Origin of the sequence: Paenibacillus violae (genome assembly GCF_032461945.1) — a bacterium.
In the GTDB taxonomy this organism is placed as follows: Bacteria; Bacillota; Bacilli; order Paenibacillales; family NBRC-103111; genus Paenibacillus_E; species Paenibacillus_E violae.
In genome coordinates, this window is record NZ_JAWCUD010000014.1 from 173,015 (window position 1) to 230,685 (window position 57,671).

The following is a 57,671-nucleotide window of genomic DNA, read 5'->3' on the forward strand; positions in this document are numbered from 1 at the left end:
AATCTGACGAACTTCTTGGTGAGTTAGTCTGAATCGTCTTGCTAAGCCCGATGCTCTCATTACCTGCAGCGTCTACCGCTGTAACACTAAATGTATAGGTCGTACCCGCTGTTAGCGTACTGAGGTTAAAGGAATAATAGACACTTCCTGTAACTGAGGAATAAACAGAGTTAGTAACCGAAGCATACACGCCATTAGTCACTGAAGCGTAGACGTTTCCGACCACGGTGCCGCTTCCCGTCTCATAGATTCGGTATTGCTTCACGCCAATATCATCCGACGCTTCCGGCCAAGTTAGAGTCAAGCTATTCTGTCCGATATTCGTAACCTGAAGGGCGCTGCCCTGCGGCCACACCGGAGCCTCAATATCAGGTGCTTGTGTCTTGAGTTGAATGGCTTGCGTCCCGACAGTTCCAAACCAGTTCTTGATCGTATTAAAATCATTGGAAAAAGCCATGGACAACAGAAGCATGATTCTGGCATGCTGCGGATTCAAGCTGTCTCCAGCGATAATACCATTACCGCCGCTTGGGTACATCGTGCCCGAGCCTGTTCTTGTTGTCGTGACGAAAATAACACCTTGTTTAATGGCATTACTGCGTGCCGTGCTCATCTTCGACGAAATACCGCCCGCGCCTGTGCCAGCGGTCACGATCCCCTTCGCCCCCTCCGCGACAAATCCCTTAATCGCACCGGCTGAACTGTCTTGGTAGCCATAAACGATCTCGACTGCCGGAAGTTTATCCTTCGTAATTTTCTTCAGATCGAAAGGGGTTGCCCAATCCGCCCGACCTGCTTTGAACCGTTTCGCAGTGGTGCGATAAATACGAATGTTGGTCTCATCAATATACCCAAGTGCGCCTAGAATTGGCGTTTCAAACGTATCCATGCGCTGCGCGTTCGTCTTGGTTACATCCCTTGCCGCTTGAATAATGTCATTCAGCATGACCACGGTGCCGAACGATTTCGTTTTACCGCTGCCTGCAAGTTTAATTGCATTGTACAAATTCGCCGGACCATCTGTACCGATGACGTCCCAAGGTCTCATGGCGCCAGTGACAACGACAGGCTTTTCGCTTCTTACCGTGAGGTCAAGAAAATAAGCGATTTCCTCCATAGTATCCGTGCCAGTAGTAACGACCACTCCATCATAAACTTCTAACGCTTGGTCTACCACAAGGGATAGGTCGTACAAATCCCCCATCGAATAACTGCCTGAACCTTTATTGCCGAATTGATACGTGTTCACATTGGCAATTTTGTTTTTGTTCGGCAATTGGTTTACAAGATCGGACATCAGGTACGTTCCTGCTTGATAAGTTTGAAAACTCGTTGCATCTCTTGCTTTACCCGCCAACGTACCACCGGTCGCGATCACAACAACGTTAGGCAGTTGAGGGTCTCTGTTGTCGGATAGCGGAGGAATCGGAAAGGCTGTTCCCGAAGGTTCCGCCGCACCTGCATTCGACGGATGGATGAACAAAACAGCCAACAAGAGCACCAGAGACAAGAAATAGAGCGGGATGAGGCTTCTTTTGAGATTTGGATGATACATATCATTCATTAAACCTTACCTCCCGCTGAATTATGATGCCTCTTTCACATCTTGCGTACCATAAGTGCCAAACCAACCTTTAATCACGTTAAAATCGTTGGAAAAAGCCATTGAAAGTAGAAGCATAATTCGAGCATGCTGTGCGTTCAAGCTATCCCCGGCAATGATGCCGTTGCTTGAGCTAGGATACATGGTACCTGAACCTGTCCGTGTTGTGGTGACGAAAATAACACCTTGTTTGATCGCATTGCTGCGCGCTGCGCTCATCTTCGATGAAATGCCGCCCGCACCTGTTCCTGCCGTCACAATCCCTTTGACGCCATCGGCCACCAGACCGTTAATCGCGCCGCCTCCAGCATCTTGATAAGCATACGCAATCTCTACGGCAGGGAGCTTGTCCTTCGTAATCGTCTTCAAGTCAAATGGCGTCGCCCAATCCGCTTCGCCTGCTTTCAGCGCTCTAGCCGTAGCACGATAGATACTAATATTCGTCTCATCGATATAACCAAGCGCGCCGAGGATTGGCGTCTCAAAGGTATCCATACGGTGAGCGTTCGTTTTAGTCACTTCCCTCGCCGCTTGAATAGTGTCGTTCAACATAAGGACAGTACCAAACGATTTCGTTTTTCCACTGCCTGCAAGCTTAATAGCGTTGTACAAGTTCGCAGGACCGTCTGTTCCGATAACGTCCCAAGGTCTCATGGCTCCAGTGACGACAACCGGTTTTTCACTTCTAACCGTGAGGTCAAGAAAATACGCGATTTCTTCCATCGTGTCGGTCCCGGAAGTCACAACAACACCATCATAGACCTCCAAAGCTTGATCAACGGCAAGTGATAGATCGTACAAGTCGCCTATTGAATAACTACCTGACCCTTTATTTCCAAATTGATAGGTGTTCACATTCGCGATTTTATCTTTATTCGGCAATTGGCTTACCAAGTCAGACATCAGATACGTTCCTGCTTGATAAGTTTGAAAACTCGTTGCATCCGTTGCTTTTCCTGCAAGCGTCCCACCGGTTGCGATTACAATAACGTTAGGCAGTTGGGGATTTCTGCTGTCGGATAACGGAGGAATCGCCGCAGCCGCACTCGCAGAGGTCGGATTCATAAATACCAACATCATACTAAAGAGAGCCAAGACAAGGAACGGGATGAGGACCTTTTTGCTGAGTTTACTTTCATGAATAAATGTCACGTAAGAAAACCTCCATGTTAGGTATTTTTTTAATTTAAACGCTTAAACACAACCCAATCGTATTTAATGTTATATTATTTATCAAATACATAACATAGTCATAAAAACGCATACATATCATATTTACGTTATTTTACGAGATTATTTACTAGTTTATCTATGTTTTTAGCGTTACAACTCTAAAAATTTTAAAATATTTGCATGCGCTTTCTTGGAAGAATCTACCTTGTTCATTAACAAATGATGTAATAGAATGATGTCCATAAGTGAAAATACACAAAACGAGGTGATATTATCTAACATAACATTCACTTTATTACTCCTCTCAAGTTATTGGTCTCAGCTTAATTCATCATTTTCATCATTTCTATCAACCTAGCATTTTCTTAGTAATATCCACGTTAGATAAATTCGTAATTGTTATTGGAGGCGTCTTCATGAAATCCTTATTATCCAGAAGCTCTATTTCGAAGGTCCTTTCCACGGCCCTTATTGCAGCTACGTTGCCTTTAGGAGCACTGAGCGCTGCCGCAGAAACCTCTATCTCCAGCGTTGATTCACCTAACAGCTCGTCTACAGTAACAGAGACGGTATATCAAACAGCTCCCAATGTTGTCGTTTTACCACCGGGTTCAGAATCCGTCCTTCTGACAGGTCCTTCAACTACCATTAGCGGAGCGTTATTCGATGTTGATGTAGCGTTAACCGGTGTTACCGAGAAAGTGACCGCCCAGAAGTTTATCATCGAGTTTAATCCCGCCCGAGTTGACTTCATCGACGTACAAGCCGTAGACAGTTCAACCACGATCGTCGGACAGAATGCAGAGCTAGGCAAGGCAACAGTCGTCGCTGCCAGCATTAGCGAGTCAGCTGTTAATAACAAAACACTGATCCGCCTTAAATTCAAAGCAAAAGCAAATAGCGGCGTACAGGATATTAAAGTGAGCGCTGAGCTTGGCCTTGCAGATACCGGCGTAATCCAAGCAACGCGTTTTGGCAGTCTCAGCCTGCAAACGAACCAAGTTACCGGAGACTTAAACGGTAATGGCGCACTTGATATCGGCGATTTGGCTTGGCTTGCTCCTTATTACGGTATTACATCTACTCACGCTTCATGGTCCACGGTGGCTGGTGCCGATTTCAACCAAAACGGATCGATCGATCTGACCGATCTAGGCCTATTAGGCAAAAAAGTATTGTATGATACAAAGCAATTTGAACTAATGGAAGCATCGGTAATGGATATACAAAATGCGATGAATGCCGGTAAACTGACAGCCGTCCAGCTTGTCACGAAATATTTGGCGCGTATCGATACATATGATCAAAAAGGTCCTGAAATCAAGGCCATTCTTAACGTCAATCCGAAGGCACTCGAAGAAGCAGCAGCTCTAGACAAGGAGCGCAGCGAGAAAGGGCCTAGAGGACCCCTTCACGGTATTCCCGTTATTGTGAAGGACAACTTCAATACAATTGGCATGCCAACGACGGCCGGATGTATTTGTCTAAAAACAAACAACACCTCGACCGATGCGTTTATGATCAAGAAGCTGAAGAATGCGGGCGCAATTATACTCGCGAAATCTAACCTCCATGAATTCGCCTTCGGAACGACAACACTCAGTTCGCTTGGCGGACAGACCAAAAACCCTTATGATCTGACCACGAATCCTGGCGGATCAAGCGGCGGTACCGGTGCGGCACTTGCAGCAAACTTCGGCACAATCGGCCTCGGAACAGATACAGGCGGCTCCATTCGAATTCCGTCCTCACGCAACGCACTCGTAGGTATTCGTCCTACGATCGGGTTGACGAGCCGTGAAGGCATCATTCCTCTCGCCCACTCTCAGGATGTCGGCGGTCCGATGGCTCGGTCCGTTGCGGATGCTGCGATTGCGCTTGATGTTGTAAGCGGATATGACCCGAACGACCTGGTTACCGCTTTATCAACTGGTAATATCCCTAAGAGCTATACCGATTATTTGGATAAGGACGGTTTAAAGGGAGCTAGAATCGGCGTTATACGTTCACTGTCAACAGGCAACGACGCCGCTTTCAATGCGGCAGTCGACAAGATGAAACAGCTTGGCGCAACCGTTATTGATGTAACCATCCCGAACCAATCCAAAATCCTCGGCTACGCCAGCTTGAGCGGTACGGAATTTAAGTTTGATTTAAATGATTACTTGGCTACACTTGGTGCGAATGCCCCCTACAAGACACTGACGGAAATTATTGCATCCAACGATATTTTACAAAGCCAAAAAAGCTCGATGATTCAACGCGATAACGTGACGACCTTGGAAACGCTGAACTACTATAAAGATCTTTGGGAGCGTACGAAACTCACACAACAGTCGCTAACTCAAGTATTAGGCGAAAATTCGTTAGATGCCGTCTTGTATGCAACTACATCAGGGAATGCGAACCGGTTAAGCGCATACTCCGGCTTCCCAGCCATCAGCTTCCCGGCAGGCTACAACAACCAAGTTCCATTCGGAATTGAACTCCTGGGTAGAGAGTACGATGAAGGAACTTTGATTAAACTGGCGTACTCCTTCGAACAGGCGACCCACCTTCGTACGATGCCGGCGTCCACCCCCGCCCTAACAACCGAGGAGGAGTCCAAGCTCCTATTAACACCGTAAGCAATTTTCAATGAAAGGTCGGGACCTAGATATGGTACGTATGCTGCTTGGGTTATCTTTATCCTTATGTTTAGCTGTTGGACTTTGGCTTCCGCAGGTTGCGGCAGCCGTTGTCGATCCTGTGTTTTCTGTAACAACTTCAACAAATTCCTTGCTGCAAAATCAATCGTTAAAGGTAGACATCCAAGGCGATTCCTTAGATGACCTTTTCGCCTATGAGCTTAACCTGTATTATGACGAGTCCATCCTTCAGTTGGATACTTCGCAAAAATTTACCGACCTGAACGGCTTCGTACTTCCAATCAAGATTGTTCAGGACGGCGGTACACACGCACAGCTTGTCTATACGAAAACAGGGTCATTAACCGGTTTGAACGGGTCGACCAAACTCGGTACCTTAACCTTCAGGACAGTAGGTTCCGGAACTGTAGATCTAACACTGAAACAAGTTAAGATCAGCACCAGCTCCCTCAAGGAAGAGAAGCTGCTTACGCCGAATGCCAAGGCGACCGTCCTGGTAGATAGCCGAGAAAGGCCGACATTAGGAAGCTATCCGACGCCCTCAACCCCTGCAGAGTCGAATGTTGTTTCCGTGAAACCGGAGCAACTCCAGACCAGTGGAGCAGAGAAGATTGCCATCTCGCTGCCAACAAATGCTCAGCAGATTCTTTTGCCTTCTAATACCTCCGAATTGTTAAGCGATAAGAAGCTTGAGATTCAAGCGGAGAAGATTAAGCTGGAATTGCCAGCGAAAGTGTTCACCCAGCTGAACAATCTTGTTAATGAGCAGGAACGCACTGACAGTAAAATTACACTAGCCATCGAACCACTTACCGAATCGACAGTTGGCGAGGGCGTGTTGAATCAAGCTAAGAATCAACTAGGAGCGAGCGTGAAGCTAGGCAGTTTGATCTACAACATTAAGCTTTATGTAACGACCAAAGCAGGTCAAACCTTGAGCCTTACCAGTTTCGAACAACCTATTCAAATTCGATTCAATCTTGATTCAGCTGCAAATCCGAAGCTCAGCAGCGTATATTACATCTCCGATAATGGAGGGTTGGAGCGCATAGGAGGAACTTACTTAAGTGGTGAGTTAAGTTCCGACATCTCTCATTTCAGCAAATACACCGTTCTGGAAGTATCCAAATCTTTCGCAGATGTTCCTTCCTCTCACTGGGCGGCGGATGTCATTCAAGAACTAGCCTCTAAACTTGTCATTAGCGGCACAAGCGAACAAACCTTTGAACCCGAGAGTAAGGTCACACGCGCACAATTCACGGCGCTTATGGCAAGAGCACTGCAATTGAAGACAGCCAATTCATCCACTTCATTCCAGGACGTGCAACCATCCGACTGGTTCGCCCCTGAGGTTGCTTCTGCGGTGCAAGCCGGTATCGTGAATGGCAGAGAAACCGATAAGTTCGAGCCGAACTCTCTGGTCTCACGCGAAGAAATGACGGCTATACTGATGCGGTCTTACAGGCTTTTGCACGGTAAAACCGATCCGGCAGCAGCGCCTTCTTTCTCGGACGAAGCGGCCATCGGACAATGGGTCTTAGCTGATGTAAAAGCAGCCACAGCTCTAGGGTTGGTACAAGGCCGCTCCGAAGGCCAATTCGAGCCTCAAGGTTTTGCAACGCGAGCTGAAGCAGCGCAAGTGCTGTACCGTTTGTTATCCAAATAAACCAAACAAACAGGGAGGGGACGTCTAGTCCCCTCTTTCCCCTACTCTCTTTTATCCCTTTACGCAGAACTTGTTTTTCTACAGCAATAGAGGAATAATAAGAGAGTATTCAATTTTAATTAGGCGGTGTTCGAATTGGTTCAATTGGGCTCAGGCATTACAACTATTCAGCTAAGCGTAGCAAACAACAGCAACTCCTTCATCCCGACCATCCTGTGGGACGATCAAGATGTCATTCTCATTGATACCGGCATTCCCGGCCAACTGGAGCTGATTCGTGCCGCATTCGAGGAATTATCCATTCCTTTCGAGAAGTTGACCAAAATTATTATAACCCACCAAGACATGGATCATATCGGCAGCCTGCCGGCGCTGGTGGAAGCTTTCGGAGACCAGGTTCAAGTGCTGGCCCACGAAACGGCCGTGCCTTATCTGGCCGGGGAGATCCCGCTCGTTAAGAGCAAAAAGCTCGCCCCGCCCGTCAAGGTCGACGTAGCTCTTAAAGATGGCGATATTTTACCGTTTGTCGGCGGAATTCGTGTCGTCTATACGCCAGGTCACACACCAGATCATACCTCTTATTATCATATCCCGAGCAAAACCCTGATCGCAGGCGACGCTCTAACAGCGAAAGACGGTGTTCTGCAATCCTATAACCCGGCCTATACTCCGGATCAGGAAACGGCACTGGCATCCATTGCGAAGCTCCAAGAGCTGGAGCTTCACGCAATCATCGCATTCCATGGCGGTGTGTGCACTGACAATCTGCAGGAGCGTCTGCAGGATATCGTAACAGCCGGCCCCGTCGTGAACAGCTAATCATCCTCTGTCGCAAGTAAAAAAAACCTCCATTTCCACTAGTATCGTGGATGTGGAGGTTCTTTTGTCATTTTTTCAAAGCGAAATTACTTATTTCACCGCTCCCGCCGTCATGCCTTCCATAAACTGTTTGGAAGCTAAGAAGAAAATAACCATCATCGGCACAGAGGCCAGGGTTAGTCCAGCGAACAGCATACTTAAGTCTGTCGAGTACTGCCCGAACAAGGATAGCATACCAACCGGAATTGTCTTTTTCGCATCATCTTGTATGAAAATTAGCGGGAAGAAGAAATCATTCCATGCCATGATGAAATTCATAATCATGACCGTCCCGAGTGCTGGCCGAATTAAAGGAAGTAAAACATGCCACATCACACCAAAATCAGACGAACCATCAATGCGCGCTGCTTCTTCCAATTCCTTCGGCAGCGTTCTGAAGAAGCCCGTTAAGATTAGAATAGCTAGCGGCAATCCGATCGCCGTATACACGCTAACCAACGACCAAATGCTATTTAGCATCGAGAGTTTCTTCATTAGAAGAAACAAAGGTACGATCCCGAGTTTGATAGGTATCATCATGCCCAAGAGAAAGAAGAAGAACAAGGCTCCATTCCAACGGAACGGATATCTGGCAATATAGAAGGAAGCCATAACACCAAATAGCAAAATGAGAACCACAGACACAACACTCACTACAAGACTATTCCAGAAATAACTGAAAAACGGTATTTGATGCACTAATTTACTGTAGGCCGCAAACGATATGGACGTTGGCAGTGACATCGGATTTTTCAAAATTTGAATATTTGTTTTCAACGAGGAGGTCAGCATCAGAAAAATCGGATACAAACTGACCAGTGCCCCCAAATACGCCGCAGCATATTGGAGTCCCCGAACTGATTTGTTGGTTTTCATGGTCCGCCTCCTGTCTTAATGCTGAGCCGACTGGTTCCTGGTGAAGTACAGGAACAAAGCGGAAATCGTTGCAATAATGAAAAATAATACGACAGCCAATGCGGAGCCAAGACCAAGCGCAACCGAATCTCCGCCGGATGAGCCACCGAATGCAATGCGATAAAAGAATACAGCCAACGTGTCCGTCGAGTTATAAGGCTCACCTTGCGAGCCTTCCATCGCATAAATCAACTCGAAGGCTTCGAAAGCATGGATAAACGTGAAAACCGTAATAATGATTAGTGACTGACTCATCATAGGAAGGATCATCGAGCGGATTAAGCGAAAACCCTTAACGCCATCCATTCTAGCCGCTTCAATAACTTCCGTAGAGATTGCATGTAAACCGGCAAGGAAGATTAGCATCGAGAAACCGACGCCAAACCAACTATTGACGATTGTAATCGAGGTTAGCGCCGTAGCCGGATCTCCCAGCCAAGGCTTGGCCCATGAAACAAGGCCGATCTTTTTGAGCATAACATTCACGACACCATTATTCGGGTTCAACATGAGCTTCCACAAGAAACCCACCACGATGACAGACAGCAATCTCGGTAGGAAATAGGCCATTTTCAAGAAATTAGAACCTTTAACTTTACTATAAACCAGATAAGCAAGTACAAATGCAAGTACGTTTTGCACAGCCATCTCTACCGCAAAATAATAAAGATTATGACCGAAGGCGTTCCAAAACAGATGATTAAACGGTTCCTTCGTAAATAAGCTCACAAAATTGCCTACACCAACGAATTCTCCACGAACGAGGCCTTTCCAATCAAAGAAGCTGTAACCAAACGCAGATAGAATCGGGTAAATAACGAACAGTATATACACTGCAAGGGCAGGGACCGGGAACAGATGAACTGCTCCCTTTTTCCACCCGGACGTTTTGGCCAAGTTATTCATGTCCCCCACACCTTTACTTTACTTATTTCTTTGGTTTAAACCAGGAATCTGCACTCTTTTGAACTTCCTCTGTTACTTGCTCTGGTGTCAATTTGTTCAAATACATCCCTTGGATGGAGTTCTCTAATGTAGCTTTCGTCGTCGGGTTACCCGCATTAAAGTAAACGACTGCAGCATACGGCGTGGAGATCGTATCGGCATTTTTGGCAATCTTAGCTACTAATGGATCATTTGCCGCTACACCTGGAATTGTGCTTGGTTTTTGCAATTCATTCACAGCTAGCGTACCGAATTCTTTGGAAGTCAAAAACTCCATGAACTTCAGAGCTTCCTGTTTATGAGCGGATTTGGCATTGACGGAGAATGAACCGTCTACCCAAGTCGTTACCGTTTGCTTGCCATCTGACTTCACTGGCGGAACCGGGAATACATCCATTTGTAGATCAGGGTTCGTTTTCTTCATAACGGCATACTCCCAATCTCCCATAACCATCATGGCTGCTTGCTCCGTAACAAACATATTTCTCATGTCGTCCATGCCGATTCCTACATAGTTATCCGGGAAATAAGGGGTTAAATCTTTCATCATTTTGATGGAAGCTACATACTCCGGACTTTTGAAGTTCGCAGCACCGCTAAGAATTTTCTTCATGAAATCCGTTCCGTAAACAGACGGCCCAAGCGTTCCTTCTGTCAGCGAAAGAATCCAACCTTCTTTGGAACCAAACGCGAATGGCGTTACTTTATTTTTCTTCAATGTATCCGCTGTTTTTACAAGCTCATCCCATGTCTTAGGTTCTTGAAGATTGTATTTTTGAAAGATTTTCTTGTTATAGAACACTTGCGTTGAGCTAAAAACAGTTGGAACTCCGTATACTTTACCGTCAGAGCCCGTAGCTGCGAGCAAAGTGTCTTTCGAGAATACATCCATGCCTTTAACATTCGTCAAGGGCTCCAAGTAGCCCGCATCCGCCAATGCAGCGCCTGCCGCATAAGGACGAAGATGAATAATATCAGGACCGTTCCCGCTTTGTAGCGCTGTATTCAGAGCTGTGTTATATTCTGTATTCTTGGTCGGTTTAAACTCGATATCAATATTCGGGTTTTTCTTTTTGAACTCTGCAATGATTTTTGCGTAAGCTTCTGTATCTTCTGTACGCCAACTACCCATTGTCAGCTTTACTTTATCCTGTGGCGCTGCTGTTGTTGGTGCAGTACTTGCTGTACCGGAAGTTGCACTTGGCGTTGCGGTGTTACTGCTGCATGCTACAAGCATGGAGGATGCTGCGACCATCGTTAAAACTGCCCCACTGAATAAACGTTTCATAAAAAAGCCTCCCTTTAATTTTTCATATCTATGTTTAACCTCCAAAACTACAAGAGGACCAAACCGCTTCATGCAAAATAGGACGCAATAGCTTGTCCACGTTATCCAATACGTTTCCCCACACTAACTGCTTGCCGAGTCATATCCAGTGATTTCACACTTTCCTCGTAATGGCAACCAGCAATGCCTACATACAAAATATCTATAACATTCAGTTGAGCAATTCTTGATGCCATCGCTCCGCTGCGAATGCTTTTCTCCAAAGTACTAATGAACAGCTGAATATCGGCAAGCTCTGCTACCGGATTAGCTCCGAATCTCGTCAACGTAATGACGACTGCGCCGTTTTTCTTAGCTACAGCGAGCGAACGAATCATGTCTTCCGTTTGACCCGTGTAGGAAATACCAAAAACCACATCACCCGGAAGCAAGTTAGCCGCAATGGTAGCTTGCGCATCGAACCCTGTACCAATTTCGCACCAGCGGTTAATCCGGGAAAGCTTTTGCTTGAAATCCTCCGCAATGACCCCTGAGGCACCTACGCCGAACACGCCAATTTTCCTCGCAGCGCTTAGCGTTTGTATGGCTTTCTCTACACTTTCCGGTGAAAGAACGGTTAATGTATCTTGAATCGAAACAATATTATTTGTTGTGACTGATTTAATGAGTTCCCCTACTGAGCTGTTCGCATTAATTTCCTGATACGCTTCTGTCGGTAATGACGTCTGCGACAAATCCCCGGCGACTCGCATCTTAAGTTCCTGGAACCCTTTAAAATGAAGCGAACGCGAAAGCCGTATAATTGTCGCTTCACTAACACTGGCGAACTCCGCCAATTTCTGTACCGAAAGGCTAACTACCTCTTGCGGATGTTCCAAAATATACTGTGCAACTTTGCGCTCACTCGGCGTCAAGCTTGCCATAGCAGCTTCTATGCTCACTAATCCACCTTTTAACATAGGCAACATCCTCAATCGTTTTTTCGATATCTCAATTTTATGTTAATAAAGCTGACTTATATTTCTCATTATAATGAATTTTATTTCAGTTTGTAAATACTTTTATGAAATTTTATTTCTCCTATGTTATGTAAACTATCACACTTAAAATTTAAAGCGTATACATTTTTTCAACTATTTTTTCAATGCAGAAAATGTCACATCGCTCGCCACCGTTCGCATAAAAGCACGAAGTTTATAAACCTCCATATAAAAACTTTCAGGAAGGTTCTTCCTGACACTCCTGTTTAGTTTGCACGTACATCGACAGTTTTGCCCCCACCTCCACGCCCCCTTGATACTCTGGATACATGGTTTTAGCACTCTTAAGGGAACGAGAGGCCTCTATTTCGCGAAAAAAGAGCTGTATCCTCTCTGAGCGGAACTAGAGACTCTTATTTATCCGCGATAGCGCGTTACACACCTGAAATCAGCGAAATAGCGGACCGTAGTTCCTCTTCACGTGGAGAGTGTGCCTTTTCGGCAAAATAGCGGACTGTAGTTCCCGCCAAACAACAAAAGGCCGCAATAGTGCTCAGACCAGGCCGTTGATATCACCTCAGCCCATCCTTATGCCCCACCCCGTCACTCACCACCCTTCCCTTAGTGTTAACGGGAAAAAGTGCTGCTAATTTGTTCATTCCTACCCATTTTTAGTCCAATATATGGAAATTGTCTAGCTAATTGTTCATGTTTCATCAAAAATGAGGCGAATCTACTAAATTACCTGCACAATCTCCCGTTATTCCACTCAAGTCCCACTCCGCACAATTTTTAACAGTAGAATCTCCAGTTACTCCGAAAGCGAGCATTGATACGGGCATAAAGTAGGCAAAAAAGCCTGACGGATAAAATTCCGTCAAGCTTAATCAGCAAAATAGGGGAACCTAGCGTCCTGTAGCTTCTCTAATGTCCTGTCGGAGCACTTTCACTACCGCTACAGTGACATTCTCATCTATAAATCCAATATATTTATCTCTGTTTTGCCCGTGGAAATTAATCCATGAAAAACGGTATAAATCATTCGCTTCACTTTATCCTCGGTTAACGGTTCCCCGCTAACTAACAAGCGGTAAAACAAGGGACCATAGATCAGATCGATGCTGGACTCTACATCCAGCTCTTTACCTAACTCATCGCGGTCAATCCCTCTTCTCAGAATCATAGCGGACTCTGTGCGACGAGGCTTCACATAGTATTCCCGGAAAACCTGGATCAATGCAGAGTCCATCTGTCCTTGGCCGATTAATTCCGAGATCACTCTTCCTTCTTTGCTTTCCATGAACAAAGATAAATTTACGGCATGTTGCATAACGTCTTTCAGAACTGAGCCTGTATCCGGGACAGGCAGGCGGCTGGCCGCAGCTTCAAAAAAACCTTCAGCCACGACTGCGGCTTTATTGGGCCACCATTTATAGATGGTCGCTTTGCTCACGCCTGCTTTTTCAGCAATTTTATCGATGGTTACTTCTTCAAAACCACCTTCCAATAGCAGCTCATAAGCTACAGTCAATATCACATGTTGAAGCTTAACATCTCTCGGGCGACCTTTTTGAGCCATTCAACTGACCCCTTTCTATCCTTTGCCATCAGTATATATGAAAATTAGCGTATTTACAAAACGCTTCGTTCAGTATATAGTGATACCTATTAAGTAGACGAAACGTTCACTTAATGCAAATTCATTGTTGTAGAGGGGGAACATTTCCTATGAGCAAGTCCATTTCAAAACCGCAAAACGAGATCTCCACAACAATGATGGTTGTTCTGGCAGCGGCATGCGGCCTTATTGTAGCCAACCTTTATTATTCCCAAACCCTTGTGGGTCCCATCAGCACAGCTCTCGGTCTACCTTCAGGAGCAGCCGGGTTGATCGTAACTTTAACCCAAATCGGCTATGTAGCCGGCTTGCTTTTCATCGTTCCGCTGAGCGATAAAATAGAGAATCGCCGACTAATCGTGACATCTCTTGCCATCGTGGTCCTTGCCTTGATCCTGGCCGCGGTTTCCTCGAATTCCGCCTTGTTCCTGACAGCCGCCTTGCTGATCGGATCGGGTTCCGTAGTTGCGCAAATTCTCGTACCCCTAGCTGCATATTTATCTAGTGACCAGCAGCGCGGCCGAGTCGTCGGAAACGTCATGAGCGGCCTTTTACTCGGCATCATGCTCGCAAGGCCGATTTCCAGCCTGATCGCCGGCATTTGGGGGTGGCGCACCATTTTCGTGCTATCCGCCGCCGTCATGGCTCTTTTAGCTTTTTCACTAGCTAAAGTACTGCCAAAAAGGAAGCCCGAAAGCACCTTAACGTATATGCAGCTCGTGGCCTCTTTGATAGAACTGTTCAAAAAGAACCCGATCTTGAGACGACGCGCCTTTTATCAAGCCTGTCTGTTCGGATCGTTCAGCCTCTTTTGGACGACCGTACCTCTCCGATTGGCGGATGAATATGGTATGTCCCAACAAGGCATCGCTTTATTCGCCCTCGTTGGCGTGGCGGGAGCTATCGCTGCTCCTATCGCCGGTAGACTGGCGGACAAAGGTCTCACCAAGGCGATCACCATAGGCGCAATCGTAACTGCGATCTTGTCCTTTCTGCTTATTGCCTTGTTTCACAACGGTTCACTTTTTTCGCTCATCCTGCTTTTCGTCGTCGCGGTTACGCTTGATATGGCGGTTTCCGGCAATCTCGTAGCCAGCCAGAGAATTATTTTTTCGTTAGGGAATGAAGCCAGAGGAAGATTCAATGGATTATTCATGGCGATTTTCTTCATCGGCGGAGCGGTGGGCTCATTTTTAGGTGGATTAACTTACGCGCATGGCGGTTGGGTATCGAGTGCATGTATTGGGGTGGCACTGACTTTCATCGCATTCCTGTATTTCTTGACCGAACGTAAACACAAATAAGGGAACTTTCCTCCATAAAATATCCAACACAAAGGAGCTGCCATCAGGCAGCTCCTTTCTATGTAAACTTATAATCGCGACAAAAGCTGCTGAGCTACGATATAACCCGAGCCGCCATTCACCCCATGGCCAGGCCATGTCGCTGCACCAAGCATATACACATTCGGAATAACCGTCTGGTGGCTTGGCTGTCCTGGCAAAGGACGGAACAGGTAGCTTTGCGCCAGATCGTGCGCGCCACCGTATGGATCTCCCGGCCCGGCGTTCGGATTGAATCGGGCGATAACATCCGGCGTTACAACATATTTGCCAATGATCGCGCTCGGTATATTCGGAATATGTTTGCTCACAACCTGCAATACTCGTTCTGTAAAACGCTCCGTGAGATCCTGTGTCCATAGGCCATCTCCAACATCGATCAGTCCGGCGGCATCTCCCCGTGGCCGAGTTGGCACTTCAAGCACTTGAATCCGCATGATCGCTTTACCTGCAGGCGCGCGTGCAGGGTCGAGATTCGTGGAACAATCGACAGTAAAAGTTGGTTTCGCCGGAAGCAGATCAGCCATCCCCTGGGCAATCGCTAACGTAAATCCATCCAGGCCATCCGTAAGATGAGGCTGTCCTACACGATCAAAGCGGGCATCCGGCCAACGCGGAGGCTCGTTAAGGGCCAGATGAATCTGTACGCAGCCGCGGCCATACCGAAACTGCTTCGCTTGGCTGCGCAGCGCCGAAGGGCTGTCACTCTCAGCCAGCAGCGAGAGATATAATTGATCCGGCGTGGTCGATGCCACGACCGCTTGCTTCGCTATGTATGTCTTGCCTTCCGCGGTTCGCACACCCACAGCTCGGCCATTCTCCACTACGATACGCTCGGCCAGCGTGTCCGTTAGAATCTCTCCGCCTTGATCCTTGATCAGCTGTACCAACGCCTGAACTAATTGTTCGCTGCCGCCCGACGGCGTTGGCATACCGCCGCCCATCAATGCCATGGCCGTGAGCGGAACCCAAATGCCGCTTCCGACTTCATCCGGCGTGCGGCCCAGATGGGTAACCCAGGACGCCAGCATTGCGCGCATCACTGGAGATTTCAGCGAATTCACCGCCTGTCGGGCTGTCCCGAACAACTGCCCGGCAAATGCCGAATAGCCTGAGCTATTGTCATCATGGAGCAACCGTTTCAGGATAGGGGCAGCTTCCTGGCTTGAAAGATCCATGCTGAATAACCCGAACACATCGTTGACGTGGGGGTTTAACTGTTCGAAGATGCCGGCCAGAGCAGCACCGTCTCCAGGAGCCAGACGCTCCGCCTCCGCAATAAGCTCCTCGAAGGAGCGTGAGAATACTGCCGTGCGCCCATCCTCCATAGAAACCCCAGTCGGCAAGTCCGTATTCACATAACGTAAGCCGCGAGCTTCCAAATCCTCCCTCAGCTCAGCATAAGCGGGCCCTGTCGTAAAAAGAGGATGCGCCGCCGCATACACATCATGTTTGAATCCTGGCAGGGTGAGTTCCTCGGTCCGCACAAAGCCGCCCGGGCGATCGTTTTTCTCTAAAACTAGTACGCTGCGACCAGCGCGAGTTAAGTAAGCAGCCGTAATTAAAGCATTGTGCCCACTGCCGATAATAACAATGTCGAACGTTTCCATTCTATCACTCCTTTTTAAAATTGAAGCCTAGTAGAAACTTATTCGAACATTTGCTAGTTCATTACTTCACCCACAATGAAATATCCACTGGTAAAAAACGAGCGCGGCGGCTCCCATGCTGCAATTATTTTGATTATAATCACTATAAATAATTGGCGTATCGCGAGTTGGACGGATCGTTATTTCTTCAATTGCTTTAAGCATGGATTGTTTAAACCAATCCGCTGCCTTAACAAGCTCTCCACCAAGAATGATCACCGTAGGATTAAGCAAATTAAGCGTATTGCCTAGCATGAACCCGAGGTGTCGACCCACCTGCTCGAATAACATCTTCGCTCGCGGATGACCTTCTTCCAGCAGCTGCATGATTTCGGTGAAAGTTCCTATTGGCCAACCGAGCTCCTCCCTAATCCTTTGGACGGAAACATAGGCTTCCAGACATCCCCGCTGTCCGCAAAAACATAAGGGGCCGCCCCAGCCAATCTTCATATGTCCAATTTCGCCTGCATAATAACGATTACCAGTATAGATCTCGCTATTCATCACCAATGCGGAGCCGATGCCTTCATCCAAATAAATGCACAGGGCATGCCGCAGCTGCTTTTCCGTTCTCATCCATACTTCTCCCCTGGCAAAAGCGCGCACATTATTGTCAACATACACAGGAACCGCATACCGCTTCGAAAGATGCTCCTTAATCCCGAACTGAAACCAACCAAGATAAGGGGAATGAATGACCTCCCCTTTTTGCGAATCAATGATGCCCTGTATACCCACACAAATTCCCAGATTGCGAACAGAAGCCGGGACCCGCTCCAGCAGTCCGTCAATCAGCTTCTCAAGACGTTTCGTTAAGGCTTCCCCTTGGCAAGGAGTAACATCACTGGTCGATGTGCCCACGAGATATACCTTCTCTTGATAAACGATCTCCCGGTTATAGCTCATCACCAAACCAATGATATAACTCTTCGTCACCTCAATACCGACAGCATAAAGATTTTCTCGATTTAAACGAAGAAGGACGGGCTTGCGCCCGACCCCGGAAATAGCTAAAACATCTTCTTCTATGACAAGTTCCTCGGCAAGCAGTTCATTCACAATATTCGTAACGGTCATCTTCTGCAGATTAGCCCTTCGCGCAATGTCAATGCGTGAAATCAGCCTCTCCTGATGGAGGAGCTCAAGCACCTTCTTCTTATTTTGAAGTTTCATCCAACGAAAACTGTTGTAATCTTCTTTCAAGCCGATTCCTCCATGCTGCTCTAATTGTTGGGCGATGCGCTGCAGATTGCTGCTGTTAACTTGTCCGGGAAGTTGATGGTCATGCCGTCAACGCCGCATTGTAGAGCATGTTTCATCAACTCAGGGGTAAAAGCACCCCACGCTCTGACTTCAAAACCATTTGACTTCGCAAGCCGCACATCCTCTTGCTCAAGTCCATCCGCGCAAGGGCAAATTTGCACAGCGCCGATTTCTTTCAAACGTGCAATAGCCTCCTCATCAATTTTTCGGATTAAATGTCCGAGTCGGATCGATGGGTCTGCAGCTCTTGCGGCTTGCAAATTCTCATATCGAAAAGAGGTAATCGTCGATTGATGCTCTACATCATACTTTCTAATCAGCTCCAGAACTGGCAGCTCGATGTTAGGATCCTTTAATTCTAAGGCAAACAAAGCCTCTTTTCTACCAAAATAATGAAGAAATTGCTCAAAAGAGACGAGCCTCTCTCCCGCGTAAGCCGGGGAGAACCAAGAGCCGGCATCCAACTCCTGAAGCTCCTTCCACGTATAGGACGACGGAAGACCATGACCGTTCGTCGTACGGTCCAACTCATTATCGTGAAATAAAATAACGACGCCGTCTTTCGATAGCTTCAAATCGGTCTCAATCCCGTTCGCACCTTGCTCAAGCCCCTTATAGAAAGCAGCTAGTGTATTTTCAGGCGCATATTCCGAAGCACCTCGGTGGGCTAAATTCATGAACATTGTGAACACTCCTTTATTATTTATAGCTCTTCATAAAGCTGTCTACGTCGGCTTGCAGCTTGTCGAGCACTTTTTGCGGATCAGCCTTGGCATCTCCTTCAACGGTTTCAAGCGCTGTAACCAATCCCGACCAAATCAGGGAATCCGCCGGATGGATGCCTTGCCCCCGCAGGAATTGATTTTGATCCATGATGATTTTAAAGTTCGGATCTTCGCTCATTTTTTTCTTGAATGCATCTGTTTCTGTGGCCGATTTTTTAATCGGTGCATAACCCGTCGAGATGCTGGTCGCTGCCGCATTCTCCGTATTCGTCAAATAGGAAACGAACGTCCAGGACGCTTTTTCCATATCTGGATCTGACTTGAAAATCCCCAAACTGTTTCCGCCAATCGGCACGTTACGGTCTTTGATCATTGGAAGGTAAGCTACACCGATTTCAAACTTTTGACCCACTTCTTTTTGAGTACCCGCCAAGGCAGAACCGGATTTATAAATCATAGCTAATTTACCGGAACTGAAATCCTGCTCTGCCGTGTTATGCTGGTTCGGCGCCATTGCTTTTTGCACATGAACCAAGTCCTGGAACGATTTCAAGGCCTCCACCGCTTCCTTGCTGTTTACCGTAACTTTTCCTGCCTTATCCACGATACTTCCACCGCGATTCCACGTCATCGGTTGAACATACCAAGGCGAATCAGCCGCCGTATTAAAGCCCCATACATCAACTTTGCCGTCACCGTTTGTGTCTTTGGTCAGCGTTTGCGCTGCTTTTACCAGCTCATCCCATGTATTTGGCGCCTTCAGACCGGCTTGGTCGAACAGCGTTTTGTTGTAGTAGAGCATGGGTGTACTGCTGTTGTACGGGATGGTCCAAAGCTTGTCCTTATATCGGAATCGATCCCAAAAAGCGGGATATACATCCGTTTTCTCCTGCTCGCTCATGAACTGTTCAATCGGAAGCAGCTTCCCGCTGTCAGCCATTTGCGGAATACCATGCCGTTGGCCAAGCTGAACCACATTGGGCAGGGTGTTGGATACAACAGCAGCCATGACTTTTTGAGCCATTTCATCATATCCGCCCATGAATTCAGCTTTAATTTTAATCGTAGGATACTTCGCTTCAAAAGCTTTAACCTGATCGGCAAGCAAGTCTTTATTCGTTGTCCATACACTCAGTGTAACCGGTTTTTGTTCGGCTTGGGTCGTTTGACTTGGTTTATCCGCTGTTTTCCCTGCGTCAGCATTCTCAACTGGTTGGTTAGCTGCTCCACACGCCGTCAACCCCAACATAGATAACGAAAGCAAGACAATCATCGTTTTTTTCATAAAATGGTTCCTCCACCTATCTTGTTTTTTTATATAAATTTGGTTTATCGTCATCCTCTTGCAAGGCTTATTTTTATTTCACACCGGCGTTCATCACCCCCCTGACAAAATATTTTTGGCTAACCAGGAAGAATAGCAGCACTGGCAGGATGATAAATGTCGATGCCGCCATCAGACTAGGCCAATCCGTTCCCTGTTCCGCATCGATCATATAACGCAGCCCTACTTGAACGGTTCGCATATTCGCCGTATTCGTGATGAGTAAAGGCCACAGATAACTGTTCCAAGCATGCAGGAAAGCAAAGAGACTGAGTGTTGCCAGCACCGTTTTGGACATCGGAATAACGATCTGTATCAAGGTTCGAAAGTGCCCGCACCCGTCGATCCGTGAAGCATCCATCAAATCTTTGGGAATGGTCAGAAAAAACTGCCTTAGTAAAAATATCCCGAACACGCTTGCTGTGCTTGGGACGATGAGTCCGGCATAGCTATTGATCCAACCCAGTTCTTTAATGACCAAATAGGATGGAATCATCGTAGATTCGAACGGGACGATCGTTGAAGAGACAACCAGAAGAAACAACAGTTTTCTTCCGCGGATTGGAACCCAGGAGAAGACATAAGCTGCCATCGCGCTGGTCATCAGTTGACCCACTACAATGCCGGCAGACATCACCAAACTGTTCATAAAAAACCGGTCGAACGGAGCCTTTTTCCAGGCTTGCCCATAATGCTCCCAGTGCCATATCTTCGGCAAAGCGAATAAGCTCCCCGAGAAAATTTCTTCCGTTGATTTGACAGAAGATAGAAACATCCAGATGAAGGGCAGCATCATAAATAATCCACCTGCCAGCAGTACTGCATGCTTCAACCATAGGTCCATCGGCAGTTTGCTTAGCGAACGGAATCTTTCAGCGCGTTTTGCCGTCCTCATTTCCCCACCAACGGGTTTCAGTGTTGCTTTCTGTCCGACTGTAACCGGCTTGGATATACGCATCTTGCCTCATACCTTTCTAAAATGACGGATTTTATTGATAGTGTACCTTTCGGCCGACCACGATCATTTGCAGGACAACAAGCAGCAAAACAATCGCAAAAATGACCATCGAAATCGCCGAAGCGTACCCCATCTGGAACAGCTCAAAGGCATAGTGATAAAGCTGCACCACCACTAACTCCGTACTCTTGGCAGGACCGCCTTTTGTCATGACGTTGACTTGAGTAAATGTCTGGAATTGCTCGATCGTTAGCAGAATTAATAGCAAAAAGAGCGATGGAGTCAACAGTGGTATGCGGATTCTCGTAACTACTTGCCACTTATTTGTGCCATCTACTTTCGCTGCCTCCAGCACGCTGGAATCCGTGTTCTGCAAACCGGCTAACAAAATAATGACATTGTAACCCAGCGTCTTCCAAATCGACATGATCGCTAGTGACATCAGGGATGTGTTCGTATCATTGAGCCAACGGAGCGGTTTGAAACCGAAACTTTCTATTATCGCGTTCGCCAGGCCATAATCCGGATGGAAAATGAACATCCAAACGACCGAGATTGCGACGGTGGAAGTAACCATAGGAGCGAAAAACATCGATCGGTACGTGATCATCAGCTTTTTGGAACCCTGATCAAGCAGCAGCGCAAAAATCAATGCGATCAACATCGATAACGGTACCGTCATAGCTGCAAAAAGAAAGGTGATCTTCAAAGAATGATAAAACTCTTCGTTGGTAAACAACCTCTGGTAATTATCTACGCCAACAAAGGTTGGCGTCGGGCGCAGCATGTCCCATGAGTACAAACTCAAACCTGCGCTATAGAGGACAGGAATAAGGACGAAAATAGCAATAACCAGCAGGGATGGCGCCAGAAGCAAATAACCGGCAACATTGGTTTTCCATGATTTTAGTGACAATGCGGTGGTTCCTCCTCTCATTTATTAGCGAAGCTAGTAATTAGTAAAATAATTTGACTTATTTATATGGTCATCGTAACAAGACAAAATCAAGTAAGTGTTATCTCACTTTGAATAATATGTAAATATGTATAGCCTTGCGTTCCTTCCTGCTGCCTAATTCTAATGGAGTAAACAAAATTCTTTTTTAACCCAGGATCAATTGTAAATATTTTATTAAGACAGCAATTTAAGACCTATTACGTTTGTCATATACGCTTAGGTCCCGATGACCAATTAAATTTTTAAATGAATAAACTTACATGAGCGCTTCCTAATTGAGTCTAAACCTGACATCATGATAGACGAACCATATTTTATTCGACCGGCGGACAAAAAATGACCTGGATTCATTTTTTTCATGTAGGCACACAGGCCTAATTCCAAAAAATGACTAGGAATTTCCGCTTATTGTAAACAGGATTCGACAGAATATATAATCGCGTTGGAAATAAAATTTCCAAAATAATGAAGAATGTTGTTTCTTTTTGTCAGTTCACAACATTCAAGTTAGCAAGCCCTATCGGGCGAAAAAAGGAGGAATATGAAGGAATGAGTTCACCCAAGAAAAGAATACGCAAGAAATTGACCCAAACAGCATCATCAGCGCTCGCTCTTTCTGTGCTTCTTGGGTCCTGGAGCGGTATGCCTGCACCAGCATCGGCTGCGAATGCAGGCGAAACGTCCCACCTTCTGACTTATGAGGGTGCAGCCTACGCCTCGTCAACCGAAGGTGGCCTGACGCCGGACAAAGCGTTTGACGGCAATACCGACTCCCGTTGGGGAAGTGCGTTCAGCGCCGGCGAGCAGTGGATCTATGTAGACCTTGGCTCCAAAGCCAAGATCGACAAAGCCGTCCTCCGCTGGGAAAATGCCTATTCGAAGTCGTACAAGATCCAAGTATCTGACGACGAAACGAACTGGAAAGACATCTACACAGATACCAAAGGAGACGGTGGCGTTGACACCATCGCCTTATCTGGCGAAGGACGTTACGTCCGCATGCTGTCGCTTGAGCGCAGCGGAGGCTACGGCGTTTCCCTTTATGAATTTGAAGTATACGGTACAGGCGGCAGCAATCCGCTCCCTGTCGTACTTGGCGAAGATGTTGCATTGAATAAACCGGTAACGGCTTCTTCAACAGCTGCACCTGACAAAGATAAGCCTCTTTTATTGCCTGAATATGCTGTGGATGGCAATGCGACAACACGATGGTCCTCTGCGAACACGAGCGACGAGTGGATTTATGTTGATCTTGGCAGCAAACATGACATCGGCCGCATCCGCTTGAACTGGGAAAATGCCGCCGGTCGCATCTATGATATGCAAGTTTCGGACGATGCCCAGAACTGGACAACGATTTACCGTGAAATTAACGGTCAAGACGGTTGGATGGATACGCCGGTATATGCCAGTGGACGTTATGTTCGTATGAAGGGGATCTCCCGCACGACGAGCTACGGCTACTCTTTGTTCAATTTCAGCGTGTACGATTATGTGGATGGCGATCCGAAACCGGCTTATACCATTCCTTCCCTTCCTACCGCATCGACCGTTGAAGTAGGTAAAGGCAGCTATTTGAGCAGCGATATTAATATGCCGCAGCCCCGTCCTCCTGTTAATAAAACAGATGACGTGAAGGGTCCGATTCCTTCTAATGATTGGTGGCAGTCCGTTCTTATTAAAAATTTGAGTGACAGCCTTATCACGCTTCCGCTCAAATCCAAATACACGACGATGGGTCTTGGTATCCTGAACCCGGGTGCGGGTTGGGTGAATGACACAGGCAACTCGCAAGCAGCCGATGGCGCACCTGACTTCTACTTGAACGCAGGCAACATCTCGCCATCGCACATCAAGAACAAAGTAGCCGGCTATGGCGACTGGTCTGCAACTGTTCAGCTAAGCGACAACGACACGGAGAAAATGAAAACAACGTTCGTCAAAGGCTCGCCGTACCTGTATTCGGAATTCAGCGATCCAACGACACCGGAGTTGAACTTCCCGGTTTCCACAAGCTTCTATGACGACAACGGCAATCCGGTTCTCCTGGGCGAAGGCGCTACGTTGACGGCAGACCACATCGGTTTTACCGTTAACAACGTGGATGGCTCACCGCAATCCAAACCCGTGACTCGCCACTACGGCTTGTTCGCACCGCAAGGCTCCGTCTTTATGAAAGTCGGCAACAAGATCAAAGTTCGACTCGGCAGTGGACAGAACTACCTGTCTCTAGCCTCTATGCCGGCTGCCAGCGATTTGAACTATTTTTATAAACACGGCTATGCCTTCATTAAAAATACGACCGTAACTCCGGGCTTCGATGAGAACACCTCCGAAGTCACAACCCGCTTCGACGTCGAGATCGATCAGAAGCGTACGGACATGGAGCCAACGACGTTGATGGCCCTGCTCCCGCATCAATGGAAGCAAACGTCTTCTCCGCTGACTTCGCTTTCTTATGAGTCCATTCGCGGCACATTGAAGCTTCATGAGGGCAATTCGTTTACGACGGTTGACCGTTTTAACGGCATCGTGCCTCAATTTACAGAGCCGGGAGATCCTACTTACTCACGGGAAACGCTGCTTAAACAGCTAAGCTATCTGGACGAATCAACATCGAAGAACATCATGTCAGGTGATGCTTATTGGCAAGGCAAAGTGCTTCATCCGCTGGCAATGGGCGTCTTGATCGCCGATCAGATCGGAGACCAAGCGTACAAAAATGTGTTCTTGGAGCGCCTCAGAACGATCTTGACAGACTGGTACACCTACACCAATGGGGAGCCGGATTACTTCATGTACTACGACCCAACTTGGGGTACTATGTATTACAAAAACAGCGAATTCGGCGCTAATACAGGCCTTACTGACCATCATTTTACCTATGGTTATTATGTCTTCGCTTCTGCTGTACTTGCCACGTATGATCAAGACTTCAAAAACAATTACGGCGAGATGGTTGAGCACCTGATCCGTGACTACGCGAATCCGTCGAAAAGCGATCCGATGTATCCGTTCCTGCGCAACTTCGATCCGTATGAGGGCCATTCATGGGCTGGCGGTTACGGGGATAACAACAACGGGAACAATCAGGAAGCAGCGGGCGAGTCATTGTTCGGCTGGGTTGGCGAATACATGTGGAGCCTGATGTCCGGTGACAAAAAGTTCCGTGATATCTCCATCTACGGCTTCACGACAGAATTGAAAGCTGTAGAACAATATTGGTTCAACTATGACAACGACAACTGGCTGCCTGGGTTTGCGCACAAATCCGTTGGTCAAGTGTACGGCAGCGCGTACAACTTTGGTACGTTCTTCAGCGGCGACCCTGTCAACATTTACGGGATTCACTGGTTACCGACTGGCGAATACCTGACAAGCTATGGGTTCGATCCTAAGAAAGCTGCAGACCTGTATAATGGTCTTGTAAAGGATAACAAAGGACCTGAGAACGCATGGCAGCACATCGTTTGGCCTATTGAATCCTTAAGCGAGCCGCAAACGGTACTTAATAAATTTACGACCGAGAATACGCAAAAAAATGAGATTTTCAACACGTACTGGTTCGTTCACAGCATGGCAACTCTCGGAACGCGCACCAAAGACATTTGGGCAACCGGCTGGACAGGAGCTACCGTCTACAAGAAAGATTCGGTTTACTCCGCAATGATCTGGAATCCGAAGAACGAAGCGGTTACGGTGACATTCCACAATGCGGCCGGCGTGACTGGTTCCGCAAAAGTTGGACCGAAATCACTTGTGAAAGTAGATCCGATGAAAGTGACGGATTTGGATGGCAACACACCTCCGCAGCTTGCGGCAGATACTACGCAAACCACGATTGGACAACCAATCGACATTACGTTTGCCGACCATCTGAAATGGCGCGAGTCCATCAGCTCCGTTCTTGTCAATGGAGCAGCCATTGATGCCAATCAATATCGTGTGCAAGGCGGCAAAATTACCTTGAACAGCTCTGTATTCCCGGTAGAAGGCAGCTACACCATTACCGTTCAATCCGCCGGATACCCGGATACGAGCGTACAGCAGGTCATCATCACGAACTCAACGGTAAATCTAGCGCTGAACAAACCGACCTTTACATCGGATAAAGCGAAAAACCCAGGCTCCTACGCGGTCGACGGGAAACAGGATACACGTTGGGAATCCGATTTCAGCGATCCGCAGTTTATCGGCGTTAACCTGAACTCGGAGTATAAAATCAGTCATGTCCGCTTGAACTGGGAGAATGCAGCTGGTAAAAGCTATACCGTTCAAACTTCTGTAGACGGCCAAACTTGGCAAACGGTGTACACGACCACACGTGGTCATGAAGGCATCGACGACATTAAATTCCCAGCCGTGAATGCCAGATATGTCAAAGTAGAAGGCACAGAGCGGACGACAAACTACGGTTACTCCTTATGGGAGATGGAAGTGTTCGGTACGCCGGCAGGCGATCTTGACGCTCCGAAGTTGACTGCGGATACGACCATGAACCGCGCAGGTCAGCCAATTGACATCGGCTTTGATGACTTCGCAGATTGGAGAAACGCAGTCCTTGGTGTCAAAGTTAATGGCGTGGCGGCATCTGCTGCACAATACGTCGTTTCACCAGGTAAAATCACACTGAATGGCGCCTTGTTCCCTGAAGCTGGCAGCTACGACATTTCCGTCGAGGCCAAAGGCTTTGCCAATGCTGCAGTTCAGCAAACGATCGTTACGAACTCGAACGTCAACCTTGCCTTGCGCAAACCGACGTTCACCTCTGCGAATCCGAAACAAGCCGGCAAAAATGCCGTTGACGGAAACACCGCTACGAGATGGGAGTCCGATTTCAGCGATCCGCAGTACCTAACCGTCGATCTTGGTGCGGATAACACCATTTCCCGTGTGCTTCTGAACTGGGAGAATGCAGCCGGCAAGAGCTACACGGTTGAAGTCTCTTCAAACGGTAAAGACTGGAAAACGGTCTATGCGACAACAGCAGGCAAACCAGGCATCAACGATATCGGATTCTTGCCAACAGAGGCAAGATACGTGAAAGTAAACGGAACTGAGCGGACGACAGCCTACGGGTTCTCGCTTTTGGAATTTGAAGTGTACGGCAATGCTTCCAGCTTGCCGAGCGCGCCGGAACTGTCAGCTGATACAACGGACGCGAAAGTCGGTCAGCCGATCGACATCACCTTCGACGATGATGCAGCATGGAGAGGCACAATAGAATCCATCAAAGTTGACGATACGGTGGTGGGCTCCGGCCAATTCACATTGTCCGCAGGTAAAATCACTTTAGACGCTTCGCTTTTCAAAGATGCGAAAACGTACCGAATTTCGGTTCAAGCGAAAGGGTACACGGAAGCATCCGTACAGCAAACTGTCGCAGCAAAAGATATTCCAGGGAATCCGAATACAGATCCGGACCCCGATCAAGGCCATGGAACAAATCCTACAAATCCGACGAATCCGAATCCGCTAAATCTCGCTTACGATAGACCGACAGCTTCATCGCCGGACTACCACCGTTCCAGCGCGGATGCCGTCGACGGTCGATTCGATCGCCGCTGGGAGTCTGCTTTTGAAGACAACCAATGGATGAGCGTTGATCTAGGAGCTCCAAAAACGATTAATCACGTCGTTCTGACGTGGGAAAATGCCTACGGCAAAGCTTATACCATCGATGTCTCTTTGGATGGACAAACATGGACAACCGTATATGCTACGGAGAATGGCAACGGGGACGTTGACGATCTTACATTTGCTCCAGTGAGTGCAAGATATGTCAAAATGAACGGAATCAAACGTGGAACACCATACGGCTTCTCGTTATGGGAATTCGAAGTTTACGCCGGGAATCAAGCTCCGCTTGCAGGTCCTGAATTGACAGCAGATACGACCGATAACATTCTTGGTCAAACCATCGACGTCACGTTTGCGGACAATAGCGCTTGGAGAAACGCAATCAACGCAGTTGAACTGAGCGGCGTTACCCTTCGCGCTGACCAATATAAAGTATCCGCAGGCAAAATCACGTTTAACGCTGCCTTGTTCACGGAAGCTCGCCCATACGAAGTAAAGGTGCGCTCAACTGGTTATGACGACGATACCGTTGTGCAAGCCATTCTTCCTGCAGCTAATCTAGCACTTAACAAACAAGTCACCACTTCTGAAACGCCGCTTCAAAGTGCGCAGTTCGCTGTGGATGGAAACAAAAGCACACGTTGGGAATCACCATTCAGCGATTCACAATGGATCTGCGTAGATCTTGGGCAATCCTACAAGATCGGGCGTGTTCTTCTGAACTGGGAGAATGCTTCAGCGAAGGCTTACACAGTTGAGGTGTCCACGAACGGCGAGAACTGGACGACAGTTTCCTCGACAACGTACGGAGACGGCGGTAAAGACAACATCCTCTTCACCCCTGTTGACGCTCGTTACGTGAAAGCTGCCGGCACACAACGCAATACGCAATACGGCTACTCCTTATTTGAACTAGAAGTATACGAATAATAAATAAAGAGGCTGTCCCAAGTCATTTAATGACCGGGGGACAGCCTCTTCTTTGCAATTTGCAGGACTACCTCATCTTACCTTTCACTCTGATCATCGCTGCTGGTGACGATCAGGTTACGGACCGTTTCCCGCAGACTCTCGCGCATATCGTGCGGCGTCCCTTCATCGGTCACTAACGTTTGAATCCGATCAAGCTCCATCCCAAACAGAAATCCGCTGCGGTTAGCTTTGGACGAATCCGCCATGAGAATGAGGTGATTACTCTGCTCGACCATCATCTGCGCAATTTGCAGGGGCTCCCATTTGGAATAATAAATGCCTTGTGTACCAAACCCCATACAGGAAAACAACGCTTTGTCGAAGCGATATTGACGAAGCTCGCAGTGTAGCTTATAGCCGAATGTCATCCCATCCTCGCCCACCTCGCCACCGACCATGTAGACACTCAGCTTTCCTTTCTTCTGAACGAGATTCAAGGCGACCATCGCCGAGTTCGTCACGATCGTCAGGTTTTTATCGGCTGGAATCAAGCGCGATAGCACAAGCCCGGTCGTATTGCCATCTACGAAAACACTATCGCCATCCTCCAATAAGAGCACCGCCTCGCGGGCAATAGCCTCTTTACGCTCCAGATTCAGCTGCATGCGATCATAATACGGCATGTCCCACGTCGTCTGCTCTCTTTTAACCGCACCGCCGTATGTTCTGCGAACAATGCCTTTTTCGTCCAAAATACGTAAATCCCGGCGAATTGTTTCCACAGAGACACCATAGGCCAACATTAATTCATCAACAGAAACGCTGCCGGAACGCCGCACATCCATAATAATTTCATTTCTTCGACGGACTGAGTTCAAACCTATAACCTCCCCTGATGCGAGTAAAACAAGGCTTCCCCATAAGCCTAATGGCGCTTACGCAGGAAGCCTGTTACCTATTGTTTCTGAGCTTATTTAAATTCTTTGAGCGCTTTCGTGGAATCAGCCTGCGCCTTCTTCAGCGCATCGGCCGGAGATAATTTACCGGCACTCATCGCTTGCAAAGCCTCTCCAACCGCCGTATCCATCTTGTTGCGCGCAGCGCTGGATACATCGATTCGCGCATAAGGGAACACTTCATCGAAAGCCTGCTTTTTCTGCGGGTTATCCGTATAGTTTTTCTTCAATAAATCCGTATTCTGTGCGGATAACGTTGCTGGGAAATAACCTGTTTTGGCAGCATAAATCGATTGGGCCTTAGATTCAGCGAAATACTTCATAAATAACCAACCAGCGAGCTGTTTCTCTGGCGTTGTCTTGAACAGGACTTGATTGCCGCCGTATAATTCCGTCACTTTGCTTCCGCTTTTCCCCTGCGGGATTAACGTAATACCCCATTTAAACTTATCTTTCACCAAATCAAGTTTGGAGCTTGTGCGAGCCGTCGTACCGATTTCCATCGCGGCTCTGCCGTTCGTAAACTCCTGCTCCGTGTCTTGTGCGAACAGAATCGCTTTCTTATCCACCAAATTCTTGATGATTCCAGCCAATTCCAATGCCTGCGGATTATCATAGTTCACACCGCTTTGATCCAGATTAATCGGATCAATGCCGTAAGTGCGCAGCCAGGTGCGGAACGTTCCGCCATTATTGGCATTCCCCATAACCAGAGCAGGAACACCCGTCTTCTCCGTAATGTCTAGCGCCATCTTTTCAAATTCCTGCCAGGTTGCTGCCGGCTTCTCATAACCTGCTTTCTTAAGCAAATCTATGTTGTAATACACACCCATGGACGAGTTGCCGTGCGGCCAGCTCATTGTTTTCCCATTGTATTCCGGGATTCGCTGACGAGCCAATACGCCTGGCATGATGTCATCAAGCTCTGCCTTTTTCAACCCGTTAACCGGATCGTTGATGTAGTCGTCGAGCGCTACAATTTTGTCTGCTTTCATATATTCCAACGTATCGCTCTCATAGGACATAGCTACCGCTGGAAGGCCCCCGCCTTGCAGGGAAGCGCGCACTTTTTTATTCAAATCGTCATACGAACCCTGGAACACTTCTTTGACAATAATTTTACCTTCATACTCTTTATTAAAAGCTGCGACCATCTCTTTGATGGCATCACCATAGATCGTTGCTTGAATATGCCAGAAATCGATCGAAATCGGCCCGTTTTTCCCAAGCTCAATCCCTTGTGCTACTTTAGATTCCTCTTTTTTATCCGTTTGCGTGCCCGTGCTAGCGGGCGCTGCTTGCTGCGGCGTTCCACAACCGATGGTTGCGAGAAGCAAAAGGCTCGCCATTGAAGCTTTCCAAGCTGGAAATCGTTTCGTCAAATTCATGGTTATCACTCCCTCGATTTGTATGTTGCATGAAGCATCTATTTACTAACGAGTTCTGAAAGTTCAAAGCTTTCTCCAGGAGCCGGACAATACTTCCTTATGCTGCCACTGTTGAACAATGTCGGGTGTAAGCTGTGCAAAGGAACAACTAATTTCGGGGAAATCCGCATAGTTAATTCGGATATCTCCTGCGGGGAAGCATGTCCTCCAGTTGCGCAATAGCGATACTGAACACCAAATTCCGTGAGCCACTTCAGAAGCGTTTCGTCCGATGGGGTCAACGGGTTACCGTCAGCATGAACGTAAATCGATGCCGAAGCGCGTGAACCGAAGGTTTCCATTTCCGCTATAAGAGGTGTGTTCGGATACGTAAGATAAACGGCATACGACGATTTATTAGCCGTAATTTCATTTACCGTTATGGACTCGTAAGGAAGATCAACTTCCTTGGTAGGGTGCGGCCCCTTGGACCATTGCGGCGTGCTCATAAGTCGAATGACATCCCGATCGACATCAAGCGCTTGATGCCCGGCTAGCACCGTTAGTCTCGTGGAAGCCTCTTTCCACAGAACGGCTGTACTTTCGTCCATGACAAGCTGACGACCCGCTTCTTTGGTGCGGATAATTAAATCAGCGACGCGCTCCACGTTGCGAGCGAGAATGTTAACATACACCAAGCCCTCCGTGTCTTCCATCGCACGGCGGCATTCGACAGCCACCTCAACTTCAAGCCGGTCCTTCGGCTTGCGGAACAACGTGTCCGGTCGCATTCTTGTGCCTTCGGTGATGAGCAGGTCAACTTCAGCGCTTTGGCAGCGTTCAATGAAGCGATCCAAGCGGTGCGAATTCCGACCATGGCGGCGCCAATCGGCCGTGAAAGCAATCTTGTGCTGCGGTCCGTGAATAATGAAGCCCGTAACTCCAGGACTATCATGATCTACTTCGATGAACTCTATGCGGAAAGTGCCGAAGTCGACGATCTGTCCGTCCTCAATAAGACGAATATCGGCCTGCGTACCTTCATACTCGCCTGCAGCTACAACACCTTCATACACTGCATAAGCGTCACGATGCATCCAGACGGGAAGTCCTTCACGCAAGGAAGGAAGCAGTGCCATATGGTCTTGATGGATGTGGCTTACAAAACCATGCAGGTTATTTACCTGAGGAAAGTGATCTTGACCCCACACTTGCGCAAGCTCAGCTTCCCCAACATCGCCAAGGAAAGCAGGATCGTATAATCCCAACACTGGCGGCGCCATCCGTGTCAGCAGACTGCTTCGGATCCCAAAGTCTGAACGGACGCTGACTTCGCCTTTGAAAAATCCGCGTGCCATACCAAGATCAAACACGATTCCCGTATCTCCACAGCTGTATAAGATATGAACTCCGCCAATCGTGGTCAACCCACCATAAAACGTTATACGTTCCTCCAACTGATGCTGCTGATTCATACACATTACCTCCTCTAAACGTGTTTAAGTCTGCTATGTTGAATATCCGTCAAAAAGGATGCTAGTTCATCCAGCGTTGTCAGTCGTACATCCCACGGCGACAGGTCGGACGATGGGTACGCGGATATCCACGCTGTGCGTCCGCCTAGCTGACGCACCGGATACAGATCGTTCCAAGCGTGATCGCCGATCGAGAGAATTTGTTCAGGCCGCAGCCCCTCTCGTTTCATCAGCTCACTCATGAAATGTTCCAATCCAGCCGGCTTGCCCGCTCCGTACTTAATATCCGTAAACAACTCGTTGGCGCCAAGTGCAGCAATAAACTCACGCCCTGTATTCTCCGGCGAATTCGTGAGCAGCAGCTTCAAGCGGACTCCGCTCAATTGACGAATAGCCTCATATAACCCTGCATGGCGTTCGAAACTCGACGAGCCCTGAAGCATTTCCTTGCGCACCTGCTGAAAAGCCTCCTGACGCTTGGCCTCACCGATCCCGTGCTTGACGGTAAAAATGCTAACCAAGCTCCATGCATCGCCGGCATAAATAGCTCGGGGATTCCCATCTTGATGTGGTGGTTCCACTGGATTCTCTAACGTTACCCGTGACCAAGTATCCGTGCTCGGATGGTACCAGTCCCCAATGCCGCTTGTATGCTTACCTTCAAGTAAACAATCCATTTCTTCCAGAATCTCATCCAAACTTGCTGCATGATCTCCCTCTTGAAACAACAATTCCAAATACCGTTTGTAAAATGTGCCGTCCTGATAAAGCGTGCCATCTAAGTCGAATAAGACGACTTCAATCTCATGCAGCCAATCCATCTGATGTTCCTCCAGTGTCTTTCTTTGTTGTTTTTTTATAATTCTAAAGCGTCCAACTTTGGCTTATCCTTTTAGCCCAGCTGAGGTAATCCCTTGATGAAACCAATGCTGCGCGACCAAGTACAACACGACAATTGGAGCGATTGTAAAAGTAGCCGCCGCCATTAAATGGTGATAATTAGGTCCTTCTTCACTAACGAAATATAACAAACCTACTTGCAATGGCCTGAGCGATTCACTTGATGTGATCAACAATGGCCAAAGGACACCGTTCCATTTTCCGATAAAAGCAAGTAATGCTGTCGTAATTAAGGAAGGCAGTACGAGTGGCAGCAGTACGGACCACAGATATCGGGCGCTCGACATGCCATCCACTTGAGCAGCTTCCCAGTACTCTTTTTGCACAGATAGAAAAGCTTGTCTTAACAAAAATATGGTGAAAGCCTCCGCCAAAAACGGCAGCATCATGCCCATATAACTGTCATAGAAACCTTGCCCCCCGTTCCCCGCCCAATCGTTACCGCCGGCAAACGGAATATGCCGCATCGTCACGAAGTTAGGGACCAAGGTAACATCAAAGGGAATGAGCATGGTGATCACCACGAGCATAAAGATGAGATTACGACCGCGAAATGTAAAATGGGTAATGGCAAAAGCAATCGGTACACACACAAGTAATTGGAGTGCCGTGCCAACACCAGCGATAATCACCGTATTGACAAAATAGCGCTGAAAGGTGGATTCCGGTTTTAACCATGCTTCCGCGTAGTTCTTGAGGTGCCATACATCCGGCAGCCACGTTGGCGGCATGCGATTAATTTCCTCCGCACTTTTTAGCGAAGTCAGAATCATCCATACGAATGGGAACACCACACAGCAGGCTAACAACACCGTGCAAATCCACACGATTAACCATGTTATTCGGGAAGATCGGCTTGATCCTACTGAGCCAAACATTCTTCTCATCCTCCATTCTGCATTAATGCATATAGTGAACCTTTTTCTCGCCGTAACGCAGCTGCAGCCAAGTTAATCCAAGCAAAAGTACGAATAATACCATCGAAACGGCCGATGCGTAACCAACTTGACCGTACACATAGAAGCTTCTGAAAATATACAAAGGCAGTGACATCGTGGAACCTAATGGCCCACCTTCTCCACCAGAGAACACATAAAACGCATTAAACGATTCGAAAGCGCCAATCACAGAGACAATGATGAGTAAAAACCAAGTCGGCGACAGTAGTGGCAGCGTAATATGACGGATCGTATGCCACGTCCTTGCCCCATCGATTCGGGCCGACTCCGTCAAATCATGAGGAATTTGCGTCAACCCTGATAAGAACACAACAATTTGGAAGCCCAGACTCCCCCATATCGTGAACAACATGATGACACCAAGCGCCCAAGTCGGACCTGCGAATGCCGTTGGGATCGAAGATGGCCAGTGTCCGCCAAGCGATTGAATCAGCTTAATTAGAATGGGATCCGGATCCGTCAGCCATTGCTGCGGCGTTCCTCCCACCTTGTTTACAGCCCAATTCGCAAGGCCCACGCTTGGATGGAAAATCCATTTAAATACAATTGCCGCCGCAACCTGTGAAGTAATGTACGGAAGGAAGAAAAGGACGCGCAACAAGGTTCTGCCTCTCGTTATATGAAACAAGACATAGGCAACAAAAAATGAAAGCAACAATGACAAAGGAATCGTGCCTATGGCGTAAAATACGGTAACCATGAAACCTTGTCCGACAGGGCCCAGCTGTAAACCGACGGTTGGATCTTGCACAACGAGGTCTTCTGTAAAAATACGAATGTAATTATCGAATCCTACGAATCGCTCCGGCACATAACCCCACTTCCACAAACTCATCCACATGCCGAATAGAAGCGGCCAATATCGAAACAGCAATAACAGAGCCAGCGCCGGAAGGGCATAACATAATCCCGTCCACGCTTCTTTTGCTTTTCTCCGAGAACGCGACTTGACGATGATACGCTCCCGCATTTTTGGAATAGGCTTGTTGTCATAAGCAGCAGCTTCTTTCGTTATCACTTGGAATCTCCTCTCTTATCTGCCTTTTGTTCACCTTACTTTACTTATTGTAGCCAGCAATTGTTTGCTGATAATTATAGATGCTTTAAGAAATTGTTGCCGATGTTACCGATGTTTACACAATTCGTTATCCGCTGTAGTCAGAACGGTCATTTTATGGATAAGAACGGGCATATTCGGCATTGTTTTTCAAAAAAAGAAAGACTCTATTCCCTTTGTAAATTTAGGAATAGAGTCTTCGTGACGGTATGTTCACTCCACTGTTTGTATTGCTGCAATTAGACTTCTGTCTTCAAATTCCGTAGAGAGAACAATTAGAGGCATACTAAATCCAAAAGCATTGCAGGTATCCAGGAATTGGGCAAGAGATGAAGTAGATTCCGTTAAAACTTTCATCAAATAGTTATACTCACCACTGATTCTGTAAAGATCAATAATTTCCGGAGAATTTTCGCTGAATGCTAGAAAATCCTTACATCTATTGGTTCGGAATAAAACGAAAGACGTTGTAAGTTTACCGAGTTTCTGCGGAGAAAGCTCTGTGCGGTAGCCTGTTATGATCCCTTGATCCTCAAGCTTCCGGAGTCGCTCTGTGACTGCAGGTTGTGACATTGTAATCATTCGGCTTATTTCAGATATGGGGATCCTTGCGTTTTCATGCATGAATGACAAAATCTTGGAATCAATATGGTCCATGAAAAGAAACACCTCATTTTATAAAGAATGTTCAATTAATGTAATAAATATTTAAGTTATAATACTGAATACAACTTAATTATCATATGTGAATTATATATTTTCTGAAGTAAAATGTCATTAACAAACCGAGAGGAGATGAAGAAATGACAATCCATACACCCATCCAGATTGGCGGAATAAGCTTAAAAAATAGACTCATTATGGCACCTTTGCAGCAATATGCAGGAACCCCAGAAGGCTTTACCACAAATCATCATACTGAATTTTATAGCCGCAGAGCTAATCATGTTTCATTAGTCATCGTGGAATCGACAGCGGTATCGGACAGCGGGCGCCTTTTCAATAACGACATCGGTATTTTTACCGATCATCACATAGAATCGCTCAAAAAGATAACAGAGGCTGTTCACGCTAAGCAAACCCCTATATTTATACAGTTGTCGCATGGGGGAAGAAAATCATCGCCGTTGGTTACAAAAAAGCTAATGGCCCCAAGTTCAATCGCCTATGATGAACATTATGGGTTACCAGAAGCTATGTCACTGGCTGATATCCAACAAATTGCTGAACAATATCGTTTAGCTGCAAAACGTAGCGTTATGGCCGGATTTGATGGGATTGAAATCCATGCTGCTCACGGTTTCTTGATCCATCAATTTCTATCACCGTTGTCGAACCAACGTATCGACTCTTATGGAGGCAGTCCTGAAAACAGGTCGCGGTTCTTGAAGGATGTACTTACGGTTATCAGAGGAGAAGTCGGCAAGAATTATCCGATTACGATTCGGGTTTCCGCCACGGATTATGTAAAAGGTGGATTGTTTCCTGAGGACATAGCCAGAATGTTACAGCCACTAGAATCAGAGCTTGATGCAGTCCACGTTTCAACGGGTGGTCTGGTCTCTGCGCAACCGAATCATATATATCCTGCTTATCAGGTTCCCCATGCAGCCATTATTAAACAACATTTGAAAATACCAGTTATTGCTGTCGGAATAATTAATAGTCGCAGTCTTGCAGACCAAATCATTCAGGATCAATTGGCTGATATAATTGCAATCGGTCGACCGCTCATAGAAGACCCGGATTTTGCGGCTCAACTACTTCAATAGGCGATACAGTGATCTTGCTCTCTCACTCTCATCAGAAAACAGCAGCAGTCTAGGACTTAATTTTCGTCCATGGCCGCTGCTGTTTTTTTTATTTTTGGGTCAGTCGGGTGCGACAAAAACTTATATCCTACTAGAAAGTTGCTCTCTCCTTCCTTTACACCGGCTTATTTTTCAGCCATAATGAGGAGATGCAAACAATTATAACCCTCTAGTTGATCTATGTTAGTCTAGTATGGAGAGGAAGCGCATTCATGTCGAAATCATCCCTTAAGTCATCCGTTGTGTCCAGCTTCCAAATGTCTTGGAACAGCTTTAAATCGAAGCTGCTTCTTAAATATGCCTTATCTTACATATTAATGTTCCTCATTCCCTTGACCGGCGTTACGATTTTCATCTATGAAAACGCAATCAATGATTTGCGCAGAGAAATTGAGCAGACGAACGTCAACCAACTCATTCAAGTCAAATTATCAATCGATGAACGAATGAGTGAACTGCAGCAAATTACAAGCCGCATTGCTTATGACAAGCAGCTCAGCTCCTACATGGTGCATCATCCGTACTATGAGATGGAAGCTATCGATACCTTGGGGAATTACAAAGTGAATAGCAGCATTCTGGAAGATTTGTTTCTATACTTCCATAACGATGAGAATATTTACTCATATCGAGGTTTAACGAATGTGCATGTAGCATTTGGAGACTGGTACCACTATAGCAATTGGAACAGCGACCAAATCTATAACGATTTGAATAAAATCAAGCAGCCGATGATTCGCCCAGCCGAGAATGTAACCGTTAACTCGCGTAATGACTCCATGCTGACGATGCTGTTCCCGATCAAACCGAACGATCTCTATCCTACGGCCACAGTCGTCTATATGGTCAGTGAGGCGAAGCTGACCGGCGTTATGGACACGATACTCAACAATTTTTCAGGCAGCAGCTACATTTTCAATCAAGACGGGCAGCTTCTCACGTCTAATAATCACGGAAACGCACTTCCGGGACAGGCCGTTGCGTCCTTGGCCTCTCTAGAACCTGGTATACATAGCATGAAGCTCGACGGCATAGAACACTCCGTAGTTTCGGTAAGGTCCAAGGAGAACAATTGGAATTATGTAACTGCGATCCCAAGTCATCAATTTTTCAGCAAAGTAGTCCATATCCAGACCTTATTCCTTCTGGTGTTCTGTATCACCGTTTTATTCGGCATCATCGTAGCCATGATCTTAGCCAAGCGGCAGTATCACCCGATTAGGGATTTGATCGAATTCACGAAGATGAAGAGTTCCAATTATGATATGACCCGGAACGAATGGGACTGGATCAAGCAAACGATTCATGATTACAGCGCCCGCATCGATACCCAGGAGCCATTCGTCCGTAACCAGTGTCTGCTGCTATTGTTTAAGCACGGCAAGCCGGATGATCCGGAAATTGAGCGCATGGTGGCGAGTGCCGGGCTGGAATACCCGCACGGGCAAGGACTATACGTCTCCCTCATTCTCGCGTGGGATGACAATCTCGAGGGCGGGGATTCCTCAAACATTCGGCAGCATCTGCAAGAGATGTTCAACGAATTGGAATTTCCGAGTCTTCAAGCCCGCGTTTACGGCGTAGAATTTTCGACGAAGGACCAACTGGCCTTGCTCGTCTCCGTCCCTGAGGATGCTCAAGAGCCAGCCCAGAAGCGAATTGAGGATGTTGTCGAAGCAATCAAAGTCATGATCAACAACAACATTCAAATTATGCCTTATATCGGTGTCGGAATGCCTTACCCGGACCTCGCATCGATCAACCAATCGTTTATTGAAGCCGCCACGGCGATTGATAATCGGATCCTGGGATCTAACGGACGAGTGACCTACTTCGAACAATTGCAAGATATGATCGCATCAACTTCGTCCGAAGCCTACTGGCTGCCGAAGAAGTCGATGCTCAAGCTGGAGCAAAGCTTGAAGCAAGGGAACGAAACGGTAGCTAATCAGGTCATTGTTGATCTGATCGCCGAGATCAAGGAGGCCGCCGTCCCCGCCGCATTACTGCGCTGCATCTGCTTTGATCTGTTGAACTCATTACTGAAAACAGCCCATGAGTTGGGGGTCAGCGAAGTGTTCGCCGGCATTCACAACTTCACCATTTTCGAAACGTTGGAAGAACTTGAGGACCGATTAACCTCCCTGGCCGTCAGCATCTGCCAGCAGGTCGAACGGAATACGGAAACGGAGCAGCCTTCTTTAATTGAAGATATCGTTGCGTATGTGGATCAGAAATTCGCTGACTACACGCTCAGTCTCGAGCATGTGGCGCTCAAATATTCCATATCGATCTCCTACTTGAGCCGCACCTTCAAAGAGAAAATAGGCCATAACTTTACGCAATATATTTGGCAAAGAAGAATGGAAGAAGTCATTCGCCTGCTGGTCCATACAACCGCACCCCTAAAGGATATCATCGAACAGGTCGGCTACTTGGACGCTCCGAATTTTATCCGTAAATTCAAGAAAGAAACGGGCTACACGCCGGGTCAATATCGGAAACTATATGCTTCATCCAAAAAAGAACAGGAATAACGGGAAGATTTCACTACATGTTGAATTACGGAAAGCAAATAAAAAAACCAAGGAGCTAAGCGAGAACAGGCCGCTTAGCTCCTTGGTTTTTTCAAAATTTATTGAGGCTCGTTAAGGATGTAGTCAACTAACTCGTCCAGAGGCACGGTAGCCAAAGCGATCGCCGTATCCGTCACTCCGTAGTAAATATAAAGCAGCCCATCCTTCACGACATTCCCTGTTGGGAAGATCACATTCGGAATTTGGTAGCCGAATTTCTCATAATACGTCTCCGGTTCCATGATGAAGTTCTTCGTGCGGGCAATCACTTTCTCCGGGTTTTCCAGATCCAGCAGCAGCGCCCCCATGCGATAGACAATCTCGTCATCGACACCGTGGTAGAGCACCAGCCAGCCTTTATCCGTTCTTACCGGCGGCGTGGAGCCTCCGATTTTCCGTGATTCCCATGCGGGATTCTCGCCTTTGGCCAGCAGTTTCGGCTCTTCCCAATGAATCAAGTCTTCCGAATACGTAATCCACATGGCAGCCTTTTCCGTGCCGTATTCTTCCCCTACATATTCCTCAGGACGGCGAAGCATAACGAACTTGCCATTAATTTTCTCCGGGAACAAAATGTTGTCGCGATCATTGATCTCCAGCGGAGTCGTGTCCGCTACAAATTCCCAGTCGATCAGATTGGTCGACTTGGCGATCGAAGAGCGCGTCCGCCAATGAACTTCCTGCTCTCCCCAACCGTCTGGATACGACGGGAACGATCTCTCCGGAACACCGCGATTCGTCGGGTAGTAATTCATGGCGCATGGACGCAGAGCATAGTTCATGTAGAACGTGCCATCGATTTTGACAACACGTGGATCCTGAACACTACCATAAGGGAATCCGAGCTCATCAGGCGTCAGAACAGGTTCATCTTTCACATGGGTGAAATTAACGCCGTCCTCGCTTTCCAGAAGGCCCAGGAAGTTTTTGCAAGGGGTCAGGGAGCCCGCCGTACGCTCAATCATGTAGAATTTGTCGTTGTCAATGATAACAGCCGGATTAAACACCGTCACTTTGCGCCATTCGTAGCCTCCCGGAACGACAATCGGGTTACTCTGATGTCTTGTAATTTTCATACTTATTGCCTCCTAGGTATTTGGGTAAATTGCAACTAGCCTTTGACGGAACCGATCATGACGCCTTGTACGAAATAGCGCTGCAAGAAAGGATACACTACGACAATTGGCAAGGTGGACACGATGATAACCACATATTTTACAAGTGCTGCAATCTCGGCCTTGTTATTCATCGCGATAGCCATATCGCCGCTAATCGCAGCACCTGTGGTCTCCGCCGTCATTTCTTGCAGGACGAGAATTTGGCGCAGCACCATTTGCAGCGGATATTTCGTCTCGTCATTAAGGTAAATTAACGCAGGGAAATAACTGTTCCAATGGCTTACGCCATAAAACAGGGCCATCACCGCAATAATTGGCGCAGATAACGGAATGATAATAAGCCCGAACAGCTTAAAGTTCGTGCAGCCATCCATATAAGCTGCCTCATGAAGCTCCTTGGGGATGCTGGACTCAAAAAACGTGCGAGCAACGATGATATTCCACACCGAAGCAGCTACCGGCAAGATGAGTGCTCCAATGGAGTTCATCAATCCCAGGTTTTTCACCAACAGATAGGTCGGAATGAGACCTCCATTGAAGAACATCGTGACCAGAAACATTCCCATGAAAAACTTGCGGCCAACAAAGTCCGCTCGACTGAGCGCATAGGCAGCAGGCAGCGTTACGACCAGGTTCAGCAACGTACCGATAAAGGTATACAAAAGTGTATTTCCATATCCGTTCCAAATCTTTATGTTATCGAATACAAGCCCATATCCTTTGAAATTAAGCCCCTTTGGAAACAGCCACATCTCACCAGAGCTTACATACTTGGGATCGCTCATCGAGGCGCTAATAATATACAGAACGGGGTACAACACCACGATCAAAGCTAAGCTTAAAAACACATAGTTCATGATGAGGAAAATCCGGTCACCCTTCGTCTCCTTCACTGCAGTGGCAACAGCCATAGATGACTCCTCCCTTCTTCTTGTCTACCACAAGCTTGTTTGACTTGTGCGCTTGGCAATTTTGTTAACGCTAATCAGCAAGATAGCGTTGACCAACGAGTTGAACAGACCTACGGCTGTGGAGAAGCTGTATTGTGCGCTGACAAGCCCCGTACGATAGACAAATGTAGATATCACGTCGGACGAATTTATGTTCAGCGGGTTTTGCAGCAGCAATACTTTCTCATAACCCACGCCCAGAATATTACCCACATTCAAAATCAATAAAATGGTAATCGTCGGCACAATTGTCGGTAGATTAATATGAATAACGCGTTTGAACCGGCTCGCTCCGTCCACGATAGCCGCTTCATGCAGCTGCGGGTCTACGCCGGACAGTGCCGCCAGGTAGATAATCGTCCCCCAGCCGGTATTCTGCCAAACCCCTGAGAAGACATACACCGTCTTGAACCAGCTCGGGTCCGTCAAGAAAGCCGGAGCATGGATACCGAACAGCTCTATCAACTTCACCATGATTCCGCTTGATGGGGATAGGAAGGTAATGACCATCCCCGCCATGACCACGACAGAAATAAAATGCGGTGCATACGTAATCGTTTGAACACCTTTCTTGAAAAAACCATTCTTCACTTCATTAAAAGCTAGAGCCAATATAATGGGAAGCGGAAATCCGATCGCAAGCTCATAAAGACTGAGACTAAACGTATTCCACAATAAATCCCAGAAGTAGTAGGAATGAAAAAACCGCTCAAAATGTGCGAATCCTACCCAGTCACTCCCAAAGATCCCCTTGGTTGGCGTGAAATTTCTAAAGGCAATTTGAATCCCGTACATCGGTCCGTATTGGAAGATCAGGAAATACAAAAAGGCCGGGGCGATAAATAAGTACAGTTCCCAGTTTTTCTTCATTCTCATAAACAGTGAACTGCTGCTTGACACCTTCGTGTTTCTTGCTGTTTGCTGACTCATTGTACTCATTTCCTTCATCCTCTCCTTTCTCTGCATGTTGGTTGCTGCTAACGCTTTCATTCGTCTTCTAAAGTGTAGAAAAACCGAGGGTTTTCGTAAATATGTGAAATCTGCATTGTCATTCTTCAGCCCTTCAAAGCCTTGATAGGCAAGGAATTATCATGAGCAAATCATACATATTGTCATTCACAACGATCTGTGTGAATCTGTCTACGAAGTACAATAAAAATAACTGATTTTTGGTCACCATTTTTACTTTATAAAAGGAGGGTTTTTATTCTATGACTAAAAAATCAGCTCATCTGATCTCACACAGTCACTGGGATCGAGAGTGGTATATGCCTTATGAGCGTCATCACTATCTATTGACCGAACTGATGAACGATCTGCTAGAAACGTTGGAGCGTGACCCTGAGTACCGTTATTTCCATTTGGATGGACAAACGATTATTATCGAGGACTATCTACAGGTTCATCCTGAAAAAAGAGAGCAATTGGAAGCCTACATCAAAGCAGGCCGCATCATTATTGGACCTTGGTATGTCCTGCAGGATGAATTCCTGACCAGTTCGGAAGCGAATGTCCGGAATTTGCTGATCGGACATCAGGATGCGGCCAAATACGGCGTTATCTCCAAGCTGGGATACTTTCCTGATTCCTTTGGCAACATGGGCCAAGCGCCACAATTGCTAAAACAAGCGGACATCGATACGGCCGTGTTCGGGCGCGGTGTAAAACCAACCGGTTTCGACAATGTTGTCATCGACGTGAACGGCTCCGGTTATGAATCTCCGTATTCAGAGATGTATTGGTCGGCCCCGGACGGCTCCAAAGTTATCGGAATCCTGTTCGCTAACTGGTACAGCAACGGCAACGAGGTTCCGGTCGAAGCCGAAGCAGCTAAGGCATTCTGGGACAAGCGTCTTGGCGATGCACAGAAATACGCGTCGACATCGGAGCTGCTGTTCATGAACGGCTGTGACCATCAGCCGATCCAACGCGACCTTAGCGAAGCTATCGACACCGCCAAAGCGCTCTACCCTGATGTGGATTTCATTCACTCTAGCTTCGAGCAGTATATCGATGCGCTCAAAAAGCAGCTGCCCGATGACATGGTGACCATCCAAGGCGAGTTGCGCAGCCAGCATACCGACGGCTGGGGCACGCTGGTCAATACCGCATCCGCCCGTGTCTATCTCAAGCAGCTGAACCAGCTGGGACAGACGCTGCTTGAGAAAGGCGCCGAGCCTCTTGCGACGCTAGCCCATCTGGCGGCCGGCAAAGCCTACCCGCACCAACTGCTCACCCATGCGTGGAAGACGCTGATGCAGAACCACCCGCATGACAGCATCTGCGGATGCAGCGTGGACGAGGTTCATCGGGAGATGGTCACGCGATTCGACAAGAGCAGGCACTTGACCGAGACCATCATCGACGAAAGCTTGCAGGTTATAGCTGGACAAATCGATACAGCCAGCGTAGGTTTCTGGCCGAAAAACAGTCTGCCATTCACGATCTACAACATGACGGGCTGGGAGCGTACAGGTACAGTCCGTATTGAACTGATCGTCGCCAAATCCTACTTCAAGGAAGGCCCGAACCCTCCGGCCATTGCGGAGAGACTGGCCCAACTGCCATTGAACTTGGACAATGGCTTACTGCTAGACGACCTAGGCCAGGCTATTTCGGCCAAGGCGGAGGATTTGGGCGTGCACTTCGGCTACGAATTGCCGAAGGACAAATTCCGGCAGCCTTACATGGCGCGCAGAATCGCGCTGACTTTCGAAGCGCAGCAGGTTCCGGCGTTGGGCTTCAAGACGTGGGCCTGGGTTAGCGAACCTACAGCGCATGCTGAAGCAACAAACAGTCCGCTAATCGCAATGGATTTCGGCATGGCCAATGCGCATATAGCGGTTAGCATTCACGCAGACGGCTCCTACGACATTACCGATAAAGAGACAGGTTACACCTATGAAGGCATGGGTGTGTACGAAAACTGCGGCGATCTCGGCAACGAGTACGTCTTCCGCCAGCCTGACGGAGATGTTGCCTTGACTACCAAAGGGTTACCGGCTCAAGTGAAGCTGGTTGAAAACGAACCTTATCGAGTGACCTATGAGATTAAGCATACTTGGCTCATCCCGGCTTCCGCATCGGAGCTGTTCGAAGAAGAGAAGCGGAAAATGGTTCCCTTCCGCAAGCGTACGGCTTCGCGCTCAAGCGAATTGGTGCCATTCGAGCTGACCACCCGCATCAGCCTCGAACAATCTGGGAAAGGCGTTCAGGTGTCGGCTTCCTACAATAACCAAGCCAAGGATCACCGCCTCCGGGTACTGTTCCCTACCGGGCTGACAGCGTCGACGCATCTGGCCGATTCGATTTTTGAAGCTGCTGAGCGCGATACGATTCCTGCCAAGGAGTGGATCAATCCGAGCAACGCGCAGCATCAACAAGCTTTCATCAGCGTATCGGATGGCACACAAGGCCTGACGATCGCGAATAAAGGGCTGAACGAATATGAGGTCTTGCATGGCGGCAAGAACACCATTGCCGTCACCTTGCTTCGCAGTGTGTCCGAGTTGGGCGATTGGGGCGTTTTCCCGACACCGGAAGCCCAATGTCTTGGCGATCATACGGTCGAGTTTGCGGTTTATCCGCATAAGGGCACCGCGATCCAAGCCGGCGCATTCGTCTCGGCGTATCAGTTCCAGTCGCCATGGTTCCACACGACTGCGCTGGAACAGCAGCAAGGTACACTACCGCCCCGTTATCAAGCGTTGGAATGGAGTGGCTCATCCCTTGCTTTGTCGGCATTTAAGATGTCTCTGGACCATGATGATGTCATCGTCCGACTGTACAATCTTGCCCACGAGACGGATCAGCTGACGCTGAAGCCATCCTTCCCGGTCGCTTCAGCTTACCAGAGCGACATCCTGGAGCGTCGGCACGATTCAACCGAGCTCGCAGACGGGCTAATCCGCACCACTGCGGGCAAGTGTGAAATTATCACTTATGCTTTTCAGCATGAGCAGTCCTAAATCCTAAAACTTATATCCCAGGAGGAATATTCATCATGAATTTACCCGCTTCCATTACCGAATTTCTGAACGAAGCCAACCTTAAACTGGCACACAACCCGAAGCTGCAAAAGCTTTTCAGAAACTGCTTCCCAAACACGCTGGAAACAACAACCAAGCTCCTTGATGACGGCACCACCTTCGTATTTACCGGCGATATTCCAGCCATGTGGCTGCGTGACTCTACGGAGCAGGTTCGCCATTATATTCCTTTCGCCAAGCAGGATAAGGACCTGCAACGCATCATCGGCGGTCTCATCGCGCGTCAGATGTTCTACATCAACATTGATCCTTACACCAATGCTTTTAATGAAACCGCTAGCGATAAGCACTACCGAGACACAGACGATTGCGACCTGAACCCGTGGATGTGGGAGCGGAAGTATGAGATCGATTCTCTCTGCTTCCCTGTGCAGCTTCTTTACTCTTACTGGAAGGAAACCGGGATTACGGAAGTTTTCACCCATTCGGTTTACCAGGCGTTGACGTCCATCGTGAACTTGATGATTACCGAACAGCATCATGATCAAATGTCACTGTATCATTTTACGCGCCAAACAAAGCAGCATACGGAAACGCTCCAAAATAACGGGCGCGGTCTTCCATCCAACTACACCGGCATGACCTGGTCCGCTTTCCGTCCGAGCGACGATGCCAACCTGTACGGCTACAACATTCCGGGCAACATGTTTGCCGTCGTGATTCTCGGTCACATTATCGAAATGGCTGCGGATATCTACAACGATACGCGCTTAGCTGCACGCGCAGAAAAACTGCGGAAGGAGATCGACTTCGGCATCCAAACCTATGGCATTGTCGACCATCCGAAATACGGCAAAATTTACGCCTACGAAACGGACGGTTATGGCAACTATTGCCTGATGGACGATGCCGGCACACCAGGTTTGATCACGATCCCTTACATCGGCTACACCGGCATCGACGATCCGATCTATCAGAATACGCGCAAGTTTGCGCTTAGCTTCGATAATCCGTATTATTTCGAAGGCAAATACGCCAAAGGCATCGGCAGCCCGCATACGCCAGGCGGCTACGTCTGGCATATGGCCTTGTCTGTGCAAGCGTTGACTTCCAACAATATCGACGAGATCAAGGAGCTCATCCAGACGCTGATTAATACGGATGCGGATACCGGCTATATGCATGAAGGGTTCCATCCGGATGATCCTTCCAACTTCTCGAGACCGTGGTTCGCTTGGTCTAACAGTCTGTTCGCCTCCCTGATTTGCAAAGCTATGGACGAAGGACTCGTCTAGTAGCATAATAAGCTCCTCGTTAGCCCTTACCGGCTGCGGGGAGCTTTTTAGTTACGCTAATGCTTCCATTCCCTACGGTTCTATATATCGGCTGCCTCTGGGCTCTCTACCGCCTCCTATTCACATGCTTATACCCTATTCACATCCGCTATTTCGAGAAATATGAACGCTTCCCCCTCTGAGCGGAACTACAGGATCTTATTTGACCGCCACACCACGTTTTTCGGGTGAAATCGCCAAAATAACGCCCCGTAGTTCCCCTCCCAGACGGAAAAACTGCTTTTTCAGGAAAATAACGGATCATAGTTCCCTTCGACATAAAAAAGGCGTAAAGGTCAATTTCACCTCTACGCCCACTTCTATTCCGTTTATTTTCCAACTTGTTTAGTCATTCACTAGCTGTTTTTCCAACGATCATACGCTTTTTGATAGATCTCTTGGAAACGGTCCGAGCCCATTTTCTTCAGGGTTTGTACATACTTGTCCCAACCGTCTAGCGATTCTTGTCCCGTAGTAAACTTCGCTTCCATCTGCGCAACATAAGTTGTGAGATCGGATCGCAGTGCCGCAACTTCGCCAGACTCCGCTTCCGTCAAGTATAATGCCGGGAACGGTACGCGTGCGCCACGGTCCAGCAGTTTGGTTTTGGACTCATTTTCCACCCATTTCGCGAAATCATCCTTCACAGGCTCATCCGGTACAACCATGGGTGAAGCGATACCATAGTTAGGTGTAATCTTGGAGCGGTAAGTCTCTCTATCTTCACCATTCGGTACTGGCAGGTATTCGATTTTACTCTTGGTGCTGTCCGTATATTTCCACAGAATGCCCTCTGGCCCTTTGTTGAACAGCATTTGGCCTTCCGGTGAGTACATATAGTCTACCCAACGAATCGAAGCTTCCGGAGATTTATTGGATTTGGAGATCGCAAACGTGCCTGTCGAGAAACCTTTGTTGCTCGCGATAGCAGGAGCGCTTACCTTGTCACTGCGAACCGGACTGAACATAACGTCCTCGGTGTTAGGCTTCCCGCCATGGGACATGTAAGCATGCCAGTCGGAGAACAGCAGCACTTGATCGTTTTTAATTTTCGCTTTCTTCTGGTCATCCGTCTGTGAGAAGGATTCGTGATCCAGCAAATTGTCGGCCCAGAGCTTGTTAAGGTACGTTACGTAGCCTTTATAAGCATCTTCAGCCGGTGTATAGTGAACTTTTCCTTTATCATCCACGTACAATTCTTCTTCATAGGCTCCAAATGCGCCAAGAAGCCATGTACGGATATCTCTCAGCTTGATACCTGAGGAAGAGGACAACGGAATCTCATCCTTCTTGCCATTTTTGTTCGGATCTTCATCTCTGACGCGCTTCAGCAAATCGTACAGCTCATCCGTCGTCTCCGGCAGCTTCGTCACATTGAGTTCCTTCAGCATTTTGCCGTTGTACCACATCGGATTTCGGTACCATGGCTGAAACGGTTCAATGCGTGGAAGCGAATAAATATGCCCGTCCGGTGCTGTAATTGACTTCCGAATGTCCGGTTTATCGGCCAATACTTTCTTAATGTTCGGAGCGTACTCATCGATCAACTTCTCCAAAGGAATCAAGATGCCTTGGCTTCCGTAGTTCAACTCTTCCGCCTGTGTCAGTTTCGAGGCGAAGAAAATGTCCGGGTAATCGCCGCTTGCGAAAACAAGGTTTTTCTTCGTGTCAAAGCTGTCACGAGGAGCATTCCGGTAATCGATTTTGATGCCCGTAAGCTTCTCCATCTCTTGCATAACCGGCATATCCTTCCAGTTCTGAATCCCCATATCCGGAGCCATGATCGATAAAGTCATCGGATTCTTCACGATCGGGAACCCTTCTTTGTTCACTGAACTTGCCTTCGAACTTGCACTTCCGTTTGCGGCGCTTTCATTCTCTTTTTTAGTTGCGCAGCCGCTCAATACGGACAGTGATACCGCTAACACGAGTGCGGACGCCACGACTTGCTTCTTTCTCTTCAACATTGCATGTCCTCCCTTATGGTCATCTTTGAAAGCTGCTAGCGCTTACAAATTGAAGATTAAACTTCGCAGATGTTTTAGTAAATATGTCGATTTTGTGCTGTCAAAGACCTTCTATCTCCCCTGATTCAGGTCAGGATGGTTTGGATAAATGCGGTTCCCTCATGAAGCCTGTCACCGAATATGTGATTTTTGTAAACCTTTTACCCAGAGCAAAACATACACATTGTAACTTTTTAATTACAATTGTCAAAGGTTAATCTCCCTCTACGTAAGCGATTTCGTCCATAAAGTATTGTCATAAGTGCAGGGATGCTCAACATAAATAATAAGAGATCAGGGAGAGTTGACTGTTTGATACAGGAGGTACAATGATGAAAGATAATAAGGAATTCCCCCGAAGACCTTCCATCCAGCCATCGCAGCCTATGATAAATGATCAGCAGCTTCATGGTCATTCCCCTACACAATGGTCAACTGTTAAACCGGCCGCCCATCATTCGCAGACTGTCGGTGACCGAGGTCCCGTACTGGAACAGGACAGCGTTCTGCATGAAACACTGGAAACTTTCATCCATGAGAAGATTCTTGAAAGGCCGGTACACGTCAAAGGATACGGCGCTTTCGGATACTTTCAGACCGTCCATTCCATGGCGGCATACACGCAGCTTTGTTTTCTTCAAAGTCCTGGTCAGCAGGTCCCTGTCACCGTAAGGTTCTCGTTTGCGGTCAGCAACAAGGGTACCCCGGACACTTCCCGCAATGTGCGTGGATTCTCCACCAAGTTTTATACAGAAAAAGGTGTGTTTGATCTCCTCTGCAATCACATCCCCGTTTTTGCGGTACGTGACGCCATGCGGTTTCCAGAGTTTATTAAAGCCTTTTTACCATCACCCGTAAATAATCTCGTCGATCCCGAGCGGTTATGGAGTTTCATAGCGAGAACACCGGAGTCCACGCATTTTCTTCTCTGGCTCTATTCCGACGCTGGTACGCTTAAGAGTTTCCGTCACACCCCTGGACACAGTGTTAACACTTATGTTTGGAAAAATGCCGCAGGCGCCCGCACGTATGTTAAATATCATTGGGTTCCTTTTGCCGGTGTGCAGTACATAGACAGTCGCGAAGCTGCTCAGTTGGCAGCGGAGAACCCGGATTTCGCAGGCAAGGATTTAAACGATCATTTAGCAGCGGGAAACACGGTTGAATATGGACTTTATGTTCAGCTGATGAACCCATCAGATGAAACGGCTCTTCCATTTGATCCATTGGATGATACCAAAGTTTGGGATGAACGGCAATATCCGCTGCAGCCGGTTGGCCGACTTGTGCTGAACCGTAATCCGGATAATTACATGGAGCAAGTGGAGAAAATAGCTTTTTCACCCGCCAATTTATTGGAAGGTGCCGAATTGTCAGACGACAAGCTGCTGCAGGGACGCAACAATATTTACTGGGATTCTCAGCGCCGGCGAATGGGGCCGGATTTCCGTAAGGTTCCTATTAACCACCAAGCCAACTGGTCTCCTGATTCTCTTGTGACCAGCGGTAATGGCAGATACGTAGAAGGCCATCTCATGCGATCGGACATCCCGAAGCAGGATGATTTTACACAAGCTGGCCAGTACTATTACTCTCTCTCTCCGGTGCAGCAAGATCACTTGGTTGCTAATCTCTCAGGCGATCTGTCCGGCATATCCCAGAATACGCAAAACATTGTTTTGAACTATCTCTATCATGCCTCCACCGAACTAGGAGAGCGGGTAGCTCGAGCCGTTCAAAAGCATGAACAAGGATAATGTAAACCAAATATAGATGATTCCTATAGGGTATAGGGGTCATCTATTTTTATTTCCACTCACAAATCTCACTTCCGTCCGCCTGCTGAGCAGCTCAGCTATTCCTTTTGCGATCATCTGAACGCCTCGCTCAATCAAATCCTCATCCACTTGAGAGATACTGAGGCGAATCACGTTATCTTTAGAAAAATCAGGAAGATACATGCGCTCTGCATGATCCACTAAGACATGTTGATGCTTCAGGTATTCCTGAAGCTGCTTCGCTTTTATCGGCACCGGCAATTCGATGGTGGAATAGAAGCCGGATAAGGAACCCGAGTAAGTGGCAACAGCAGGCAGCCATTTCTGGAAAGCTTGCTGCAAGAGCGCAGCCTTCTTGCTATACAGTTTCCTCATGCGTTCAATGTGGGCACTGAACATTCCGCTTTGAAGGTAAATCTCAAGCGCGCCTTGTGTCAGCATAGGCGTATGTACGTCTGCGGCAAACTTAGCTCGCAAATAATCTTCCCGCAAGGCATCAGGGAGTACGGCTAAGCCAAGTCGGAGGCCGGGCAGCATAACTTTCGAGAAGCTTTTGACATAAATCACTCTGCCGGAAGGATCGTAGGCAAACATCGGATCAGCCTTGGCATTCGAGTCCAGATCACCCATATAGTCATCCTCAATAATATACACATCATATTGCTGCGCTAATTCGACGATTTTTCGCTTCGTTTCATTCGTATGGCTGTAGCCGGTCGGGTTGTGAAATCTGGAGACTGTGTAGAACAACTTGATATCGTTATGCTTAAAAAGCTGCTCCAACCGCGTTAGATTGATCCCCTCGTTTCCTACTTCAATGCCATAAGTCTCGCTTCCATGCTGACGAATAGATTCAATAAACCCGGCGTGCGTGGGCTGCTCCAGACAGATATGACGTTTGCCATTCGGAAAAGGCAGAGATACAAGCAGATGCAGAGCTTGCTGCGAACCGGATACAACATAAATCTTATCAGGCACCGTGAACACCTGCAGTTCTTGCAAATGCCGGGCCAGCTGAACGCGTAGCGACCCAAGCCCTTGAATGTCCGAGTACGTGAACATCTCTTCTTTATAGCGTTCAATGGCCTGATTGATACAATGTTGGAAATCCCGATAAGGCATTGCATGCCGATCAGGTCCAGCCGAGAGGAAATCAATGGTGCCGTGTACTCCCTCCAACTTTTCCCGTCTTCGATATCCCTCCACGACGTAGTAGCCACTCTGGGGCACCGAATAGATGATATGCCTCTTCTCTAACTCGCCATATGCTTTCATTACCGTATTTTTGCTGCATGCGAATTCCTGGGTTAAAACACGAATAGAAGGCAGCCTGTTTCCCGGCTTCAAAGTCCCATCTTCGATGTGCTTCATCATCTGATCCACAATCTCTTCATATAGCATAGGGTTCATCCCCTCTCCTTCCCAACTGTAAGGGTACAATTCAAGAATACTGCCATATAAAATTCATGCCATTCCTCGTATACTCAACGTGAAGAAAGTTATTTGTTTCCATTTCAAACCGAAGAGGAGTGATGCATGATGAAAAAAATGAATAAAATGAAGGTAATCGTTCTACTGCTTATTGCCATGCTATTTACAAGTACAGGCTCCTTCGCCAGTATCGCCAGTTCGGCTAACACCAAGCCTGGCATCAAGGAACTTCATGTAAAAGAATTATTCCATGGAGTAACAGGGACAATCGTGATCAAAAATTTGAAAACGGATAACATGTATACCTATAATCTCCAGAGGAGCAATCAGCGGTTCACACCGGAATCCTCATTCAAAGTTCCTAATGCACTCATCGGCTTGGAAGAACATGCTGTAGAAGATGAGTACGAAGTCAAACGCTGGGACGGGATCGTTCGGGAGTTCGATGTCTGGAATCGCGATCATACGCTAGCTTCCGCTATGCGAAATTCCGCTATCTGGTATTACCAAGCGATGGCTCGGGACATTGGTCCTGAACGGATGCAAAGCAATCTCAATCGAATTGGGTATGGCAATCAAGACATTAGTGGTGGCATTGATACCTTCTGGTTGAACAGCAGCTTAACGATCTCCGCACAAGAGCAAGTTCAGTTCCTAGAGAATCTCGTGGAAGAAACCCTGCCGTTCCATGAGCAAACGATGAAAACGGTCAAACGCATCATGATCGATAACGAACAGGATGCATATACTGTTCATGGGAAAACAGGGACAAGACTTTCCGATATGGGCCTAGGGTGGTATATCGGCTATGTGGAGACCGATAAGACTTCATGGGTATTCGCCACCAACGTGGACAGCAGTGGTACGACCGCTAAGACAATCACCCTCGAGTGTCTTAAGCAATTGCATATTTTATGAGACTCTCGCTACTTCACATCATATCATGAATTTGAATTCCTATGATGAATTCACCCTGCTGGGGGAATGACCATACAATATCGGAGTATCCAAATTCCGAGGAGTGAACGTGATGTACAAACTAACGTTAGAAACGGCAAAATATGTAATGGAAGTCGCCGAACAGAAAGCCCGGCAGATGGGACTGAACAGCGATATCGCCATTGTTGATGAAGGCGCGAACCTGATCGCTTTCCATCGTATGGACGGCGCGCGAATTGCCGGGATCGAAATCTCCCAAGGCAAGGCTTGGACTAGCGCAGCCATGCAAATGCCGACAGCCAACCTTGCGCAATCGGCACTGCCAGGCTCTCCCTCATTCGGGATCAACACGACCAATCATGGTAGAGTTACCATTCTGGGTGGAGGCATACCTCTCATCCTTAACGACAAAGTCATCGGCGGCATCGGTGTAAGCGGAGGCACAAGCGCCCAAGATATTGAAGTAGCCACTGCCGCAGTTAATGCCTTTAATAGCATGCATGCTGCCAGAGACCCTTGGACGGCTAGCGCCCGTATCGGCTCTAATCAATCTTATCGATAGGCGAGCTGTTTGAAGATTTTCCCACTAAAGGAAGGCGCCTCCCCATTAAAATGAGAAACTAAAAGAGGAACTGCCGAACGATGCTTGGCAGTTCCTCTGAAGTTAATGGGACGGGTAAAACTACATCCGTCCAGATGCTTGAAGCAGCATCTGCAGAACCTTAGCAGCTGCTTCACGTGTTGTAGCATCGGCCGAGCCGAAATAGAGCTTGCCGTCAGTTTCAAAGCCCTCCATCAATCCGAGATCCGTCACAGCTTGAATGCTCTCTTGCGCATAGCTGCTGAACTGCGGAGCATCGGCATAGGCGGAATTGCCGGATTGTTTTGGCGTCTGCAGGCCAATAAGCTTAATCGCTCTAGCCAGCATCACAGTCAAATCTTGACGGGTAATGGTCTCATTCGGTTGGAACTGGTCCGCTTCTACGCCTGTGACAAGTCCCGCCTTGAAGGCTGTTGTCACATCGTTAGCGAACCAGTCGCTGCTCATCACGTCACGGAAAGGACTGGCTTCCGATTGAACTTGCAAGCCAAGCGCTCGGACGAGCATCGACGCGAATTGAGCACGCGTCACGTTGACCTTCGGTGAATACATATGGTCGGACGTGCCGTTCAGCAGGAATTTGTCTGCAAGCGACTGAATTTTATCGCGCGCCCAAGACGTATCAATATCCGTGAACGTTCCCTTTCTTACGGCAGCCGCATACGTGGAGAAGCCCGGACGACGTATTGTTACAATAGATGCACCATCACTTGCAGGCGTGACTTTTGCCGGTACGGGATAGACATGGCCATTCTCCAGATACAACGCGCCAGCCGTTTTTGCATCCATGCCTTTCTCGATCAGAAAAGATCTAGTGACCACCTGATCGGCTTTCAACTTAATAGGTTCGGCAGCACCGAGCTTCAAGCTGCTTGCTTCGAAGAGATAAGGCGTACCAAGAATAGAAGCCTCTTTCATTTGCTTGGTAAATTCGGACTTGCTGCTTTCGTCCTTCTTAATCGTGATTACTAAGTCTGCTGCAGTAGGCAATTCCTCTAAGACGGATAGCGGTAAAGCGATAGAGGCATCGTTCCAAATGAAGACAATCGACCCCTTTAGCCCAGCTTCCTTCAGCATCTTTGCTTGTGCAGCCGTTACTTTCAACTGAGCAGCGTTGGCATTATCGGATGCCGCTCCAATTGTTAACGCAATGGAAGTTTGCTTTTCTTGCTCCAGTGCTTTTTGCAGTTCCGCATCTGTAATTGAGACAGACAATTGCGTGCCTACCAGACTCGTGAGCGACGCGATTGAAACACTGGTTTGCCCAGCTGTAAGCACCGATGCGACGACTTCCTTATTGTACGCCGCTCCGCTCGGCGTGACAGGACCTGGTCCGGAAACTGGTGGATGATACGGGTCATCAGGATCATTTGGCGTCGGCGGATTAGGCGCATCTCCGACAACTTCACTGTTCATGTAGAATGTTTTGAATGTTGCTGTTTGGTCAACAAGTTCATAATTCTCGTTATACACTGAACCTATGAGTACCATTTTGTAACGGCCTTCCGGCAGATAAGCTGTCACCTTGTTGCTGGTGAATTCATCGATGCCAATCGCATAGGAACCATCGAATTCCGGAATAATGATATTCGTAGGGAGCGGCTTCAAGACGTCCTTCTCTTCGTCCAGATCAAAAATCTCCGCAACAGTGCCCACCATTTCATTATTCATATCGTAGAGTGCGGCATACAGATGATTGATTTCTTTGGTTGGTAGCATTGCCGTAATATCGATAGGTGCGTCTTTGGACACCGCTGCACTGCTGAGCTTCATGTTCTGAATCATAAATTCATTGCCGTCAGACTGATCGCCAACGTGAATGACGAAGGGCAAATGAAGGGAAGGAATTCCTTCACTCTCAAGTAACACCTCTCCCTCGTACACACCTGCTGGCGCGTTCGGTATGGCCTTCCCAGAGAGGTTAAAATCGAATTGAGCGCCTGCTTCCAACGTAATCTTGTTAGCCTCAAGTCCCTCCAGTCCCATCAGAATTGCGCTGGAATCCGGCGTAGGAACGGGATTATTGGGCTCGGATGTTACTGACGAATGCATCACGACTTGCGTTTTGTATGTAACCGGGGTGCTCGACACATTCTTCACGCGAAGCGGCTTCTTCACGGCTTCAGCGCCCGGAGACAACTTCCCAAAGCTTACACTGGTCGCTTGACTCGGGATTACTGTCGGATTCATTTTGTTGTCGTAGATCGTAATCTCGTCAAGGGATTCAAGGATGGCGTGTGTATCGATCGCGTTCATGACGTTAACCCGTCCTGCGCCTTGCGAATAAACGTCATACAACGTTCCGTCCTCATTACGGATCTCGTCCGCCGTATTCGCCAGTGCCGCACGAATGTCAAACGGCGTCCACTCCGGATGAGCTTGCTTAAGCAGAAGGGCGAGTCCCGCCACATGAGGCGCTGCCATGCTCGTGCCGCTCAGTCTCGCATAGGCTTTGTCATAGCTGGCGTCAGGATTCACTTTGCCGAAAGCTGGCACCGATGAGAAAATTTGAACCCCAGGTGCGCTCAAGTCCGGCTTAATGCCATAATTGCCATCGGAGTTAGGTCCTCTGGAGCTGAAATCGGCCATTCGGTCACCCGCTACGAAGTAAGTATGAAAGTCGTTCTTGATCGTGAACTTCAGCTTCAGATCCGGATGGGCAGTCAACTCACGGGCAAGTGCACGTCCCATTTTACCCGGCATGTCAAAGGTCGGAATATAATCATAACCATCGCCCAGGAAACCAACAGGTCCGATCGGACCGTCGCGCGACGGTATAACCTCGGACAAATCGGGCACGGTACTCCCCACTATATCCTTGCTGTTGCCATTGAAAATAACAGCAGCTTTCGCGCCATGCTTGGCGGCGAGTTTCACTTTCTCATCGAAAGTTAAGAGCCCACGGGAGATAAAGACGATTTTATCAGCCAAAAAGTCAGAGCTAAGGTCATCATAATCGGAATCCGCGCCAAGACCGACATATACGCCTTGAATCGGATCGGCTCCAAACATCTCATTGAACTTTTCTTGCCCTGTTGTCCAGCTCATCAAACTCATATTGACATCAGAACCCAGCAATGGGGCTTCGCCATATACATCCGAGCTAACAGCGCTATACACAGATCCCGTGACGCGATTGCCGTCGCTGGTCGCTGCACCCACGGAGATCGCCAATTGTGAGGATGCCGGCGAGCCCATGGAGTAATAGTAGTGAGCTCCAGTACCTGCATTGCCATTGGCCACAACAGCCACGACACCTGCCAAAACAGCATTATTCACTGCAACCGCATCTGGGGAGTCAGGGTCCTTTTCCAAATCGCTTCCCAGAGAAAGGTTGATGACATCCATCTTGTCTTCGACAGCATGTTCAATCCCGTCGATGACTTGAGCGGAAGTACCGCCATCCGGCCCGAGCACTTTGTAAGCATAAAGTTTGGCTTTATAAGCAATCCCCTTCTGCACGCGATCAGATGTCGGATTCGAAGCCGTGCCAACGATAGTACCTGAGACATGCGTACCATGGTGGGAGCCTTCATAGTCATTCATCGGCAAGTCCTCATAAGGATCGTCATCTTGATTGATCGCATCGTAACCGCCGTCTTTATAAGCACCGGCAAGATCGGGATGAAGGTAATCGACGCCGGTATCAATGACGCCAACTTTCAAGCCTTCGCCTGTTAACCCGCGCTCCCACGCCTTCAAGACACCGATTTGTTCGAGCGGAACCGTATCGAAATTTGGCGAGTCAACTGCAGCTAGAAAGCTGTCATGCTCTTCGATCGGATAGTAGATGACATTCTTATGAATCGACTTTACCCCAGGAAGCTTGGCCAACTGCGGAATCAGATCAGCGCGAATCGTGACCTCCAGCCCATTTAGTACGGTGTTGAAGCTGCGTTCAATCGTAAATGGAATGCTGCTTGTCCGTGCGCTGCTTACGAAGGCATCTTGTTCCGATTGCACAGTAATCTCGCTGGCTTCTGCAGCTAGTAGCTTGTAACCTAGTTTGGCGGCATAC

At 47.8% G+C, this 57,671-nt stretch carries 38 protein-coding genes (2 of these 38 running past the window's edge); 12 read left to right on the plus strand and 26 right to left on the minus strand.

The features are described from left to right. Positions 1–1,564, minus strand: the 5' portion of a protein-coding gene (locus RQP52_RS31230; protein WP_315955456.1) for an asparaginase domain-containing protein. It extends 995 nt beyond the left edge of the window; 1,564 of the gene's 2,559 nt are visible here — the first part of the coding sequence; it begins with the start codon at positions 1,562–1,564; its stop codon lies off the left edge, out of view. A 21-nt stretch (positions 1,565–1,585) separates the two neighbouring features. Then, positions 1,586–2,755, minus strand: coding sequence for an asparaginase (locus RQP52_RS31235; RefSeq protein WP_315955457.1), 1,170 nt, complete (start codon positions 2,753–2,755; stop codon positions 1,586–1,588). A 437-nt stretch (positions 2,756–3,192) separates the two neighbouring features. Here RQP52_RS31235 and RQP52_RS31240 point away from each other — a divergent pair, with 437 nt between their 5' ends. From RQP52_RS31240 to RQP52_RS31250, 3 genes are all read left to right on the plus strand, one after another. Further along, on the plus strand, positions 3,193–5,403 hold the full coding sequence (locus RQP52_RS31240; protein ID WP_315955458.1) for an amidase family protein: 2,211 nt from the start codon (positions 3,193–3,195) through the stop codon (positions 5,401–5,403). 10 nt (positions 5,404–5,413) lie between these two features. After that, on the plus strand, positions 5,414–7,090 hold the full coding sequence (locus RQP52_RS31245) for an S-layer homology domain-containing protein (protein WP_315955459.1): 1,677 nt from the start codon (positions 5,414–5,416) through the stop codon (positions 7,088–7,090). Positions 7,091–7,225: 135 nt separating this feature from the next. After that, positions 7,226–7,909: an MBL fold metallo-hydrolase gene (locus RQP52_RS31250; protein ID WP_315955460.1), complete on the plus strand. Its 684-nt coding sequence runs from the start codon at positions 7,226–7,228 to the stop codon at positions 7,907–7,909. 90 nt (positions 7,910–7,999) lie between these two features. On the opposite strand, the gene RQP52_RS31255 is transcribed toward RQP52_RS31250, so the two are convergent. From RQP52_RS31255 to RQP52_RS31275, 5 genes are all read right to left on the minus strand, one after another. Continuing rightward, complete coding sequence (locus tag RQP52_RS31255; RefSeq protein ID WP_315955461.1) at positions 8,000–8,824, minus strand: carbohydrate ABC transporter permease; 825 nt, start codon at positions 8,822–8,824, stop codon at positions 8,000–8,002. 15 nt (positions 8,825–8,839) lie between these two features. After that, positions 8,840–9,769, minus strand: a complete 930-nt coding sequence (locus RQP52_RS31260) for a carbohydrate ABC transporter permease (RefSeq protein ID WP_315955462.1) — start codon at positions 9,767–9,769, stop codon at positions 8,840–8,842. Between the two features lie 22 nt (positions 9,770–9,791). Next, on the minus strand, positions 9,792–11,096 hold the full coding sequence (locus tag RQP52_RS31265) for an ABC transporter substrate-binding protein (protein ID WP_315955463.1): 1,305 nt from the start codon (positions 11,094–11,096) through the stop codon (positions 9,792–9,794). A 101-nt stretch (positions 11,097–11,197) separates the two neighbouring features. Continuing rightward, the gene (locus RQP52_RS31270; RefSeq protein ID WP_315955464.1) at positions 11,198–12,064 is read right to left on the minus strand and encodes a MurR/RpiR family transcriptional regulator; all 867 of its coding nucleotides are present in this window, start codon (positions 12,062–12,064) and stop codon (positions 11,198–11,200) included. Positions 12,065–13,049: 985 nt separating this feature from the next. Continuing rightward, a complete protein-coding gene (locus RQP52_RS31275) occupies positions 13,050–13,655 on the minus strand; it encodes a TetR/AcrR family transcriptional regulator (RefSeq protein WP_315955465.1) in 606 nt (201 codons plus the stop codon). 149 nt (positions 13,656–13,804) lie between these two features. Here RQP52_RS31275 and RQP52_RS31280 point away from each other — a divergent pair, with 149 nt between their 5' ends. Beyond that, a complete protein-coding gene (locus tag RQP52_RS31280) occupies positions 13,805–14,998 on the plus strand; it encodes an MFS transporter (RefSeq protein WP_315955466.1) in 1,194 nt (397 codons plus the stop codon). Between the two features lie 68 nt (positions 14,999–15,066). Here RQP52_RS31280 and RQP52_RS31285 read toward each other — a convergent pair whose 3' ends face one another. The 6 genes from RQP52_RS31285 to RQP52_RS31310 form a co-directional block, all read right to left on the minus strand. Further along, positions 15,067–16,647, minus strand: a complete 1,581-nt coding sequence (locus RQP52_RS31285) for a phytoene desaturase family protein (protein ID WP_315955467.1) — start codon at positions 16,645–16,647, stop codon at positions 15,067–15,069. A gap of 66 nt (positions 16,648–16,713) precedes the next feature. Further along, positions 16,714–17,889 (minus strand): ROK family transcriptional regulator, encoded by a 1,176-nt coding sequence (locus RQP52_RS31290; RefSeq protein WP_315955468.1) that lies wholly within the window; start codon positions 17,887–17,889, stop codon positions 16,714–16,716. Positions 17,890–17,909: 20 nt separating this feature from the next. Next, positions 17,910–18,632, minus strand: a complete 723-nt coding sequence (locus RQP52_RS31295; RefSeq protein ID WP_315955469.1) for a glycerophosphodiester phosphodiesterase — start codon at positions 18,630–18,632, stop codon at positions 17,910–17,912. Between the two features lie 16 nt (positions 18,633–18,648). Further along, positions 18,649–19,959 (minus strand): ABC transporter substrate-binding protein, encoded by a 1,311-nt coding sequence (locus RQP52_RS31300; RefSeq protein WP_315955470.1) that lies wholly within the window; start codon positions 19,957–19,959, stop codon positions 18,649–18,651. A 73-nt stretch (positions 19,960–20,032) separates the two neighbouring features. After that, the gene (locus RQP52_RS31305) at positions 20,033–20,956 is read right to left on the minus strand and encodes a carbohydrate ABC transporter permease (protein ID WP_315955471.1); all 924 of its coding nucleotides are present in this window, start codon (positions 20,954–20,956) and stop codon (positions 20,033–20,035) included. 31 nt (positions 20,957–20,987) lie between these two features. Then, positions 20,988–21,872 carry a carbohydrate ABC transporter permease gene (locus RQP52_RS31310; RefSeq protein ID WP_315955472.1) on the minus strand — a complete coding sequence of 295 codons (885 nt, stop codon included), beginning with the start codon at positions 21,870–21,872 and terminating at the stop codon, positions 20,988–20,990. Positions 21,873–22,463: 591 nt separating this feature from the next. Between RQP52_RS31310 and RQP52_RS31315 the strand changes: the two genes are divergently transcribed. After that, a complete protein-coding gene (locus RQP52_RS31315; protein WP_315955473.1) occupies positions 22,464–28,424 on the plus strand; it encodes a galactose-binding domain-containing protein in 5,961 nt (1,986 codons plus the stop codon). Between the two features lie 77 nt (positions 28,425–28,501). Here the strand turns inward: RQP52_RS31315 and RQP52_RS31320 are convergent, their stop codons facing one another. The 7 genes from RQP52_RS31320 to RQP52_RS31350 all read right to left on the minus strand — a co-directional run bounded on the left by RQP52_RS31320 (position 28,502) and on the right by RQP52_RS31350 (position 35,777). Then, a complete protein-coding gene (locus RQP52_RS31320; RefSeq protein ID WP_315955474.1) occupies positions 28,502–29,284 on the minus strand; it encodes a DeoR/GlpR family DNA-binding transcription regulator in 783 nt (260 codons plus the stop codon). A gap of 92 nt (positions 29,285–29,376) precedes the next feature. Next, positions 29,377–30,750 carry an ABC transporter substrate-binding protein gene (locus RQP52_RS31325; protein WP_315955475.1) on the minus strand — a complete coding sequence of 458 codons (1,374 nt, stop codon included), beginning with the start codon at positions 30,748–30,750 and terminating at the stop codon, positions 29,377–29,379. A 38-nt stretch (positions 30,751–30,788) separates the two neighbouring features. Continuing rightward, positions 30,789–32,204, minus strand: coding sequence for an MBL fold metallo-hydrolase (locus tag RQP52_RS31330; RefSeq protein WP_315955476.1), 1,416 nt, complete (start codon positions 32,202–32,204; stop codon positions 30,789–30,791). A gap of 14 nt (positions 32,205–32,218) precedes the next feature. Further along, on the minus strand, positions 32,219–33,025 hold the full coding sequence (locus RQP52_RS31335) for an HAD family hydrolase (RefSeq protein WP_315955477.1): 807 nt from the start codon (positions 33,023–33,025) through the stop codon (positions 32,219–32,221). Between the two features lie 63 nt (positions 33,026–33,088). Continuing rightward, positions 33,089–33,982, minus strand: coding sequence for a carbohydrate ABC transporter permease (locus RQP52_RS31340; RefSeq protein WP_315955478.1), 894 nt, complete (start codon positions 33,980–33,982; stop codon positions 33,089–33,091). A 22-nt stretch (positions 33,983–34,004) separates the two neighbouring features. Further along, complete coding sequence (locus RQP52_RS31345; protein ID WP_315955479.1) at positions 34,005–35,081, minus strand: carbohydrate ABC transporter permease; 1,077 nt, start codon at positions 35,079–35,081, stop codon at positions 34,005–34,007. 252 nt (positions 35,082–35,333) lie between these two features. Next, positions 35,334–35,777 carry an Lrp/AsnC family transcriptional regulator gene (locus RQP52_RS31350; protein ID WP_315955480.1) on the minus strand — a complete coding sequence of 148 codons (444 nt, stop codon included), beginning with the start codon at positions 35,775–35,777 and terminating at the stop codon, positions 35,334–35,336. Between the two features lie 146 nt (positions 35,778–35,923). On the opposite strand from RQP52_RS31350, the gene RQP52_RS31355 reads away from it, so the two are divergent. Together RQP52_RS31355 and RQP52_RS31360 are read left to right on the plus strand one after the other, a co-directional pair. Next, positions 35,924–36,892: an oxidoreductase gene (locus RQP52_RS31355; protein ID WP_315955481.1), complete on the plus strand. Its 969-nt coding sequence runs from the start codon at positions 35,924–35,926 to the stop codon at positions 36,890–36,892. 251 nt (positions 36,893–37,143) lie between these two features. Next, positions 37,144–39,468 carry a helix-turn-helix domain-containing protein gene (locus tag RQP52_RS31360; protein ID WP_315955482.1) on the plus strand — a complete coding sequence of 775 codons (2,325 nt, stop codon included), beginning with the start codon at positions 37,144–37,146 and terminating at the stop codon, positions 39,466–39,468. A 98-nt stretch (positions 39,469–39,566) separates the two neighbouring features. Here the strand turns inward: RQP52_RS31360 and RQP52_RS31365 are convergent, their stop codons facing one another. From RQP52_RS31365 to RQP52_RS31375, 3 genes are read right to left on the minus strand one after another with little or no spacing between them, the layout of a single operon-like run. After that, on the minus strand, positions 39,567–40,583 hold the full coding sequence (locus RQP52_RS31365) for a glycoside hydrolase family 130 protein (RefSeq protein WP_315955483.1): 1,017 nt from the start codon (positions 40,581–40,583) through the stop codon (positions 39,567–39,569). 35 nt (positions 40,584–40,618) lie between these two features. Beyond that, positions 40,619–41,536, minus strand: a complete 918-nt coding sequence (locus RQP52_RS31370; protein ID WP_315955484.1) for a carbohydrate ABC transporter permease — start codon at positions 41,534–41,536, stop codon at positions 40,619–40,621. A 24-nt stretch (positions 41,537–41,560) separates the two neighbouring features. Further along, on the minus strand, positions 41,561–42,505 hold the full coding sequence (locus RQP52_RS31375) for an ABC transporter permease (RefSeq protein WP_315955506.1): 945 nt from the start codon (positions 42,503–42,505) through the stop codon (positions 41,561–41,563). Positions 42,506–42,786: 281 nt separating this feature from the next. Between RQP52_RS31375 and RQP52_RS31380 the strand changes: the two genes are divergently transcribed. Both RQP52_RS31380 and RQP52_RS31385 read left to right on the plus strand, forming a co-directional pair. Continuing rightward, positions 42,787–45,543: an alpha-mannosidase gene (locus tag RQP52_RS31380; RefSeq protein ID WP_315955485.1), complete on the plus strand. Its 2,757-nt coding sequence runs from the start codon at positions 42,787–42,789 to the stop codon at positions 45,541–45,543. 35 nt (positions 45,544–45,578) lie between these two features. After that, positions 45,579–46,859 carry a glycoside hydrolase family 125 protein gene (locus RQP52_RS31385; protein ID WP_315955486.1) on the plus strand — a complete coding sequence of 427 codons (1,281 nt, stop codon included), beginning with the start codon at positions 45,579–45,581 and terminating at the stop codon, positions 46,857–46,859. A 395-nt stretch (positions 46,860–47,254) separates the two neighbouring features. Here the strand turns inward: RQP52_RS31385 and RQP52_RS31390 are convergent, their stop codons facing one another. Continuing rightward, positions 47,255–48,865: an extracellular solute-binding protein gene (locus RQP52_RS31390; RefSeq protein ID WP_315955487.1), complete on the minus strand. Its 1,611-nt coding sequence runs from the start codon at positions 48,863–48,865 to the stop codon at positions 47,255–47,257. A gap of 425 nt (positions 48,866–49,290) precedes the next feature. Between RQP52_RS31390 and RQP52_RS31395 the strand changes: the two genes are divergently transcribed. Continuing rightward, the gene (locus RQP52_RS31395; RefSeq protein WP_315955507.1) at positions 49,291–50,661 is read left to right on the plus strand and encodes a catalase; all 1,371 of its coding nucleotides are present in this window, start codon (positions 49,291–49,293) and stop codon (positions 50,659–50,661) included. A gap of 39 nt (positions 50,662–50,700) precedes the next feature. On the opposite strand, the gene RQP52_RS31400 is transcribed toward RQP52_RS31395, so the two are convergent. Then, on the minus strand, positions 50,701–52,083 hold the full coding sequence (locus RQP52_RS31400; RefSeq protein WP_315955488.1) for an aminotransferase-like domain-containing protein: 1,383 nt from the start codon (positions 52,081–52,083) through the stop codon (positions 50,701–50,703). Positions 52,084–52,239: 156 nt separating this feature from the next. Between RQP52_RS31400 and blaOXA the strand changes: the two genes are divergently transcribed. After that, the gene (gene blaOXA / locus RQP52_RS31405) at positions 52,240–53,031 is read left to right on the plus strand and encodes a class D beta-lactamase (protein ID WP_315955508.1); all 792 of its coding nucleotides are present in this window, start codon (positions 52,240–52,242) and stop codon (positions 53,029–53,031) included. Positions 53,032–53,143: 112 nt separating this feature from the next. After that, positions 53,144–53,614: a GlcG/HbpS family heme-binding protein gene (locus RQP52_RS31410; RefSeq protein WP_315955489.1), complete on the plus strand. Its 471-nt coding sequence runs from the start codon at positions 53,144–53,146 to the stop codon at positions 53,612–53,614. A gap of 120 nt (positions 53,615–53,734) precedes the next feature. Here RQP52_RS31410 and RQP52_RS31415 read toward each other — a convergent pair whose 3' ends face one another. After that, positions 53,735–57,671, minus strand: partial view of a S8 family serine peptidase gene (locus RQP52_RS31415; RefSeq protein ID WP_315955490.1) — the 3' portion only. It continues 293 nt past the right edge of the window; only the last 3,937 of its 4,230 coding nucleotides appear in the window; its start codon lies off the right edge, out of view; it ends in the stop codon at positions 53,735–53,737.

Bases quoted from the DNA above. Each gene is read 5' to 3' on its own strand.
- RQP52_RS31270 (WP_315955464.1), bottom strand. From the start codon at position 12,064: ATGTTGCCTATGTTAAAAGGTGGATTAGTGAGCATAGAAGCTGCTATG.
- RQP52_RS31385 (WP_315955486.1), top strand. From the start codon at position 45,579: ATGAATTTACCCGCTTCCATTACCGAATTTCTGAACGAAGCCAACCTT.
- RQP52_RS31300 (WP_315955470.1), bottom strand. From the start codon at position 19,959: ATGAAAAAAACGATGATTGTCTTGCTTTCGTTATCTATGTTGGGGTTG.
- RQP52_RS31275 (WP_315955465.1), bottom strand. From the start codon at position 13,655: ATGGCTCAAAAAGGTCGCCCGAGAGATGTTAAGCTTCAACATGTGATA.
- RQP52_RS31295 (WP_315955469.1), bottom strand. From the start codon at position 18,632: ATGTTCATGAATTTAGCCCACCGAGGTGCTTCGGAATATGCGCCTGAA.
- RQP52_RS31350 (WP_315955480.1), bottom strand. From the start codon at position 35,777: ATGGACCATATTGATTCCAAGATTTTGTCATTCATGCATGAAAACGCA.
- RQP52_RS31285 (WP_315955467.1), bottom strand. From the start codon at position 16,647: ATGGAAACGTTCGACATTGTTATTATCGGCAGTGGGCACAATGCTTTA.
- RQP52_RS31325 (WP_315955475.1), bottom strand. From the start codon at position 30,750: ATGAATTTGACGAAACGATTTCCAGCTTGGAAAGCTTCAATGGCGAGC.
- RQP52_RS31265 (WP_315955463.1), bottom strand. From the start codon at position 11,096: ATGAAACGTTTATTCAGTGGGGCAGTTTTAACGATGGTCGCAGCATCC.
- RQP52_RS31305 (WP_315955471.1), bottom strand. From the start codon at position 20,956: ATGCGTATATCCAAGCCGGTTACAGTCGGACAGAAAGCAACACTGAAA.
- blaOXA (WP_315955508.1), top strand. From the start codon at position 52,240: ATGAAGGTAATCGTTCTACTGCTTATTGCCATGCTATTTACAAGTACA.
- RQP52_RS31380 (WP_315955485.1), top strand. From the start codon at position 42,787: ATGACTAAAAAATCAGCTCATCTGATCTCACACAGTCACTGGGATCGA.
- RQP52_RS31360 (WP_315955482.1), top strand. From the start codon at position 37,144: ATGTCGAAATCATCCCTTAAGTCATCCGTTGTGTCCAGCTTCCAAATG.
- RQP52_RS31255 (WP_315955461.1), bottom strand. From the start codon at position 8,824: ATGAAAACCAACAAATCAGTTCGGGGACTCCAATATGCTGCGGCGTAT.
- RQP52_RS31355 (WP_315955481.1), top strand. From the start codon at position 35,924: ATGACAATCCATACACCCATCCAGATTGGCGGAATAAGCTTAAAAAAT.
- RQP52_RS31335 (WP_315955477.1), bottom strand. From the start codon at position 33,025: ATGGATTGGCTGCATGAGATTGAAGTCGTCTTATTCGACTTAGATGGC.
- RQP52_RS31375 (WP_315955506.1), bottom strand. From the start codon at position 42,505: ATGAGTCAGCAAACAGCAAGAAACACGAAGGTGTCAAGCAGCAGTTCA.
- RQP52_RS31260 (WP_315955462.1), bottom strand. From the start codon at position 9,769: ATGAATAACTTGGCCAAAACGTCCGGGTGGAAAAAGGGAGCAGTTCAT.
- RQP52_RS31390 (WP_315955487.1), bottom strand. From the start codon at position 48,865: ATGTTGAAGAGAAAGAAGCAAGTCGTGGCGTCCGCACTCGTGTTAGCG.
- RQP52_RS31370 (WP_315955484.1), bottom strand. From the start codon at position 41,536: ATGGCTGTTGCCACTGCAGTGAAGGAGACGAAGGGTGACCGGATTTTC.
- RQP52_RS31365 (WP_315955483.1), bottom strand. From the start codon at position 40,583: ATGAAAATTACAAGACATCAGAGTAACCCGATTGTCGTTCCGGGAGGC.
- RQP52_RS31400 (WP_315955488.1), bottom strand. From the start codon at position 52,083: ATGCTATATGAAGAGATTGTGGATCAGATGATGAAGCACATCGAAGAT.
- RQP52_RS31280 (WP_315955466.1), top strand. From the start codon at position 13,805: ATGAGCAAGTCCATTTCAAAACCGCAAAACGAGATCTCCACAACAATG.
- RQP52_RS31410 (WP_315955489.1), top strand. From the start codon at position 53,144: ATGTACAAACTAACGTTAGAAACGGCAAAATATGTAATGGAAGTCGCC.
- RQP52_RS31245 (WP_315955459.1), top strand. From the start codon at position 5,414: ATGAAAGGTCGGGACCTAGATATGGTACGTATGCTGCTTGGGTTATCT.
- RQP52_RS31330 (WP_315955476.1), bottom strand. From the start codon at position 32,204: ATGAATCAGCAGCATCAGTTGGAGGAACGTATAACGTTTTATGGTGGG.
- RQP52_RS31315 (WP_315955473.1), top strand. From the start codon at position 22,464: ATGAGTTCACCCAAGAAAAGAATACGCAAGAAATTGACCCAAACAGCA.
- RQP52_RS31240 (WP_315955458.1), top strand. From the start codon at position 3,193: ATGAAATCCTTATTATCCAGAAGCTCTATTTCGAAGGTCCTTTCCACG.
- RQP52_RS31340 (WP_315955478.1), bottom strand. From the start codon at position 33,982: ATGTTTGGCTCAGTAGGATCAAGCCGATCTTCCCGAATAACATGGTTA.
- RQP52_RS31395 (WP_315955507.1), top strand. From the start codon at position 49,291: ATGATAAATGATCAGCAGCTTCATGGTCATTCCCCTACACAATGGTCA.